The 54,307-nt window shown below is 69.1% G+C and carries 56 protein-coding genes, 1 tRNA gene and 2 pseudogenes (1 of these 59 cut by a window edge); 25 read left to right on the top strand and 34 right to left on the bottom strand.

Going from position 1 to position 54,307, the window contains the following annotated elements; translation table 11 throughout:
* Window positions 1-171: 171 nt before the first annotated feature.
* The 3 genes from ACWD5F_RS16705 to ACWD5F_RS16695 all read left to right on the top strand — a co-directional run bounded on the left by ACWD5F_RS16705 (window position 172) and on the right by ACWD5F_RS16695 (window position 1,993).
* On the top strand, window positions 172-771 hold the full coding sequence (locus ACWD5F_RS16705; RefSeq protein WP_451254946.1) for a helix-turn-helix domain-containing protein: 600 nt from the start codon (window positions 172-174) through the stop codon (window positions 769-771).
* Window positions 772-842: 71 nt separating this feature from the next.
* Entirely contained in the window at window positions 843-1,532 is a 690-nt protein-coding gene (locus ACWD5F_RS16700; RefSeq protein WP_451254944.1) for a hypothetical protein, read from the top strand.
* 128 nt (window positions 1,533-1,660) lie between these two features.
* Window positions 1,661-1,993 carry a DUF2516 family protein gene (locus ACWD5F_RS16695; RefSeq protein WP_185145985.1) on the top strand — a complete coding sequence of 111 codons (333 nt, stop codon included), beginning with the start codon at window positions 1,661-1,663 and terminating at the stop codon, window positions 1,991-1,993.
* A 66-nt stretch (window positions 1,994-2,059) separates the two neighbouring features.
* On the opposite strand, the gene ACWD5F_RS16690 is transcribed toward ACWD5F_RS16695, so the two are convergent.
* The 3 genes from ACWD5F_RS16690 to ACWD5F_RS16680 form a co-directional block, all read right to left on the bottom strand.
* A complete protein-coding gene (locus ACWD5F_RS16690) occupies window positions 2,060-3,373 on the bottom strand; it encodes a PP2C family protein-serine/threonine phosphatase (RefSeq protein WP_451254942.1) in 1,314 nt (437 codons plus the stop codon).
* Window positions 3,374-3,643: 270 nt separating this feature from the next.
* Window positions 3,644-4,750: an NlpC/P60 family protein gene (locus ACWD5F_RS16685; protein ID WP_451254940.1), complete on the bottom strand. Its 1,107-nt coding sequence runs from the start codon at window positions 4,748-4,750 to the stop codon at window positions 3,644-3,646.
* A gap of 212 nt (window positions 4,751-4,962) precedes the next feature.
* On the bottom strand, window positions 4,963-5,757 hold the full coding sequence (locus tag ACWD5F_RS16680) for a class I SAM-dependent methyltransferase (RefSeq protein WP_451254938.1): 795 nt from the start codon (window positions 5,755-5,757) through the stop codon (window positions 4,963-4,965).
* Between the two features lie 214 nt (window positions 5,758-5,971).
* Here ACWD5F_RS16680 and ACWD5F_RS16675 point away from each other — a divergent pair, with 214 nt between their 5' ends.
* Window positions 5,972-7,399, top strand: coding sequence for a glycosyltransferase (locus tag ACWD5F_RS16675; protein WP_451254936.1), 1,428 nt, complete (start codon window positions 5,972-5,974; stop codon window positions 7,397-7,399).
* Entirely contained in the window at window positions 7,392-7,922 is a 531-nt protein-coding gene (locus tag ACWD5F_RS16670) for a YbjN domain-containing protein (protein WP_450350772.1), read from the top strand. The genes ACWD5F_RS16675 and ACWD5F_RS16670 overlap by 8 nt, the downstream gene beginning before the upstream one ends.
* Window positions 7,923-7,972: 50 nt before the next feature.
* Here the strand turns inward: ACWD5F_RS16670 and ACWD5F_RS16665 are convergent, their stop codons facing one another.
* The gene (locus ACWD5F_RS16665) at window positions 7,973-8,443 is read right to left on the bottom strand and encodes a hypothetical protein (RefSeq protein ID WP_451254934.1); all 471 of its coding nucleotides are present in this window, start codon (window positions 8,441-8,443) and stop codon (window positions 7,973-7,975) included.
* A 217-nt stretch (window positions 8,444-8,660) separates the two neighbouring features.
* On the opposite strand from ACWD5F_RS16665, the gene ACWD5F_RS16660 reads away from it, so the two are divergent.
* Complete coding sequence (locus ACWD5F_RS16660; RefSeq protein WP_451254932.1) at window positions 8,661-10,340, top strand: glycosyl hydrolase family 28-related protein; 1,680 nt, start codon at window positions 8,661-8,663, stop codon at window positions 10,338-10,340.
* On the opposite strand, the gene ACWD5F_RS16655 is transcribed toward ACWD5F_RS16660, so the two are convergent.
* Complete coding sequence (locus ACWD5F_RS16655) at window positions 10,300-11,175, bottom strand: AraC family transcriptional regulator (RefSeq protein ID WP_451254930.1); 876 nt, start codon at window positions 11,173-11,175, stop codon at window positions 10,300-10,302. The two genes, ACWD5F_RS16660 and ACWD5F_RS16655, sit on opposite strands and share 41 nt — an antisense overlap.
* A gap of 49 nt (window positions 11,176-11,224) precedes the next feature.
* Here ACWD5F_RS16655 and ACWD5F_RS16650 point away from each other — a divergent pair, with 49 nt between their 5' ends.
* Window positions 11,225-11,689 carry a DUF2000 family protein gene (locus ACWD5F_RS16650; RefSeq protein WP_451254928.1) on the top strand — a complete coding sequence of 155 codons (465 nt, stop codon included), beginning with the start codon at window positions 11,225-11,227 and terminating at the stop codon, window positions 11,687-11,689.
* 1 nt (window position 11,690) lies between these two features.
* On the opposite strand, the gene ACWD5F_RS16645 is transcribed toward ACWD5F_RS16650, so the two are convergent.
* Entirely contained in the window at window positions 11,691-12,950 is a 1,260-nt protein-coding gene (locus ACWD5F_RS16645) for an MDR family MFS transporter (protein WP_451254926.1), read from the bottom strand.
* Between the two features lie 170 nt (window positions 12,951-13,120).
* On the opposite strand from ACWD5F_RS16645, the gene ACWD5F_RS16640 reads away from it, so the two are divergent.
* The gene (locus tag ACWD5F_RS16640) at window positions 13,121-13,882 is read left to right on the top strand and encodes a phosphoglyceromutase (protein WP_451254924.1); all 762 of its coding nucleotides are present in this window, start codon (window positions 13,121-13,123) and stop codon (window positions 13,880-13,882) included.
* A gap of 196 nt (window positions 13,883-14,078) precedes the next feature.
* On the opposite strand, the gene ACWD5F_RS16635 is transcribed toward ACWD5F_RS16640, so the two are convergent.
* Together ACWD5F_RS16635 and ACWD5F_RS16630 are read right to left on the bottom strand one after the other, a co-directional pair.
* A complete protein-coding gene (locus ACWD5F_RS16635) occupies window positions 14,079-15,596 on the bottom strand; it encodes an ATP-binding protein (RefSeq protein ID WP_451254922.1) in 1,518 nt (505 codons plus the stop codon).
* A gap of 429 nt (window positions 15,597-16,025) precedes the next feature.
* Complete coding sequence (locus ACWD5F_RS16630; RefSeq protein WP_451255128.1) at window positions 16,026-16,232, bottom strand: hypothetical protein; 207 nt, start codon at window positions 16,230-16,232, stop codon at window positions 16,026-16,028.
* A gap of 195 nt (window positions 16,233-16,427) precedes the next feature.
* Between ACWD5F_RS16630 and ACWD5F_RS16625 the strand changes: the two genes are divergently transcribed.
* Window positions 16,428-16,616 (top strand): hypothetical protein, encoded by a 189-nt coding sequence (locus ACWD5F_RS16625; protein WP_401715778.1) that lies wholly within the window; start codon window positions 16,428-16,430, stop codon window positions 16,614-16,616.
* 10 nt (window positions 16,617-16,626) lie between these two features.
* On the opposite strand, the pseudogene ACWD5F_RS16620 reads toward ACWD5F_RS16625, so the two are convergent.
* Window positions 16,627-17,094, bottom strand: a pseudogene (locus tag ACWD5F_RS16620) (GNAT family N-acetyltransferase); the annotation flags it as partial.
* 345 nt (window positions 17,095-17,439) lie between these two features.
* Complete coding sequence (gene phoU, locus ACWD5F_RS16615; RefSeq protein ID WP_401715786.1) at window positions 17,440-18,141, bottom strand: phosphate signaling complex protein PhoU; 702 nt, start codon at window positions 18,139-18,141, stop codon at window positions 17,440-17,442.
* 232 nt (window positions 18,142-18,373) lie between these two features.
* On the opposite strand from phoU, the gene ACWD5F_RS16610 reads away from it, so the two are divergent.
* A complete protein-coding gene (locus ACWD5F_RS16610; protein WP_451254919.1) occupies window positions 18,374-19,636 on the top strand; it encodes a sensor histidine kinase in 1,263 nt (420 codons plus the stop codon).
* Window positions 19,633-20,313 carry a response regulator transcription factor gene (locus ACWD5F_RS16605; protein ID WP_015659563.1) on the top strand — a complete coding sequence of 227 codons (681 nt, stop codon included), beginning with the start codon at window positions 19,633-19,635 and terminating at the stop codon, window positions 20,311-20,313. Before ACWD5F_RS16610 ends, ACWD5F_RS16605 begins: the two co-directional genes overlap by 4 nt.
* A 135-nt stretch (window positions 20,314-20,448) precedes the next feature.
* On the opposite strand, the gene ACWD5F_RS16600 is transcribed toward ACWD5F_RS16605, so the two are convergent.
* Window positions 20,449-21,132, bottom strand: a complete 684-nt coding sequence (locus tag ACWD5F_RS16600) for a copper chaperone PCu(A)C (RefSeq protein ID WP_401715788.1) — start codon at window positions 21,130-21,132, stop codon at window positions 20,449-20,451.
* Between the two features lie 672 nt (window positions 21,133-21,804).
* Here ACWD5F_RS16600 and ACWD5F_RS16595 point away from each other — a divergent pair.
* The 6 genes from ACWD5F_RS16595 to ACWD5F_RS16570 all read left to right on the top strand — a co-directional run bounded on the left by ACWD5F_RS16595 (window position 21,805) and on the right by ACWD5F_RS16570 (window position 28,246).
* Complete coding sequence (locus ACWD5F_RS16595; protein ID WP_003953493.1) at window positions 21,805-22,287, top strand: CarD family transcriptional regulator; 483 nt, start codon at window positions 21,805-21,807, stop codon at window positions 22,285-22,287.
* Window positions 22,288-22,628: 341 nt separating this feature from the next.
* Window positions 22,629-23,381 carry a 2-C-methyl-D-erythritol 4-phosphate cytidylyltransferase gene (ispD, locus tag ACWD5F_RS16590; protein ID WP_280879342.1) on the top strand — a complete coding sequence of 251 codons (753 nt, stop codon included), beginning with the start codon at window positions 22,629-22,631 and terminating at the stop codon, window positions 23,379-23,381.
* Window positions 23,371-23,877 carry a 2-C-methyl-D-erythritol 2,4-cyclodiphosphate synthase gene (gene ispF, locus ACWD5F_RS16585; protein ID WP_401715791.1) on the top strand — a complete coding sequence of 169 codons (507 nt, stop codon included), beginning with the start codon at window positions 23,371-23,373 and terminating at the stop codon, window positions 23,875-23,877. The genes ispD and ispF overlap by 11 nt, the downstream gene beginning before the upstream one ends.
* 95 nt (window positions 23,878-23,972) lie before the next feature.
* Window positions 23,973-25,370 carry a cysteine--tRNA ligase gene (gene cysS / locus ACWD5F_RS16580; RefSeq protein ID WP_401715793.1) on the top strand — a complete coding sequence of 466 codons (1,398 nt, stop codon included), beginning with the start codon at window positions 23,973-23,975 and terminating at the stop codon, window positions 25,368-25,370.
* Between the two features lie 109 nt (window positions 25,371-25,479).
* Window positions 25,480-26,421: a 23S rRNA (guanosine(2251)-2'-O)-methyltransferase RlmB gene (rlmB, locus tag ACWD5F_RS16575; RefSeq protein WP_401715796.1), complete on the top strand. Its 942-nt coding sequence runs from the start codon at window positions 25,480-25,482 to the stop codon at window positions 26,419-26,421.
* Window positions 26,422-26,629: 208 nt separating this feature from the next.
* Window positions 26,630-28,246 (top strand): DoxX family membrane protein, encoded by a 1,617-nt coding sequence (locus ACWD5F_RS16570; protein WP_451254915.1) that lies wholly within the window; start codon window positions 26,630-26,632, stop codon window positions 28,244-28,246.
* Window positions 28,247-28,389: 143 nt separating this feature from the next.
* On the opposite strand, the gene ACWD5F_RS16565 is transcribed toward ACWD5F_RS16570, so the two are convergent.
* The 3 genes from ACWD5F_RS16565 to ACWD5F_RS16555 all read right to left on the bottom strand — a co-directional run bounded on the left by ACWD5F_RS16565 (window position 28,390) and on the right by ACWD5F_RS16555 (window position 31,089).
* A complete protein-coding gene (locus ACWD5F_RS16565; RefSeq protein ID WP_451254913.1) occupies window positions 28,390-29,121 on the bottom strand; it encodes a nucleotidyltransferase family protein in 732 nt (243 codons plus the stop codon).
* 118 nt (window positions 29,122-29,239) lie between these two features.
* Window positions 29,240-29,695, bottom strand: coding sequence for a hypothetical protein (locus ACWD5F_RS16560; protein WP_401715803.1), 456 nt, complete (start codon window positions 29,693-29,695; stop codon window positions 29,240-29,242).
* 257 nt (window positions 29,696-29,952) lie between these two features.
* The gene (locus ACWD5F_RS16555) at window positions 29,953-31,089 is read right to left on the bottom strand and encodes an ABC transporter ATP-binding protein (protein WP_401715805.1); all 1,137 of its coding nucleotides are present in this window, start codon (window positions 31,087-31,089) and stop codon (window positions 29,953-29,955) included.
* Between the two features lie 212 nt (window positions 31,090-31,301).
* Here ACWD5F_RS16555 and ACWD5F_RS16550 point away from each other — a divergent pair.
* Window positions 31,302-31,375, top strand: a tRNA-Thr gene (locus tag ACWD5F_RS16550).
* Between the two features lie 46 nt (window positions 31,376-31,421).
* On the opposite strand, the gene ACWD5F_RS16545 is transcribed toward ACWD5F_RS16550, so the two are convergent.
* The 5 genes from ACWD5F_RS16545 to ACWD5F_RS16525 form a co-directional block, all read right to left on the bottom strand.
* On the bottom strand, window positions 31,422-32,831 hold the full coding sequence (locus tag ACWD5F_RS16545; RefSeq protein ID WP_451254911.1) for a tyrosine-type recombinase/integrase: 1,410 nt from the start codon (window positions 32,829-32,831) through the stop codon (window positions 31,422-31,424).
* Window positions 32,832-32,893: 62 nt separating this feature from the next.
* On the bottom strand, window positions 32,894-33,094 hold the full coding sequence (locus tag ACWD5F_RS16540) for a helix-turn-helix domain-containing protein (protein WP_451254909.1): 201 nt from the start codon (window positions 33,092-33,094) through the stop codon (window positions 32,894-32,896).
* Window positions 33,095-33,566: 472 nt separating this feature from the next.
* Window positions 33,567-35,039, bottom strand: a complete 1,473-nt coding sequence (locus ACWD5F_RS16535; RefSeq protein ID WP_451254907.1) for an ATP-binding protein — start codon at window positions 35,037-35,039, stop codon at window positions 33,567-33,569.
* Window positions 35,040-35,041: 2 nt separating this feature from the next.
* Window positions 35,042-35,884 (bottom strand): bifunctional DNA primase/polymerase, encoded by an 843-nt coding sequence (locus tag ACWD5F_RS16530; protein ID WP_451254905.1) that lies wholly within the window; start codon window positions 35,882-35,884, stop codon window positions 35,042-35,044.
* Window positions 35,881-36,621: a DNA methylase gene (locus tag ACWD5F_RS16525; protein ID WP_451254903.1), complete on the bottom strand. Its 741-nt coding sequence runs from the start codon at window positions 36,619-36,621 to the stop codon at window positions 35,881-35,883. Before ACWD5F_RS16525 ends, ACWD5F_RS16530 begins: the two co-directional genes overlap by 4 nt.
* A 170-nt stretch (window positions 36,622-36,791) precedes the next feature.
* On the opposite strand from ACWD5F_RS16525, the gene ACWD5F_RS16520 reads away from it, so the two are divergent.
* Entirely contained in the window at window positions 36,792-37,253 is a 462-nt protein-coding gene (locus ACWD5F_RS16520) for a hypothetical protein (RefSeq protein WP_451254901.1), read from the top strand.
* Between the two features lies 1 nt (window position 37,254).
* Here the strand turns inward: ACWD5F_RS16520 and ACWD5F_RS16515 are convergent, their stop codons facing one another.
* From ACWD5F_RS16515 to ACWD5F_RS16470, 10 genes are all read right to left on the bottom strand, one after another.
* Window positions 37,255-37,725: a hypothetical protein gene (locus tag ACWD5F_RS16515; RefSeq protein WP_451254899.1), complete on the bottom strand. Its 471-nt coding sequence runs from the start codon at window positions 37,723-37,725 to the stop codon at window positions 37,255-37,257.
* A gap of 14 nt (window positions 37,726-37,739) precedes the next feature.
* Window positions 37,740-37,934 carry a hypothetical protein gene (locus ACWD5F_RS16510; RefSeq protein WP_451254897.1) on the bottom strand — a complete coding sequence of 65 codons (195 nt, stop codon included), beginning with the start codon at window positions 37,932-37,934 and terminating at the stop codon, window positions 37,740-37,742.
* A 14-nt stretch (window positions 37,935-37,948) separates the two neighbouring features.
* Window positions 37,949-38,203 carry a hypothetical protein gene (locus ACWD5F_RS16505; RefSeq protein WP_451254895.1) on the bottom strand — a complete coding sequence of 85 codons (255 nt, stop codon included), beginning with the start codon at window positions 38,201-38,203 and terminating at the stop codon, window positions 37,949-37,951.
* A 20-nt stretch (window positions 38,204-38,223) separates the two neighbouring features.
* On the bottom strand, window positions 38,224-38,478 hold the full coding sequence (locus tag ACWD5F_RS16500; protein ID WP_401719104.1) for a hypothetical protein: 255 nt from the start codon (window positions 38,476-38,478) through the stop codon (window positions 38,224-38,226).
* A gap of 140 nt (window positions 38,479-38,618) precedes the next feature.
* Window positions 38,619-40,847 carry a cell division protein FtsK gene (locus ACWD5F_RS16495; protein WP_451254893.1) on the bottom strand — a complete coding sequence of 743 codons (2,229 nt, stop codon included), beginning with the start codon at window positions 40,845-40,847 and terminating at the stop codon, window positions 38,619-38,621.
* 95 nt (window positions 40,848-40,942) lie between these two features.
* Window positions 40,943-41,326 carry an RRQRL motif-containing zinc-binding protein gene (locus ACWD5F_RS16490; RefSeq protein WP_451254891.1) on the bottom strand — a complete coding sequence of 128 codons (384 nt, stop codon included), beginning with the start codon at window positions 41,324-41,326 and terminating at the stop codon, window positions 40,943-40,945.
* The gene (locus ACWD5F_RS16485) at window positions 41,323-41,973 is read right to left on the bottom strand and encodes a GGDEF domain-containing protein (RefSeq protein ID WP_451254889.1); all 651 of its coding nucleotides are present in this window, start codon (window positions 41,971-41,973) and stop codon (window positions 41,323-41,325) included. Before ACWD5F_RS16485 ends, ACWD5F_RS16490 begins: the two co-directional genes overlap by 4 nt.
* A complete protein-coding gene (locus ACWD5F_RS16480; RefSeq protein WP_451254887.1) occupies window positions 41,970-42,956 on the bottom strand; it encodes a DUF2637 domain-containing protein in 987 nt (328 codons plus the stop codon). The genes ACWD5F_RS16485 and ACWD5F_RS16480 overlap by 4 nt, the downstream gene beginning before the upstream one ends.
* Window positions 42,953-43,552 carry a hypothetical protein gene (locus tag ACWD5F_RS16475; RefSeq protein ID WP_451254885.1) on the bottom strand — a complete coding sequence of 200 codons (600 nt, stop codon included), beginning with the start codon at window positions 43,550-43,552 and terminating at the stop codon, window positions 42,953-42,955. Before ACWD5F_RS16475 ends, ACWD5F_RS16480 begins: the two co-directional genes overlap by 4 nt.
* A complete protein-coding gene (locus tag ACWD5F_RS16470) occupies window positions 43,549-43,815 on the bottom strand; it encodes a DUF6284 family protein (RefSeq protein ID WP_451254884.1) in 267 nt (88 codons plus the stop codon). Before ACWD5F_RS16470 ends, ACWD5F_RS16475 begins: the two co-directional genes overlap by 4 nt.
* Window positions 43,816-44,316: 501 nt before the next feature.
* Between ACWD5F_RS16470 and ACWD5F_RS16465 the strand changes: the two genes are divergently transcribed.
* Window positions 44,317-45,084 carry an XRE family transcriptional regulator gene (locus tag ACWD5F_RS16465; protein WP_451254882.1) on the top strand — a complete coding sequence of 256 codons (768 nt, stop codon included), beginning with the start codon at window positions 44,317-44,319 and terminating at the stop codon, window positions 45,082-45,084.
* A gap of 2 nt (window positions 45,085-45,086) precedes the next feature.
* On the top strand, window positions 45,087-45,560 hold the full coding sequence (locus ACWD5F_RS16460) for an NUDIX domain-containing protein (RefSeq protein ID WP_451254880.1): 474 nt from the start codon (window positions 45,087-45,089) through the stop codon (window positions 45,558-45,560).
* On the opposite strand, the gene ACWD5F_RS16455 is transcribed toward ACWD5F_RS16460, so the two are convergent.
* The 3 genes from ACWD5F_RS16455 to ACWD5F_RS16445 form a co-directional block, all read right to left on the bottom strand.
* Entirely contained in the window at window positions 45,548-46,114 is a 567-nt protein-coding gene (locus ACWD5F_RS16455; RefSeq protein WP_451254878.1) for an HD domain-containing protein, read from the bottom strand. The two genes, ACWD5F_RS16460 and ACWD5F_RS16455, sit on opposite strands and share 13 nt — an antisense overlap.
* Window position 46,115: 1 nt before the next feature.
* A complete protein-coding gene (locus tag ACWD5F_RS16450) occupies window positions 46,116-46,517 on the bottom strand; it encodes a GntR family transcriptional regulator (protein ID WP_451254876.1) in 402 nt (133 codons plus the stop codon).
* 202 nt (window positions 46,518-46,719) lie between these two features.
* Window positions 46,720-48,105, bottom strand: a complete 1,386-nt coding sequence (locus tag ACWD5F_RS16445) for an ApeA N-terminal domain 1-containing protein (protein WP_451254874.1) — start codon at window positions 48,103-48,105, stop codon at window positions 46,720-46,722.
* Window positions 48,106-48,567: 462 nt separating this feature from the next.
* Between ACWD5F_RS16445 and ACWD5F_RS16440 the strand changes: the two are divergent.
* A pseudogene (locus ACWD5F_RS16440) lies at window positions 48,568-48,765 on the top strand (iron-siderophore ABC transporter substrate-binding protein); the annotation flags it as partial.
* A 35-nt stretch (window positions 48,766-48,800) separates the two neighbouring features.
* Here ACWD5F_RS16440 and ACWD5F_RS16435 read toward each other — a convergent pair.
* Together ACWD5F_RS16435 and ACWD5F_RS16430 are read right to left on the bottom strand one after the other, a co-directional pair.
* Window positions 48,801-49,457 carry a response regulator transcription factor gene (locus tag ACWD5F_RS16435; RefSeq protein ID WP_451254872.1) on the bottom strand — a complete coding sequence of 219 codons (657 nt, stop codon included), beginning with the start codon at window positions 49,455-49,457 and terminating at the stop codon, window positions 48,801-48,803.
* 42 nt (window positions 49,458-49,499) lie between these two features.
* On the bottom strand, window positions 49,500-51,239 hold the full coding sequence (locus ACWD5F_RS16430; protein ID WP_451254870.1) for a sensor histidine kinase: 1,740 nt from the start codon (window positions 51,237-51,239) through the stop codon (window positions 49,500-49,502).
* A gap of 123 nt (window positions 51,240-51,362) precedes the next feature.
* Between ACWD5F_RS16430 and ACWD5F_RS16425 the strand changes: the two genes are divergently transcribed.
* The 3 genes from ACWD5F_RS16425 to ACWD5F_RS16415 form a co-directional block, all read left to right on the top strand.
* Window positions 51,363-52,055 (top strand): winged helix-turn-helix domain-containing protein, encoded by a 693-nt coding sequence (locus tag ACWD5F_RS16425; protein WP_451254868.1) that lies wholly within the window; start codon window positions 51,363-51,365, stop codon window positions 52,053-52,055.
* Window positions 52,056-52,191: 136 nt separating this feature from the next.
* On the top strand, window positions 52,192-53,511 hold the full coding sequence (locus tag ACWD5F_RS16420) for a sensor histidine kinase (protein WP_451254866.1): 1,320 nt from the start codon (window positions 52,192-52,194) through the stop codon (window positions 53,509-53,511).
* Between the two features lie 86 nt (window positions 53,512-53,597).
* Window positions 53,598-54,307, top strand: partial view of a glycoside hydrolase family 9 protein gene (locus tag ACWD5F_RS16415; RefSeq protein ID WP_451254864.1) — the start only. The gene runs 1,234 nt beyond the window's last position; only the first 710 of its 1,944 coding nucleotides appear in the window; it begins with the start codon at window positions 53,598-53,600; the stop codon falls past the right edge of the window.

The following is a 54,307-nucleotide window of genomic DNA, read 5'->3' as shown; positions in this document are numbered from 1 at the left end:
ACACAGCCAGGGCTTGGGGGATTACCGCTCGGCGACTACGGGCGACTGGTGACAGAAATCCCTGCGAAGTGACAGTTATCGCTGCGAGTCGCAACGGCCGTCCAAGTGGTGTGGCGCACTTTTGCAAGCACCTGCTTGCAATAGTTAGCGCGAGTGATGCACAGTGGGGCCATGGCATCGCTCAACGTCGGCAATCTCGGTGAGTACCTGCGGGACCAGCGGCGCACCGCGCAGCTGTCGCTCAGGCAGCTCGCCGACGCCGCCGGGGTGTCCAATCCGTATCTGAGTCAGATCGAGCGCGGGCTGCGCAAGCCGAGCGCGGAGGTGTTGCAGCAGGTCGCCAAGGCGCTGCGGATCTCCGCCGAGACGCTGTACGTCCGGGCCGGCATCCTCGACGCCGAGCGGGACCGGGACGAGGTGGAGACGCGTGCCGTCATCACCGCCGATCCCACGCTGAACGAGCGGCAGAAGCAGGTCCTGCTCCAGATCTACGAGTCCTTCCGCAAGGAGAACGGGTTCGGGATCGGGGCGGAGGGCGACGCCGACGTCGAGATCGGCCTCAAGGCGGAGGCCGAGGCCGAGATCGTGGATGCCGTCCCGGCCGCGGACGCCGTCCGGACCGCTGACCTCGTCGATGACGACGCGGCAGCCGCTCGGCCGGCCGACGACGCCCCTGAGCGACGTACCCGCAAGACCCGTAAGGCCCGTACGACCCGCACCCGTGCGCAGGACGACGGCAGCGATGCCGACCCGCAGCAGCCGGCCGGTTGATCCAGTTGCCGGCCGGCACGTTCGCGGGACCCAAAACCCTCAGCTGAAAGCGACCCGGGAGGACCATCACCATGGCCATCACCGACGATCTCCGTAAGACCCTCAGCGACCCGACGCCGCTGTACTTCGCCGCCGGCACCGCCGACCTGGCTCTTCAGCAGGCCAAGAAGGTGCCCGGACTGGTGGAGCAGCTGCGCACCGAGGCGCCGGCCCGGTTCGAGGCGGTCCGTGGCACCGCGGACCCGAAGGCCGTGCAGGAGAAGGCCTCCGCCCGCGCCAAGGAAGCCTCCGCCAAGGCCAAGGAGGCGCAGGAGACCCTGCAGTCCAAGGTCAACGAGTTCATCACCTCCCTCGACGGCGACTTCAAGAAGCTCGGCGCCACCCTCGACGCCGACCTGAAGAAGTTCGGCGAGAGCGCCCAGGACTTCGCGCTGCGCGGTGTCGGCGTCGCGGCCGAGTACGCCGTAAAGGCCCGTGAGGCCTACGAGAAGGTCGCCGAGCACGGCGAGCAGGCCGTGAAGACCTGGCGCGGCGAGGCCGCAGACGAGATCGAGGAACTGGCGATCGCCGTCGAGCCCGACCCGACGCCGGTCCCGGTCAAGGAGGAGAAGGCCGAGCAGGCGCAGGCCCCCAAGCCCACCGCCGTGAAGCCGGTCGCCGCGCAGGCCGCCCCCGCGCCGGCTCCCGCCAAGAAGACCGCCGCCAAGAAGGCTCCGGCCCGCAAGACGACGGCCAAGAAGACGACTCCGCCCGCCAAGTAACCACGGGCGACCAGAACGGGCCGGGCACTCCATGAGAGCCCGGCCCGTTCTTCGGGTAGAGGCCCCGTGGGAACGGGTACGGTGAGCGGCGTGGAGACAAGCCGAGTCTGGTGGTGGACGTAGTGCTGATGCAGGGGTTCGCAGGGTTCATGTGGCTGCTGAGTGTGGCCCTGATCCTGTTCAGCGGCTTCGCGTTGATCGATGCCGCCACGCGCCGCGAGGACGCCTACCGCGCGGCCGACAAGAAGACCAAGGTGTTCTGGCTGATCGTCCTCGGGCTCGCCTTCGTGGTGAACCTGATCTTCAACATCCTGTCGTTCCTGCCGATCATCGGGCTCGTCGCGACGATCGTGTACATGGTCGACGTACGCCCGGCGCTGCGCGGCCTGTCCGGCGGTGGCCGCAGCCAGCGCGGTTCGAGCAGCGACGGTCCGTACGGGCCGTACAACGGCGGACGGTAAGCACCAGGCAGCGGTACGGGGCGGGATGCCGTAGGGCACTCGCCCCGTACTCGTACCCGCACCCGTCTACGGCACCCGGTCCAGCAGCAGCACAGCCACGTCGTCCGTCAGCTCGCCGCCGTTCAGCTCCCGCACCTCGTTGACCGACGACCGCAGCAGCGCCTCGCCGCGCAGCCCCTCCGCGAGTTGCCGGCGCACCATCGCCACCATGCCGTCCTGGCCGAGCCGTTCGCGGCCCGCGCCGACGCGGCCTTCTATCAGGCCGTCGGTGTAGAGCATCAGGCTCCACTCGCGGCCGAGTTCGACCTGCATCCGGGGCCAGCGGGCGCCGGGCAGGAGGCCGAGGGCGGGGCCGTTGTTGTCGTAGGGAAGCAGTTCCGCGGGGCGGCCGGGGCGGGCGATCAGCGGGGACGGGTGGCCGGCCAGGCAGAGGCCCGCGCGCTTGCCGTCCGGTGCGATGTCGACCGTGCAGAGCGTCGCGAAGATCTCGTCGTCGGAGCGCTCGTGCTCCAGGACCTGTTGCAGGGTGCCGAGGAGTTGGTCGCCGCACAGGCCCGCCAGGGTCAGCGCGCGCCAGGCGATGCGCAGTTCCACGCCGAGCGCGGCCTCGTCCGGGCCGTGCCCGCAGACGTCACCGATCATCGCGTGCACGGTGCCGTCGGGGGTGCGGACGACGTCGTAGAAGTCACCGCCGAGCAGCGCGCGCGAGCGGCCGGGGCGGTAGCGCGCGGCGAAGCGCAGGGACGAACCCTCCAGGAGGGGCGTCGGCAGGAGCCCGCGTTCCAGCCGGCGGTTCTCCTGGGCGCGCAGGCGGCCCTCGGCGAGCCGGCGCTCGGCCGTGTCGGAACGTTTCCGCTCCACGGCGTACCGGATCGCGCGGCTCAGCAGACGGGCGTCCAGCTCGTCCCGGAAGAGGTAGTCCTGCGCACCCACGCGCACGGCTTCGGCGCCGCGCTCGGCGTCACCGGACGCGGTGAGCGCGAGCACGGCGTGCCGGGGCGCCAGTTCCAGGACATGACGCAGTACGGCGAGCTCGTCGTCGTCCGCGCCCTGGCCGGGTTCGGACAGGGCCAGGTCCAGCAGGATGCAGTGGACGTCGTCGGTCAGCAGCCGCTCGGCCTCGGTGAGGTTGCGGGCGCTGCGGACGCGGAACGGTCGGCCGGTCGCGTCCTGGAGTTCGGGCACGACCGTGGCGCCGCCGGGGTCGTCCTCGATCAGCAGCAGCGTCAGATGGGTGGCGGCGTTGTTGTCGACCGTGGCTTCCTTGCGGGCTTCCTTGCGCGGGGTCTCTTCCTTGGAAGGGCCGCCTCCGTGCACGGCCTGCGCCTGACCACTCTCCGCGGCCGGGATCGCTCTCTGCCGCGGTATGGGTACGGGCATCGTCTTGGGTTCCTTCCCTCCCCCCGAGGGCGCGGTGGGGCGAGGGTCCTCGATCCACCGACCGGGACCATAGCGGTATTCGGCGGGCGAACGGAATGGTGTGAGCCACGTCGCCCGCACACCCGCCGCTGTCATATGCCGCGTTCTGTACCGCAGTTGGACACGGCGGCCCACCAGGGGGGATGACGAACATCACGTCTGTGGGGGGTTTGGGAGCGGCCGGGGGTGCCGTGGGTCACGTGACCCCGGTCTCCTGGCGGTACTCCGGACTCACGCGTCCGGCCGGACCACCCCGAGTATCGGCATCGACCCGGCCCCCGCGATCGTCACCGTCCGCCCCGGCCGGGGCGCGTGCACGATCGCGCCGTCACCTATGTACATCCCGACATGGCTGGCGTCGTCGAAGTAGATGATCAGGTCGCCGGGCCGCATGTCCTTCACGTCGATGTGCTTGAGCTGCTTCCACTGCTCCTGCGACGTCCGCGGGACGGGGTCCCCGGCGCTCAGCCACGCCTGGGACGTCAGCCCCGAGCAGTCGTACGTCTTCGGGCCCTCGGCGCCCCACTCGTACGGCTTGCCCATCTGGGCCGTGGCGAACGCGACCGCCTTCTTGCCCTGCGCGGACGCCTTGCCGTTGATCTCGTCGAGGATGCCGGAGCTGAGCCAGGAGGTCTGTGCCTGGTAGGCGGCCTCTTCCTCCAGCTCGGCGAGGCGCTTCTTCTCCTCCTTCGCCAGCTTGGACTCGAGCTTCTCGGCCTCCGCGATCCGTGCCTTGATCTTCTTGCGGGCCGAGTCCTTCGCCTTGCGGTTGGCCTCCAGCCGCTTCCACTGGGTGGAGGCGTCGGCGGCGTACTGCTCCAAGTCCTGCTGGGTCTGGGTCATTTCGGCGATCAGGCCCTTGGTGGCGCGCTGGCCCTGGAGCACCCGGCCGGCTCCGTCGAGGAACTGCTGCGGATTGTCGCTGAGCAGCAGATGGGCTTCGTCGGGCAGTCCGCCGCCTCGGTACTGGGCGGCGGCCGCGGCACCCGCGCGCTTCTTCAGCTCGTCCAGCTTCCGCTGGCCCTGCACGATCTTGTTCGCCAGGTCGACGATCGCGGCCGACTGCTGCTGGGCCTTCTCCTCCGCCGCGTTGTAGGAGTCGGTGGCGACGGCGGCGTCGTGGTAGAGGGTGTCGAGCTTCTGGCGTACGGCCTCAAGGTCCGTGTTCGGCGCGGGAGTCAGGGCCGTGGGGGAACTCGCGGAGGTCGCTGCGGAGCCCGACGCGGAGGCCGACGGGGTGGGCGTGGGACTCGCGAACGCCGGGCCGGCGGTGGCCAGTACGGTGACCGCACAGACCACGGTCACGGCGACGTACGCGCTGCGCTTGCCCGGTCCCATACCTCTGCCCCCAGATCTGATTTACCGTCAGTAACTTACGGCTGCCCGGGGATCGTGCCACGGTGGCGCGCAAATCGACAGAGGTGTACGGAAGTCGGATTTCCCCCCTCGCGCTCCCGTATTCGATCTCCCGTTCTTTGTGACGAACGACTCACCGGGATCGTTCCCTCCGAAGCACCGGTCCGGGCGGGTCTCTTGGGTGGTCCCTCAAGTCAGCGCCTCGGCGCCAACGCCCCCCACGCCACCGTCACTTCCCCCTGCCGCCACCGCCCCGGCCCGTCCGTCACCGGCCAGTCGGCGCTCAGGTCCCGCACCGAGCGGATCCAGCGCTGGCGGGCGCCGTAGGAGGCGTAGGGCGCGGCGGCGGCCCAGGCGCGGTCGAAGTCGCGCAGGAAGGCGTGCACCGGTTCGCCGGGCACATTGCGGTGGATGAGCGCTTTGGGGAGGCGCTCGGCGAGGTCCGACGGGCGCTCCAACGAGCCGAGCCGGGTGGCGAAGGTGACCGTCCGCGGCCCCTCCGGACCGAGCGCGACCCAGACGTGCCGGCGCCCGATCTCGTCGCAGGTCCCCTCGACGAGCAGCCCGCCGTCCGCGAGCCGCCCGCACAGCCGTGCCCAGACCGCGGCGACCTCCGACTCGTCGTACTGGCGCAGCACGTTGGCGGCGCGGATCAGCAGCGGCCGCCGGGGGAGGGGGATCTCGAAGCCGCCGTGCCGGAAGACGAGGCCGTCGCGCTCGTACGGCTTCGCCGCCGCGACCCGGGCCGGCTCGATCTCCACGCCCACGACACGCGCGCGTGGCGCCACGGTCCGCAAGCGGGCGAGCAGTTCGACGGCCGTCCAGGGCGCCGCCCCGTACCCGAGGTCGACGGCCACGGGGTCGGCGGCGCGGCGCAGTTCGGCGCCGTGCGTGGCCGCGATCCAGCGGTCCATGCGGCGCAGACGGTTCGGATTCGTGGTCCCGCGCGTGACGGTGCCCACGGGGCGGTGGGCTGCGCGGGCTGTCATGGGTACGAGGGTAGGCGGCGGTATGCGGCCCGGCGCTCCCTGGCTTGCGCACTGCGCTCAACGCACGCACGCATCGAACGGTTGAGCGACCGTCGGTAATGTCTCAGCAAAAATCACCGCCCCTGGAATGGGAATGCCTCGCTCCGCTGTTGCCTCCCTTGGAGGGCGCTCCACGTCCTCCGTCCGGCATGCCCGCAGCGAGGAGGAACGCCACGTGAGCCAGTACGTGAGCAGGCTCGGGCGGCGCTCGTCGGCGACGCCCTCGCGACTGAGGCTGCACCGCCGCCCGCGCCGCATCGCCATGCTCTCCGTGCACACCTCACCGCTGCACCAGCCGGGCACCGGCGACGCGGGCGGCATGAACGTCTACATCGTGGAGCTCGCGCAGCGCCTCGCCGCGATCAACATCGAGGTCGAGATCTTCACGCGCGCGACCACGGCCGTCCTCCCGCCGACCGTCGAACTGGCCCCGGGCGTCCTGGTCCGGCACGTCGACGCGGGCCCCTACGAGGGCCTCGCCAAGGAGGAACTCCCCGCCCAGCTCTGCGCGTTCACGCACGGCGTGATGCAGGCGTGGGCCGGTCACCGCCCCGGCTACTACGACCTCGTGCACTCGCACTACTGGCTCTCCGGCCACGTCGGCTGGCTCGCCGCCCAGCGCTGGGGCGTCCCCCTGGTGCACGCCATGCACACCATGGCCAAGGTCAAGAACGCCAACCTGGCCGCCGGCGACACCCCCGAGCCCGCCGCCCGCGTCATCGGCGAGACCCAGATCGTGGCCGCCGCGGACCGGCTGATCGCCAACACCTCGGGCGAGGCCGACGAACTCGTCCAGCACTACTGCGCCGACCCCGGCAAGGTCGCGGTCGTCCACCCGGGCGTCAACCTGGACCGCTTCAGCCCGTTCCCGAAGGATCCGGCCACGCTGGACGCGTTGTTCCCGGGAGCCGTCGACCTCGGCCCCTCGGGGAACCCCTCCACCTCTGCCACGGCCGCCACCGCCCGAGCCGCCGCCCGCGCCCGCCTGGGCCTCCCGCAGGACGCCCTGATCCCGCTCTTCGCGGGCCGCATCCAGCCCCTGAAGGCCCCGGACGTCCTGCTGCGCGCGGTCGCCGTCCTCCTGGACGAGCGCCCCGAACTCCGCTCCCACCTGCTGGTCCCCGTCGTCGGCGGCCCCAGCGGCAGCGGCCTCGCCAAGCCGGAGGGCCTGCAGAAACTGGCGTCCCGGCTCGGCATCGCGGATGTCGTACGGTTCTGCCCGCCCGTCGGCCAGGACCAGCTCGCGGACTGGTTCCGGGCCGCGTCGGTGCTGGTCATGCCGTCGTACAGCGAGTCCTTCGGCCTGGTCGCCATAGAGGCGCAGGCGGCCGGTACGCCGGTGCTCGCGGCCGCGGTCGGCGGCCTCCCGGTCGCCGTACGCGACGGGCACACCGGCTTCCTGGTGCAGGGCCACGATCCCGCCGCCTACGCGCGCGTGCTGGCCGACTTCGCCGACGACCCGCAGCTGGCGGACCGGATGGGCGCGGCGGCGGCCAGGCACGCCAAGTCCTTCGGCTGGGACACCGCGGCCGCCGCCACGGCGGACGTCTACACGGCGGCGATGCAGGCGCACCGCCGTCACGTACGCTCCCACCATGGGTGATGCGCACAGGTCAGCGCCGGGACAGGCCGCGGCGGAGAAAGCGGCAGCCGTCATCGAGGCCGTCCTGAAGGACGACGAACTGGAGTGGGAGAGCCCCGAGCCCGGCTCCTACGTCGTCAAGCTCCCGGGCACCCGCAAGCTGTCGACGACCCTCTCGCTCCTCGTCGGACGCCACTCGCTCTCCCTGAACGCCTTCGTCATCCGCCACCCCGACGAGAACGAGTCGGGCGTCCACCGCTGGCTCCTGGAGCGCAACCTCAAGCTGTACGGCGTGAGTTACGCCGTCGACCAGCTCGGCGACGTCTACGTCACCGGCCGCCTCCCCCTCGCCACGGTCACCCCGGACGAACTCGACCGCCTGCTCGGCCAGGTCCTGGAAGCGGCCGACGGCGCCTTCAACACCCTGCTGGAACTGGGCTTCGCCTCAGCCATCCGCAAGGAGTACGCGTGGCGGGTGTCCCGGGGCGAGTCGACACGGAACCTGGACGCGTTCGAGCACCTCACGCGCCGCTCGGCCGACTGACCCCGGGCGAACTGGCCTGGGGCGAACTGGCCCCGGGCGGACCGCGCCGCCTACTCGGAGCCGCTCTTGTCGAGCTCGTCGGCGAACGCCCGCAGTGCGTCGGCCAGTTCCTTCTTGGTGGGCAACTGGTCGACCTTGCGGTCCAGTTCGGTGATCCGCCGGTTCAACTCGTCCAGGTCGGTCGGTGTGGAGGGCTCGGCGGTGGGCGTGGGATCGCCGCTGGGAACGGGCGGGTCGTCCACATCCGTGGGCTCCGGGCTCGGATCGGACTCGTCGCCGCCGGTCGTGCCGCCGTCGATGCTGCCGGTGTCCGGGTCCGACGGGCCCGAGGTGGAGACGGTCGGCTGGGGTCCGGGATCGTCGTCCGAGGTCGCCGCGAGAGCGACGCCGACGCTGAGGGCGACCAGGGCGGTCGCGCCGGCGACGGCGGTCGAGAAGCGTCTGAGCGGCAGGGAACGGCGGCTGGTGGCGGATAAGGCGCGAGGGGTTTCGGGCTCCGGTGTGTCCTGTGTGTCATCCATGGAAGTGACGCTAATCGTCGGCGATCACCGGACGGAGGCCTTCCGCGGGCTTCCTGAAAGCGCGTTCTCGGCGCGTTCATGAGAATGAACGACATTCTGCCGGACTGATCCCATCCGACCCCTTCCCCGCCAAGGGGTACCGATGACATGCTCGCCGCCATCGCACTTCTGAACAGAGTTCACATCCATGAATAACTGCATGGGAGGACGGTGGGGCATGAGCACCTCGGACAAGGGCACCGCGCAGCTCACCAGACGGACCCTGCTCGGCGGAGCCACGGCAGTCGCGCTGGCGGCGACGACGGGAATCGGGACAGCGCGGGCCGCCACTGCGGCCAAGGGCGAAGTCCCGCGCATCTGGCGGGAGTTCACCCGCACCCCGTTCACCCACCCCCAGATCCCGTACATCGGCCGGGCCGGTGCCCACGCCGGTGCGCGCCGGCTCCCGCGCCACCGGGTCTTCGCCGATGTGACGGAGTACGGCGCCGTGGCGGACGGCGTCACCGACTCCGCCCCCGCGATCAACCGTGCCATCGCCGCTGCCGGTCGGGCCGGCGGTGGCACGGTCACCATCCCGCCCGGCACCTTCCGCATCGACGACCTGATCCGCATCGGCCACTCGAACGTGGTCCTGCGGGGCGCCGGCAGCGGCCGTACGAAGCTGTACGCCACGAAGAACCTCACGGAACTGATCGGCGTGTACGGCTCCCGCTACGGCGGCGACAAGTCGTCCTGGTCCTGGGCCGGCGGCCTCATCTGGCTTGCCCCGGAAGCCCGTTGGAACTCCCTGGTCACCGCGATCAAGGCCAAGGCCTGGCCCTTCGAGGGCTGGACGGGCAACAAGCGCGACGAGTGGACGCCCCTGACCGCGGTGGAACCGGCCCGCCAGGGCGCGTCGACGGTGAAGGTCGCCGACCCCTCCCGCCTGCGCCCCGGCGCCCTGGTCGTCCTCCGCCTGGCCGACGACGCCGGCCACACGCTCCTGGAGCACATGTCGGGCGGCGGCCCGGGCCCCGAGGCGTACTTCTGGGACGACAAGACGAAACTGACCTCGTACGTCCCCTACGAGTGGCCGGTCCGCATCACCCGCGTGCACGGTCGCCGCGTCACCCTGGAACGCCCGCTCCCGCTGGACGTACGCCCCGAGTGGACTCCGCAACTGATCACCCACGTCAAGGAGTTGACCGGTTCCGGCGTGGAAGGCCTGACCCTGGAGGCGGTGGAGACCGTCCAGTCCCCGCACCTCCTCGACAAGGGCTACAACGGCGTCGTACTGCAATGCGCCTACGACTGCTGGGTCGACGACGTGACGGTCCGTCATGTGGACAACGGCTTCGGCCTGGTGGCCGCTTCGGCCTGCACCCTGCGCGGCACGACGGTGGCGGGCCGCGGCTCCCACCACCCGTACTTCTGCCGCGAGGGCGCGCACGACAACCTGATCGAGGACTTCACGATCGAGCAGCGCACGGTACCCGCCCGGCCGGACGTCCAACTCCACGGCATCAACGTCGAGGGACTGTCCTCCTACAACGTCTGGTCCCGCGGCGACATGCGCATGGGCACCTTCGACAGCCACCGCGGCCTGCCCTTCGCCAACGTCCGCACCGACATCACCGTCGAGAACAACGGCCGCCACGGCGGCGACGCCATCGCGGGCCCCCTCTTCGGCGCCCGCTTCGCCCACTGGAACATCCGCGTCACCAACGGCCGGGCGGGCCTGATGAAGATCGACGGCCTGGCTCCGTACAGCGCGACCGTCGGCCTCAACGAGGTCACCGAGTTCGACCAGATCGACGTCCCCGACTTCACCGGCGACCTGCACGCGCGCCTGGAGCTCTACGGCACGACGGACGTGGTCAGGCCGCGGAACCTGTACGAGGCCCAACGGGAGCTGTAGCCCGTCCAGTTGTGGCCCGCTCAGCCGTGGCCCGCCCGTTCGTGGCCCGTCCCTTCGCGTACTGGCCGGGCGTCACGCCCACCAACTTCCTGAAGTGGCGCGTGAGATGGGGCTGGTCGAAGAAGCCCGTCGCCGGGGCGACCTCGCTCGCGGGCCGGCCGTCCAGGAGCAGGCGGCGGGCGCGGTCCACCCGGCGGGACATCAGGTACTGGTGCGGGGCGATGCCGTAGGCGGTGCTGAACGCCCTTACCAGATGGGCCGGATGGGCGTGCAGGACGGCGCCGGCCCGGTCGAGGGTGAGGCCGTCGACGACGTGCGCGTCGAGGAGTTCGCGCAGGCGGCGGGCGAGCACGGGGTCCGGGCGCGGAACGGACTCCGTGCTCGGCCGCAGGCGTTCGCGCAGCCGCTCGCCGATGAACGTCAGCCTGCTCTCCGCCTCCAGTTCCTCCCCGGCCCGGGTGAGCGCGGTGTGCAGCTGGCCGACGCGCAGGCGCAGCAGCGGGTCGCGCAGATCGGGTCCGTCGACGGCGGCACCGATCAGGTCGTGGGGCAGCTGCGACCCGTCGAGATACACCACCCGCTTGCGGAAGCCGTCCGGTGTGGCGGCGGCCCCGTTGTGCGGAACGTGCGGCGGCAACAGCGTGACCGTGTCGTCCGGCGTCCCGTGCTCGTGCCGGTCGAGGTCGTAGCGCACGGCCCCGTCGTCCACGATGAGCAGCGTCCACGCCTCGTGCACGTGCATCGGATACGCGTACTCGGTGAAGTGGGCATGGAACACCTCCACCACGCCCGGTACCCGCGGGCGCCAGGCGGTGACTTCCTGCTCGGCGGCCATGCAAAGAACGTACAAGACGACGTCGTACGAGGCTCGGCAGTCTCGTCGTATGAACGCGACCGACACGCATGCGCTCGACACCACCGCCCCCGCGGAAGCCCCCGTCCGCTTCGACACCAAGATCGCCGTGATCCTGCGCGAGGACCTGGAGCCCTGGCAACGCCTGAACGTCACCGCGTTCCTGGTCAGCGGCCTCGGCAGCCAGGTCCCCGAGGTGATCGGGGAGCCGTACGAGGACGCCGACGGGGTGCCCTACCTGCCGATGTTCCGGCAGCCGGTGCTGGTCTTCGAGGGGACGAAGGAGACGCTGACGTCGGCCCATGCGAAGGCGCTCTCGCGCGTCCTGCCCCGTGCCGTCTTCACCTCCGACCTGTTCGCCACCGGCCACGACGGCGCCAACCGGGCGGCGGTGCGGGCGGTGCCGACGGGGGAGCTGGATCTCGTAGGACTCGCGGTGTACGGCCCGAAGAACGCGGTGGACAAGGTGATCAAGGGTGCGCGGATGCATCCCTGATCTACGCGGTGCTGACCTCGGCCTCCGTCACCACGGGTGTGGCGACCGGCGTCGGCTTCTCGGCCGGCAGGTTGTGCATCAGGACGTGGTAGCCGACCGCGGCCACCGTCCCGATCACCGCGCACACCCCCCACAGCCACTCCGCCCCGAACCGGTCGATGATGAACCCGGACATCAGGGGCGCCACGAGCGCGGCCACCGCCCAGGACAGGGTGTACATGCCCTGGTAGCGCCCACGCCCGTGGACGGGGGAGAGGCGGACGACCAGGCCGGTCTGGGTCGGCGCGTTGACGATCTCGGCGAGTGTCCACACGCAGACGGTGACCGCGAAGAGGCCGACGGACCCGGCGAAGGCGGTGAGCCCGAAGCCGTATCCGGCGAGGACGGACGACACGACGAGCAGCCGTCGCGGATCGCGGTGCTCGATGAAGCGGGTGACCGGGATCTGCAACGCGACGATCAGTACGCCGTTGACGGCGATGGCCATGCCGTAGTCGGCGGGCGTGAAGCCGGCCTCGCCCATCGCGACCGGCAGCCCGACCGAGCCCTGCTGGAAGATCACGGAGACGAGGAAGGACAGCCCGACCACGCCCATGAAGCGCCCGTCGCGCAGGACGGTACCGAGCCGGACGTCGTCCTTGGCGCCGGCTTCGGCGGAGGTGCGCTGCGGCCGCGACTCGGGCAGCTTCAGGAACACGACCACGGCGCAGAGCGCGGTCATGCCGGCCTCGATCAGGAACCCGGCGAGATAGCTGAACTCGGCGATGAACCCGGCGCCCATGGAGGAGACGGCGAACCCGAGGTTGATGGCCCAGTAGTTGAGCGAGAAGGCCCGCACCCGATCTTCCGGCCGGACGATGTCGGCCATCATCGCCTGTACGGCAGGCCGGGAGGCGTTGGAGGTCATGCCGACGAGGAAGGCGACCGCGGCGATGGCGACGGGGTCGTGCATGAAGCCGAGCAGCGCGACGGACGCGGCGGTGGACGCCTGGGCGATCAGCAGCGTGGGCCGCCGCCCGAGCCGGTCCGTCATCACCCCTGCCCCGAGCGACGAGGCGACCCCGCCGAGCCCGTGAAGGGAGGCGACGAGACCGGCGTAGGTCGCCGAATACCCCCGGTCCAACGTCAGATACAACGCCATGAAGGTGGCGACGAAGGCCCCGAGCCGGTTGACCAGGGTGCTGGTCCACAGCCACCAGAACTCGCGGGGCAGCCCGGCGACGGACTCACGGGTGGCACGTCTGAGGCCGGCGAGTGGCATAGGGGTCCCCCACGAACGAAAGCGGTAAGCGGCTCAAGCGGTGAGCACAACTTACGAAGGTGAGGTGCGGGATGACCACTCGATTAACGATTCCCGTCAACTGTCCCCGGGCCGTTCCACCTGCCGGGCGGACGCCCTGCGCCCCGAACCCGTCGATTACGCTCTGAGGCATGGCCGACGCACCGTACAAGCTGATCCTCCTCCGCCACGGCGAGAGCGAGTGGAACGCGAAGAACCTGTTCACCGGCTGGGTGGACGTCAACCTGAACGAGAAGGGCGAGAAGGAGGCGGTCCGCGGTGGCGAACTCCTGAAGGACGCCGACCTCCTGCCCGACGTGGTCCACACGTCCCTCCAGAAGCGCGCGATCCGCACGGCCCAGCTGTCGCTGGAGGCCGCGGACCGCCACTGGATCCCGGTCCACCGCAGCTGGCGCCTGAACGAGCGCCACTACGGCGCCCTCCAGGGCAAGGACAAGGCGCAGACCCTCGCGGAGTTCGGCGAGGAGCAGTTCATGCTGTGGCGCCGCTCGTACGACACGCCCCCGCCGCCCCTCGAGGACGGCACGGAGTTCTCCCAGTCGGCGGACCCGCGCTACGCGACGATCCCCCCGGAGCTGCGCCCCCGCACGGAGTGCCTGAAGGACGTCGTCGTCCGCATGCTCCCGTACTGGTACGACGGAATCGTCCCCGACCTCCTCGCCGGCCGCACGGTCCTGGTCGCCGCCCACGGCAACTCGCTCCGCGCCCTGGTCAAGCACCTGGACGGCATCTCGGACGAGGCCATCGCGGGCCTGAACATCCCGACGGGCATCCCGCTGGCCTACGAACTGGACGCCGACTTCAAGCCGATCACCCCCGGCGGCAAGTACCTCGACCCGGACGCGGCGGCGGCGGCGATCGAGGCGGTCAAGAATCAGGGCAAGAAGAAGTAGGTCCGACTGAAGAGGTCTCCTGCCTGCGGGTTCTGGTGGCAGGGGGCCTCTTTGTTGTGCCTGCTCTGTCACTGGTAAGGCAGGTGTGACGGCAGCAGCGGTGGATGCGGATGTCAAGGACGATCAACAGGGCAAGGCGAATGGCGATCGCCGAGTCCAACTGATCTGGATATTTCGAGAGGATCGATATTCCGAATTAGTCAGACGGTAATTCAGCTTCTCCTGGTGTCTCGTCAGGGTCAGCCCTCTTCTTCTGTCTATTTGTGATCTCTGTCCAGTTTGGCTCGTAGACCCACTCGGCCCGCCTGAGTTCATCGGACTTTCCGGGCTTCCAAAACTCGACTGGGGCTTTCCTCATTCGCTTCACTACTAGGGCCGCAAAGTCCACCATGAAGACTACTGTGTCCACGCCCCGCCATGTTGACGTGTTAGGCCTAGTGGTCATGATGCGGTGGACAAAGCGAAGGTCTTCCAGCTCGGTAATTTCACGGCCCCAGTCTGTATCCATTCGTTCTCTGCGAACCAGAAAAAAGAAGGTGTCGCGATTGCGGACAAACTTGACGAGATCGTCAAAGCGGGCTTCAAGCGTCGGGGCATCTCGCCCGGCGTCGTTGCGAAGATCTGTCTGTTTCCGCTGAAGACGCAGGCCGGCTGCCGCCTGAACATTCTCGGCCCCGATCGCGAAGGAGTCTTCTCCGTCATCGCCCCGTTGGGCCGCCTCCCAACCGGCATCGGCCGCTGCGATGAGCAGGTCGAAATAGTCACGGGCGACTGCGCCACCAGCGATCAGCACTGCCCGCTCGCGAGCGGTGGGAGTGAGAACGTCACGGATCTTGAAACCCGCTGGGGCGAGTACACCATTGGTCACCTCTTCGAGGAAGGTCTGCGCAGTCGCGAAATCTGCGAGACCGACGTCGAGTGAGAGGTGCTGGAGGTCGTGAGGTGGTTGCATTCCAAGTGGTGGGTCTCCGTCAGCAAAAGACTGAGTCCGTGAGTGGACACTGCCGATCTTCAGCCAGACGTTGCTTCGCTTGGTAATTCCATGGAGGTGGTCCAGGACTAACGGCTGCTTGTCCTTGGCGATAAAATAGAAGTCGTCGAGGACCACGAGAAGCGATTTGCGGCCATCGAGATTTGCGGCTTTCTCCAAAGATTGAGAGATAGCCGGTGCCAGGTCTCGAAGGAAGTCCTCTTTCCGGCGTATCTGAGTAGAGCTTTGAGACATCTTTGAGCGCTTGGACCGTGATCCCCCTGCCGATGCGCTCAGCTTTGCGTACTGTCGGGCGACGTTGCCCTGAAGTCGAATTTTGAAATCGCTTGACCGAGTCTGGTCGCTTTCGGTGCTCTCTGTGACCTCGGCGGCTGCTTCGCGAAGTGCATTGAGAACCACGAGTAACTCTTTGACTTCGCTGCGGAGTCGTCGCTGAGGCCCGCGCCAACCCTTGGGCTGAATCGCTTGGAGGATGTCAATGATGATCTCAATGAGCACATCGGGATAGGAGCGAGACTTGTGAGTTTCTACATCCACAAAGATCACCCTTGCACCCTGTTCCTCAGCACGTCGCTGTAGGACTGCGAGGGTCGTGGACTTGCCAACGCCTCGGCGACCGGTCACGAGGTGGTTTACAGCCGACTCAAGAGTGGCAACCGTCCCGGGACGGAGTTCGACGAACCTATCGCTCAGTACGTCATCGGCCTGGTTGGTCGTTCGCAAAGCGGCAGACAGAGCTGCTTTGAACGACTGAAGGTTGTCTCGGTTCAGCAATGTGCCCCCAGAGTCGAACTCTCTGGTGGCCAGGCTAGGTGAGGAAGGGGATTGTCACCCGGTGTACGCCGAAAGTGACTTATTTATTGGTTGGCGGATGCTTGAATCCTGCTCTGATCAGCCTTGATGTGGTTGGCGGCAGATGGGCTGCCTCTGGGCCGCTCGATGATCAATTACGACCACTCAGGCAGGCGCGCGCAGCGCCTTGACCTCCAACACCCAGCCCAAAGATCCCGATAAGGCCGAGGGCAAGAAGAAGTAGCCCCAGCTCATCAAACAAGTAAGAGGCCCCGGAGGGAGATCCGGGGCCTCTTGCGTCGAGGTTGCGGCAGCAGTTGATGTCGGTGTCGGTCGGCCTGTGCGCCGTCGTGCGGGGGCTCAAATCGCCGCCGTAGCCAGCCGATAGAACGCCTCGGTCGTGCGTGGGTGGGCGATCTCGTCCAGGACGTGGCGCCACTCGGGGTCGGCGAGTGTGGGGTGGGCCCGGTCCCAGGCGGTGAGGAGTGGGGCGAGGGTGTTCTCGCCGGTGGTCTCGGTCGGGTCGTCCATCGTGGTGCCGGTCGTGGAGGACAGCAGCGACTTCATGGCATTTCCTTCCGGCTGGGGACTGCGAACCTCTGGGATCCGATGGGTTCAACGATGCCGTCGGCCGCCCTCCGGAACCATGGCGTGACCTACCGGATCGAGGGTGTAGGTGGCTGCACCCCAGAGGGCCTGCTCGCCCCCCTTCCCCTTCACTGTGGTCGCTCGGGATGATCGAATCCAGCGGGGAGGGGGACTGTGAGCAGGAGACGTTACGTCGCCCGTGGCGTGCCCGGTGGCTACCGGATCTGGGACAACCGAGGGCGCCGATGGTGGGGCGACCTCTACGAGTTGTGCCCCGACGACCTGCTGACCGAGCTCAACGGACAGGCGGACCAGGCGCGGATCGTCGAGCTGATGAAGCGGTACCGGGCGCGGAAGCGGTAGGGGTGGCAGCAGCCCGGTCCAGTACGAGCATGACGTGCTCGTCGTCGCCGTGCCGCACTGTTCCGGTGCGTTGGAAACCGAGCTTCCGCAACAGCCGTACTGACCCTGTGTTTTCGATGAAGGGGTCGGCGTGGAGGGGGCGTGCCTCTTCCCGTTGGAGGAAGAGCGTCAATGCCTTGGTGCCCGTTCCCCGGCCCCAGTGCTGTCGGCCGAGCCAGTAGCCGATGAAGCGCCGGTCCCCTTCCCACCAGGCCACGACGTGGCCCGCCGGCTCGCCGGCCACGGTGACCGTCTGTACGAAGACGGTGTCGTCCGCCAGGATCTTCGTGGCCCAGTGGGTCATGAATCTCTCCCGCTCGCGCGGCGTGAACCTCGATCGCCGGAGCGCCTCTGTGTCGTGCTCCTGCGCGAGGAAGACCTCCAGATCGTCCTCCTCGACATCCCTCAGCCGTACGTCCGGCCGCACGTCTTCGCCCATACGCCGAGTCTGGCACCCGGCACTGACACTCCCCATGACGAAGGGCCCCGGCGATCTCACCGGGGCCCTTCCTCGTCGTACGTTCTCAGCCGCACTGGCAGGGATTGCCTGACTGGCATCCGCAGCCGCAGCCCGAGCCGCAGCCGCATGCGCCGAAGAGCGGGAGGCTCTTGATCTCGGCGGGGCGGTCCGTCTCGCGCTCCTGCGTCGGGTCGGGTGTGCTGGGGGCTTCGGCCATGGGTCCTCCTGGAGGCTCGTGCCTTTGCCCATTGCATGCCCGTTCCGCTGGGCGCATCAACGGCGCACGGGGGCGCCCCCTCCCGGACGCCCCACCCGCCGCGAGGCCTACGCCTCCTCGACCGCCGTCGCCGGCTGGATGTCCGGCTGGATGTCGGGCTGGAGGTCGTCCGCGTGTTCGCCGGTGACCAGGAAGACGACGCGCTTGGCGACGGCCACCGCGTGGTCGGCGAAGCGCTCGTAGTAGCGGCCGAGGAGGGTGACGTCGACCGCCGTCTCGATGCCGTGCTTCCAGCGGTCGTCCAGGAGGTGCTGGAAGAGCGTGCGGTGCAGCAGGTCCATCTCGTCGTCGTCCGACTCCAGCTGGAGCGCGAGGTCGACGTCCTTGGTGATGATGACCTCGGCCGCCTTCGCCATCAGACGCTGCGCGAGCTGGCCCATCTCCAGGATGGTCGCGTGCAGGTCGTGCGGGATGGCGCGGTCCGGGAAACGCAGCCGGGCGAGCTTCGCCACGTGCTGGGCGAGGTCGCCCGAGCGCTCCAGGTCGGCGGACATCCGCAGCGACGTCACGACGATACGAAGGTCGGTCGCCACCGGCTGCTGGCGGGCCAGCAGGGCTATCGCCTTGGCCTCCAGGTCGTGCTGGAGCTCGTCGACCTTCTTGTCGCCCTCGATGACGCTCTCGGCCAGCTTCAGGTCGGAGTCGAGTATGGCGGTCGTGGCGCGCCCGATCGCCGAACCGACCAGCCGGGCCATCTCCACCAGACCGTCGCCGATCGAATCAAGTTCCTCGTGGTACGCGTCCCGCATCAGGGTTCCCTCTCGTACGTATTCTTCGGGGCTGCCGGGGCAGGGGCCCGTGCGCCAGGTTTCCGAAAACCGGCGCTTCGCACCCACGCTCCCACGATCTGGCTTGTACGCGTCCGTTTCCGCCCTCTCAAATGAATCACCCCTAGCTCCTAGGTGAACTCTGGGCGACGAGTGTTCGAGGTCGCACCTCGATGGCTGTGGGGATGTCGTACCGCATGCCTAACCTGGGTGCATGGACGTGAACGCGGCGGTCGCCGCAGCGGCAGCGATCGCCGGGGTGCTCACCGGCGTCATCGCCATGCTGGCGTTCCGCTGGAGCGAGCGGGAGCAGAAACGCCCCACTCGCACCTCTCTGCACACGGACCCGGTGCTTCCGCCGGGCGTGGACACCGTCCTGTCCGTGCTCCGCTCCTCGGCCGTCGTCCTGGACGAGGCCGACGCCGTCGTCAAGGCCAGCTCCGCGGCGTACGCCCTGGGACTGGTGCGCGGGGGCAGGCTCTCGGTCGAGCCGATGCTGCAGATGGCGCGGGACACCAGGAGAGACGGAGAGATACGGCAGGTCGAGCTCGACCTGCCCAGACGGGGCACCGGGCGGGGGGAGGCGCTCGCCGTCTCCGCGCGCGTGGCACCCCTCGGGTCGCGGCTGGTACTGCTGCTCGTCGAGGACCTCACCGAGGCCCGACGGATAGAGGCGGTACGCCGCGACTTCGTCGCGAATGTCAGCCATGAGCTGAAGACGCCCGTCGGCGCGCTCTCCCTCCTGTCCGAGGCCGTCATGGACGCCTCCGACGATCCGGAGGCCGTGGAGCGCTTCGCCGGGCGCATGCAGATCGAGGCGACCCGGCTGACCAACCTGGTCCAGGAGCTCATCGACCTCTCCCGGGTGCAGAACGACGACCCGCTGGAGGACGCCGAGCCGGTCCGGGTCGACGAACTGGTCGCCGAGGCCATCGACCGCTGCCGGCACGCGGCCGGCACCAAGCAGATCACCATGGCCGGCGGCGGCACCGCCGACCTGCACGTCTACGGGAACCGGGGCCAGCTCGCCGCCGCCCTCGGCAACCTCGTGGAGAACGCCGTGAACTACTCCCCGGCCCGCACCCGGGTGGGCATAGCCGCCCGCCGGGTCACCGCGCCCGGCGGCGACCACATCGAAGTGGCCGTCACCGACCAGGGAATCGGCATCACCGACAAGGACAAGGAGCGCATCTTCGAGCGCTTCTACCGGGTCGACCCGGCCCGCTCCCGTGCCACCGGCGGCACGGGTCTGGGCCTGGCGATCGTCAAGCACGTGGCCGCCTCGCACGGCGGGGAGGTCACGGTGTGGAGTTCTGAGGGACAGGGCTCCACGTTCACCCTGCGGCTGCCGGAGGCGGGGGCTGCCCGCGACCGCGCACAGCAGCACCCGGACCTCGACGACGAGGCCGGTCAGCCAGACTCACACCCAGAGTCATCCCCGTATGAACCGCTTCCCGCCCCGGAGGTCCTTCCGTGACCCGAGTGCTCGTCGTCGAGGACGAGGAGTCCTTCTCCGACGCCCTGTCGTACATGCTCCGCAAGGAGGGCTTCGAGGTCGCCGTCGCGACCACCGGGCCCGACGGACTCGACGAGTTCGAGCGCAATGGCGCCGACCTCGTCCTCCTCGACCTGATGCTGCCGGGCCTGCCCGGCACGGAGGTCTGCCGCCAGCTGCGCGGTCGCTCCAACGTCCCGGTGATCATGGTCACCGCCAAGGACAGCGAGATCGACAAGGTCGTCGGCCTGGAAATAGGAGCCGATGACTACGTCACCAAGCCCTTCTCGTCCCGTGAACTGGTCGCCCGTATCCGGGCCGTCCTGCGCCGCCGCGGCGAGCCCGAAGAGGTCACCCCGGCCGCCCTCGAGGCCGGTCCGGTCCGCATGGACGTGGATCGTCACGTGGTCACCGTCTCCGGCTCCAAGGTCGATCTGCCTCTCAAGGAGTTCGACCTCCTGGAGATGCTGCTGCGCAACGCGGGCCGAGTCCTGACCCGTATGCAGCTCATCGACCGGGTCTGGGGCGCCGACTACGTCGGCGACACCAAGACCCTCGACGTCCACGTCAAGCGCCTCCGCGCCAAGATCGAGCCGGACCCGGGCGCGCCCAGGTACCTCGTGACGGTGCGTGGTCTCGGCTACAAGTTCGAGCCGTAGACCGACAGCTGTAAGCCGAGGGCCGACGGTCGGCAGCCGACCGCTGTCAGCCGTTTGGCCCAAGGCGTACGCCGTAAAGAGCGAAGGGCGGGTCCTCCCGGAGGAGGCCCGCCCTTCGGCATTCGTACGGACGGCTCAGTTGCCGGAGGCCGTCGCGCTGGCCGAGGCCGCGTCCGTCGGCGTGCCGCCCTCGGGCGTGGTCGCCGTCGCGCTCGCGGAGTCGGTCGGCGTGGCCGACGTGTCGTCGCCCGGCTTCGAGGTGGCCGAGTCCGTGGCCGTGGGCGTGGAACCGGGGGCCGAGGGGATCTCGGTCGGGCCCCACTTGCTGAAGTAGCTCTCGGCGGGCAGGACGAAGGCGCGCAGGCTCACGTCGCCGGTCGTGCTGAAGGTGAAGGTGACCTTCTGCGCGTTGCCGTCCTGCACGGACTCGCGGCTGCTGGCCAGGACCGCGGAGGCGTTGCCCTTGCCGCCGAGCACGATGTGGCCGCCGGCCGGGACCGTCAGCGGGCCGTTGCCCTTGGCCGGCTTGAGCTCGGCGGTCTTGCCGGAGCCGGGGAGGGTGATCGAGTCCAGGGTCTGGGCGGTGCGGCCGTTGTTGAACAGGGTCGCGGAGATCACGGCGGGCCCGGTCGACTCGAGGTCGGGCTGGGTGATGACGACGGCGTTCTGGACCTTGATGTCGCCCACCGTCGTCGCCGCGTTGTCCGGCTTGACCTCCAGGGTCTGGGCGTCGTTGCCGGCGGCGCACGCGGCGAGCGAGGCGATCGAGAACGCGATGGCGGTGGCGGCGAGTGCGCCCCGTCGAAGGCTGCTGCTCACGGCGGCGGCAACTCCTTGACTCGAACGTGGCGGCCCATAAAGCCGCCCTAAGTGTCTGTCAGCGGGCTTAGGTTACCGAGCCGTTCCCGCACTGCCGCACCCGACCCTCCCCCGCGGAGCGTCGGCGTCCCCCGGCAGGGGGTAGCCCGCACGTTCGTCCGGCATTCACATAAGCCGTTCCCGCGTTACGCCGGATACGCCAGAGCACGGCGCGCAAATTTTCCGTGAAGGAATAGACGGCGTACCCGGAATTGATCACGTGAAGGATCTGGAGCGGCGCAACAACCCGTCGATCAACCCACCGTGAACCCACCCGTGAACCCACGCATGAACCCGCCATCAACCGACCGCACAGTCCGACCGTGATCAATTCCGGAATCGACGCGGAAGCGTCTCCCGCGCACCGAACGGAGTAGCGGAAGTCGCACACGTGGAACCGGACATATGGGGACGTTAGTCCACTTGGCGGGGGCTCCGGATGTGTGTAACGTGCGCGTTTCTCCTCGCCGGGAGAGCCGCTCCGACCTGCGAATACCTTCTTCCGCTCGGCCTCCGCAGCACGTTCCTGTTGCAGTTGTCAAGCCCCGAGATATGCCCTGACCTGCGAAAACGCCATTCAGAACCCGCCGTTTCCGTGTTACCCTGGATAGCCACGGAAGGGGTACCTGTCACATGACGTTCAAGGTTGGCGACACCGTGGTCTATCCCCATCACGGGGCCGCGCTGATCGAGGCTATCGAAACTCGCCAGATCAAAGGCGTGGACAAGACCTACTTGGTGCTGAAGGTCGCCCAGGGTGACCTGACGGTACGTGTGCCAGCGGACAATGCGGAGTTCGTCGGCGTACGTGATGTGGTCGGTCAGGACGGGCTGGACCGGGTCTTCGAGGTGCTGCGCGCGCCGTATGCCGAGGAGCCCACGAACTGGTCCCGTCGTTACAAGGCAAATCTCGAGAAGCTCGCCTCCGGCGATGTCATCAAGGTCGCGGAAGTCGTACGTGACCTGTGGCGTCGTGAGCGTGAGCGCGGACTGTCCGCGGGTGAGAAGCGGATGCTCGCCAAGGCCCGCCAGATCCTGGTGAGCGAACTCGCCCTCGCGGAGAACACGAACGAGGACAAGGCCGAGGCCCTGCTCGACGAGGTCCTCGCGTCCTGAACCGACTGTTCTGAACTGACATAGGCGCAGGCCGACTTCAGCACTCAGTACACAGCGGTCAGTACATCGAAATGCCGCGGTGCCCGATGACGTATTAACTGTCGCCGGGCGCTGCGGCATGTTCATGCCCGAGCGCCTTCGCATACGACTTCCGCGACTTCTTCCACGGCTTTCGTACGCCTGCGTACGTCCCACTCGGGGAGGTTCCCCCGATACTTGGCGTGCCGGGCCCGGGCAGCTGGCTCGACCGGGGTCACGGAAGGGTCCGGTCAGGGCCGTCGCGCCCGGCACTCCCCAGGCCATACCCACGTAGGCCGAGCACACAAACCTGACAGGAACCGATGTCTGACGATTCGTGCACTTCGCCCGCGGGAGCCCGGACGGCTGCCGTGATTCCGGCCGCCGGCCGGGGCGTACGCCTTGGTCCGGGCGCCCCCAAGGCGCTCCGTGCGCTGGGCGGAACCCCCATGCTCATCCACGCGGTGCGCGCGATGGCCGCGTCCCGCGCCGTCTCCCTGGTCGTCGTCGTGGCCCCGCCGGACGGCTCGCCCGAGGTCAAGTCGCTCCTCGACGCGCACGCGCTGCCCGACCGGACCGACTTCCTCGTCGTTCCGGGCGGCGAGAGCCGCCAGGAGTCGGTCAAGCTCGGCCTCGACGCGCTGCCGCCCGACTACGACATCGTGCTGGTGCACGACGCTGCCCGGCCGCTGGTCCCCGTGGACACGGTGGACGCGGTCATCGAGGCGGTACGGGCCGGGGCGCCGGCCGTCGTGCCCGCGCTGCCGCTGGCCGACACCGTCAAGGAGGTCGAGCCGGCCGGCACACCCGGCGAGCCGGAGCCGGTCGTCGCCACCCCGGTGCGGGCCCGCCTGCGCGCGGTGCAGACGCCCCAGGGTTTCGACCGGGCCACGCTGATCCGCGCCCACGAGACGGTCACCGAGGACGTCACTGACGACGCGAGCATGGTCGAGAAGCTCGGCAAGACCGTCCTGCTGGTGCCCGGGCACGAGGAGGCCTTCAAGGTGACCCGTCCGCTGGACCTGGTCCTCGCGGAGGCGGTTCTGGCCCGCAGGAGGCTCAACGATGGCTTCTGAGACCACCCCTCTGCCGTACGTGCTGCCCCAGGTCGGCATCGGTACCGACATCCACGCCTTCGAGGAGGGCCGCGAGCTGTGGTGCGCGGGCCTGAAATGGGAGGGCGAGGGGCCGGGCCTGGCCGGTCACTCCGACGCGGACGTCGTCGCGCACGCCGCGTGCAACGCGCTCTTCTCCGCCGCCGGCCTCGGAGACCTGGGACAGCACTTCGGCACCGGCCGCCCCGAGTGGTCCGGCGCCTCCGGCGTCACGCTGCTGACGGAGGCCGCCCGCATCGTCCGCGAGGCCGGCTTCCACGTCGGGAACATCGCCGTCCAGGTCGTAGGACCGCGTCCGAAGATCGGCAAGCGGCGCGACGAGGCCCAGAAGCTGCTGTCGGAGGCGGCCGGAGCGCCGGTCTCCGTGTCGGGGGCGACGACGGACGGGCTCGGTTTCCCGGGGCGCGAGGAGGGGCTGATGGCGGTGGCCACCGCCTTGGTGGTGCGCACCGGCTGAGTGTCGATCACCGGCGCCGGCCGGGTCGCTCGTGGGCGCGCGCGATGTTACAAGTCCGGTGCAACGCATCGCCTCCGGCCCACTACCCTGGAGTCGTGACTATTCGCCTGTACGACACCGGTGCCCGGCAGATTCGCGACTTCGTCCCGCTCACCCAGGGCTGTGTCTCGATCTACCTGTGTGGCGCCACCGTGCAGGCCGCCCCTCACATCGGGCACATCCGTTCGGGCCTCAACTTCGACATCATGCGCCGCTGGTTCGACTACCGCGGCTACGAGGTGACGTTCGTCAGGAACGTGACGGACATCGACGACAAGATCATCACGAAGGCGGCCGAGCAGGGCCGCCCGTGGTGGTCCATCGGCTACGAGAACGAGCGCGCGTTCAACGACGGCTACTCCGCCCTCGGCTGCCTGCCGCCCACCTACGAGCCGCGCGCCACCGGGCACGTGACCGAGATGGTCGAGATGATGCAGGGCCTGATCGAGCGCGGTCACGCCTACGAGGTGGACGGCAGCGTCTACTTCGATGTGCGCTCCTTCCCGGGCTACCTCCAGCTGTCCCGGCAGGAGCTCGACAACCTGCTCCAGCCCTCCGCCGAGGGCGAGACCGGCAAGCGCGACTCCCGCGACTTCGCCATGTGGAAGGCCGCGAAACCGGGCGAGCCGACCTGGGCGACCCCGTGGGGCCGCGGCCGGCCCGGCTGGCACCTGGAGTGCTCGGCCATGGCGCACAAGTACCTGGGCCCCGCCTTCGACATCCACGGCGGCGGCCTCGACCTGATCTTCCCGCACCACGAGAACGAGATCGCCCAGGCCAAGGGCTACGGCGACGACTTCGCGCAGTACTGGGTGCACAACGCCTGGGTGACCATGGCCGGCGACAAGATGTCCAAGTCGCTGGGCAACAGCGTCCTGGTCAGCGAGATGGTCAAGGCCTGGCGCCCCATCGTGCTGCGCTACTACCTGGGCACCCCGCACTACCGCTCGATGATCGAGTACAGCGAGGAGTCGCTGCGCGAGGCCGAGTCGGCGTTCGCGCGGATCGAGGGCTTCATGCAGCGCGTCGTGGAGAAGGCCGGCTCCGTCGAGCCGTCCGCCGAGGTGCCGCCCGCGTTCGCCGAGGCGATGGACGACGACCTGGGCGTCCCGCAGGCCCTCGCCGTCGTGCACACCACCGTCCGGCAGGGCAACAGCGCGCTGGCCGCCGACGACAAGGAAGCCGCTGTGGCCCGCCTCGCCGAGGTGCGCGCCATGCTCGGCGTCCTCGGCCTCGACCCGTTCGACCCGCACTGGGCCGGCGAGAGCGACCGCGGCGAGGACCTGCACGGGGTGGTCGACAGCCTCGTACGACTCGTGCTGGATCAGCGGGAGGCGGCGCGGGCCCGTAAGGACTGGGGCACCGCGGACGCCATCCGGGATCAGCTCGCGCAGTCCGGGCTGGCCATCGAGGACGGGCCGCAGGGCCCTCGTTGGAGCCTCGGCCCGCGCTGACGCGGCACCCGACCTCCCGACCGATCTCTTGATCGATTGTGCCGTCCGGGCCACCGGGCGGCACAATCCATATACGTACGTCCGCACGCTTCATACAGACAGGTAGGTCATGGCCACTAACAACCGCCGCATGTCCGGCAAGAAGGGCGCGCAGGTCGGCAGCGGTGGCCAGCGGCGCAAGGGTCTCGAGGGCAAGGGCCCGACCCCGCCCGCCGAGGCACGCAAGGGCCACAAGAAGAACCGCGTCGCCAACGCCAAGGCGAAGCAGGCCGTACGCCGTCCCACGGCGCGCGGCCGCGGCGGCCGGTCCACCTCCGAACTGGTCGTCGGCCGCAACCCGGTCGTCGAGGCGCTGCGCGAGGGCGTGCCCGCGTCCATGCTCTACGTCCAGCAGTTCATCGACAACGACGAGCGCGTGCGCGAGGCCCTCCAGCTCGCCGCCGAGCGCGGCGGGATCAACCTCATGGAGGCCCCCCGCCCCGAGCTCGACCGCATGACCAACGGCCTCAACCACCAGGGCCTGGTCCTCCAGGTCCCGCCGTACGAGTACGCGCACCCCGAGGAACTGGCGAACACCGCCTACGACGCCGGTGAGGACCCGCTGATCGTCGCCCTCGACGGCGTCACCGACCCGCGCAACCTGGGTGCCGTCGTCCGCTCGGTCTCCGCGTTCGCCGGCCACGGCGTCGTCGTACCGGAGCGGCGCGCGGCCGGGATGACGGCCGGCGCCTGGAAGACGTCCGCCGGCGCCGCCGCCCGTACGCCCGTCGCCCGTGCCACCAACCTCACCCGCGCCCTCGAGGCGTACAAGAAGCAGGGCATCGCGATCGTCGGTCTCGCCGCCGACGGCGAGCACGAGATCGGTGAACTGGCCGCCCTGGGCGGTCCGGTGGTCATCGTGGTCGGCAGCGAGGGCAAGGGCCTGTCCCGACTGGTCGGCGAGACCTGCGACTACCGCGTCCGCATCCCGATGCCGGGCGGCGCCGAGTCGCTCAACGCCGGTGTGGCGGCGGGGATCGTCCTCTACGAGGCGGCGCGCCGCAGGGTCTGACGGCGGGCGGTCCGCCGGTTCCGAGCGGGCGGGCCGCAGGGCCTGAACAGGCGGGCCGCAGGGCCTGAACAGGCGGGCCGCAGGGCCTGAACAGGCGTGCCCCTCCTCACCCTTGCGGGTCAATCCGGGCGAGGAGGGCAACCTTGACGGAGTCCGGACAGATCCGCCCCAGTCAAAGCAGTGTCCTAAACACACGTCACTCGGTTAGATGAGTGTGGACACCAGAACACCCCGCACACCCACGGGGGACGGCCCGTCGGGATTCGACGACGCTCCCGCGCTGAGCATGGTGAAGGTGCCGAGCGATCCGGCGCAGGTCATCGTCAATCATGCGAGCTTCCGCGTGCAGTTGGGCGCCTCGACCCGAGGTCCCCAATCGCCGCGGATCGCACGGCACTTGGGCCCCGCCGACGACAACAACCGGATCCCCGCCGCAGGTCGCGCGCCGCGCCGCCGTCCCGTCGTGTGGAGCGGCAGCGCCGCCCCCGACGACACCGGCGCCCACCGCCTGCTCCAGGCCGTGCGCAGCGGCAGCGTCGGCCATCCGGACGAGTCCTCGGGCGACGCCGGGGCCACCCAGGTCATCCCCCGCGTGGACGTAGGCGGTTACGACGACGTCTACGACTCGCTCGACCAGACCGTCGAGACCCCGATCGTCGGCGCCCAGCGCAGTCGCGAGGACACCGGCGGCACCCGCCTGTTGCCCGACATGCGGCCCGTCGGCAGCGCCTACGACGAGGAACCCGCCTACGGGGACGAGGAGTTCGAGGACTTCGAGGACGGCACCGGCGAGGGCCGCCCGGCCCGGCGCGGTGTGGACCCGGCGCGGCACGCCTACTACCCCGGCCGCCGCATGAACCTGGGCGTCGTCCTCCTGCCCCTGCGCATCTTCCTCGGCTTCATCTCCATCTACGCCGGCATGGGCAAGCTGTGCGACCCCGTCTACTTCGACGGCGGCAAGCGCGGCTCCATGGTCAAGTGGCTCAACACCCTGCACCCGTGGGAAGTCGCCGAGCCACTGCGCCAGTTCGCCCTCCACCACCCGGTCGGCTCCGGCCTCGTCATCGCCTTCGCGCAGGTCGTCGTCGGCGTCCTGACGGTGCTGGGCTGCTGGCAGCGGGTCGCCGCCGTCTTCGGCGCGCTGCTGTCGGCCGCGCTCATCGTCACCGTCAGCTGGAAGACCGTCCCCGCCTACGACGCCCCCGACATCATCTACCTCGCCGCCTGGTCCCCGCTGATCATCGCGGGCGCCCCCGTCTACTCCGTGGACGGCCGCCTCGCGGGCAGTGCCTGGCGCCGCCTCGGACCCCGCGCCGACATCTGGGAGCTGCGCCAGTACGTGCTGCGCCGCGGCATCCTCGTCACCGCGATCGTCACCGGCCTCACCCTGCTGCTCGGCTCCCTGCTGGGCGGCGCGGTCCGCGACGCCGACCGCGTGGTCGTCCCCGGCCCCGGCGAGGCCCCGCGCAACGAACTGCCCGGCTCCCCGCTCCCGGAGAAGCCCGGCAAGAAGCACAGCGAGTCGCCGAAGGCCTCGACGACTCCCAGCCAGGCCGCCACCACCGGCGCCACGCCGTCCGGCAAGGCGACCACCCCGGGCGCGACCCGAGGCACCACCACCGGTGGCGGCGCCCCGAGCCAGACCCAGGGCACCGGCGGCCAGGCCCCGCCCCAGCAGTCCTCGCCCGCCGGAGGCGGCGCCCCGAGCACCAGCTCAGGACCCACCTCCGGCGGCACCAGCGGCGGCACCGGCTCGACAGGCGGCACCGGCACCGGGGGCACCTCCTCCGGCCAACCGGGCCTGGTGGGCGGCCTGTTGGGGTAGCCGAGCCGGTGGGCAAGATCCTGGGCACGCCCGCCGGCTGAACGATCGCCCGCAGAACGGAAAACGAGGGGTCCCGCACCAAGTCTCAGGTGCGGGACCCCTTTTTGCCTTCTTGGCTTTTGACTCGTGGCCGGCGTGGTCTCTCAGCGCCCCAGAGCGGCCAGCTCCTTCGCTGCCTCCGTCAGGTCCTTCGCCGTGTCGATGGCCCGCCAGTACGCCCCGTGCGGGATCGGGAACCCGGCCAGTCGTCGCTCCCGCGCGAGACCCGGGAACGTCGTCCGCTCGTGATCCCCCCGCTCCGGCAACAGCTCCGAGAACCCGGGCGCGAAGACGTACACACCCGCATTGATCTCGTACGTCGTCGGCGGGGCCTCGATGAAGTCCGTGATGTGCCCGAAGCCGTCCGTCTTCACGGCTCCCCAGGGGATGCGGGGCCGGGCCAGGGCGAGGGTCGCGACGGCGTCGCGCTCGGCGTGGAAGTCCGCCATGTCCCGCAGGGAGAAGCGGGTCCAGATGTCGCCGTTGGTGGCGTACCAGGGCCGGTCGGGGTGGGGGAGATGCGCGGCCGCGTACTTCAGGCCGCCGCCCCGGCCCAGCGGCTCGGTCTCTATGACCGTCTTGACGTTCACCGGCAGGTCCGCGGTGGCCAGCCACTTCTCCAGGACGTCGGCGAGATGGCCGCAGCTGACGACGACGTCCGTCACGCCCTCCTCGGCCAGCCAGGACAGCTGATGGCCGATGATCGGAGTCCCCGTGCCGGGGATCTCGACCATCGGCTTGGGCCGGTCGTCGGTGTACGGACGCAGCCGGGAACCCTGGCCACCGGCCAGGACGACGGCTTGAACAGGGCGTACGGCGGCGTTCGGATCGGTCATGACTCGAACTGTACGACGCGCCCGGCGGGCGGCCGGAGTCGGCAACCGATCCGTGATGAGCCGTAGCCCTCCTCCGCACCTGACCGGTCCGGAGGAGGGCCGGGAACCCTCGTGTGCCTCAGCTGTGGACCGCGGCGACCCCCGAGGCGAAGGACGTGTCGCAGACGGGGCGGGCGTACGACTGCGCCTTGGAGGGCCCGTACACGCGCACCGCGGCCTTGCCGAGGGCGCGCGCGATGGACACGCAGTGCTCGGCGAGCGAGGGGCGCTCGGTGACCGCCTGCTGGAGGTGCGTGAGGACCTCGCCCGGGTTCTCCTCCTGGAGCTCGGCGAGGAGTTGGTCGCGCAGTACGTCCTGGGGGGCGCGGTGGACCGCCGCGGCGCCCTTGGCGTCGTCGATCGCGTCGGAGGCGGTGAGCACCGAGGACGAGGAGTTCCCCGACCAGTTGACTCGGGTGACCGCGAGGGTCCCGGAGAGCACCAGGACGACGGGCAGGACAAGGGCGAGCGTGCGGCCGATCCGGCGGGCGGGGCCCCGGCCGCGTCGCGTCTGTTGGTTAGTGGAGTGCTTCACGCTCGTGAGGGTAGCGCCCGGTGATGATTTGGCGACATTTAGTCACCGGTTCGGGGGATGAAGTGGTGCCTCTTTTTGGGTAACGGGTTGACGGGGCTGCTCGAAACGTCCGGAGTGCCGGGGTATCCGCGATGCGGGGGCCGGGGTATCCGGGAGACGGGGGCGGGGTCTCCGGGACACGGGGCCGGGTTGTCCGGGACACGGAGAGGGGCCCTCGCGGTGCGCCCGCGAGGGCCCCTCTCCGTATCGCTGTCGGGTCAGTCGGTGAGGCGCTCGCCCGTGGAGGTCGAGAACACGTGGGTCTCGCCCGGACGCGGGACCACGTGCAGCGTGGTGCCCTTCTCCGGGACGCGACGGCCCTCGACGCGGACAACGAGGTCCTTGGTCTCGCCGCCGACCTCGGCGCTGCCGTAGACGTAACCGTCGGCGCCGAGCTCCTCGACGACGTTCACGGAGACCGCGAGACCGGCCGGGGCGTCCTCGGAGTGCTTCGTCAGGGACGAGGCGGCCTCGCCGCCTTCCTCGACGATGTCGAAGTGCTCCGGACGGACGCCGACGGTCACCGTCTTGTCGCCCTTGTCGGTGGCGGCCTTCAGGGCGTCACGGTTGACCGGGACGACGCTGTTGCCGAACTTCACACCGCCGTCGGTGATCGGGACCTCGACCAGGTTCATGGCCGGGGAGCCGATGAAGCCGGCGACGAAGAGGTTGGCGGGGCGGTCGTACATGTTGCGCGGGGAGTCGACCTGCTGGAGCAGCCCGTCCTTGAGGACGGCCACGCGGTCGCCCATCGTCATGGCCTCGACCTGGTCGTGGGTGACGTAGACGGTGGTGATGCCGAGGCGGCGCTGCAGCGAGGCGATCTGCGTACGGGTGGAGACGCGGAGCTTGGCGTCCAGGTTGGACAGCGGCTCGTCCATGAGGAAGACCTGGGGCTCACGCACGATGGCGCGGCCCATCGCGACACGCTGGCGCTGACCACCGGACAGGGCCTTCGGCTTGCGGTCCAGGTAGTCGGTGAGGTCGAGGATCTTCGCGGCCTCTTCGACCTTCTTGCGGATGTCCGCCTTGTTCACGCCGGCGATCTTGAGGGCGAAGCCCATGTTGTCGGCGACGCTCATGTGCGGGTACAGTGCGTAGTTCTGGAACACCATGGCGATGTCCCGGTCCTTGGGCGGCAGGTGCGTGACGTCGCGCTCACCGATGCGGATGGCGCCGGCGTTCACATCCTCGAGCCCCGCGAGCATGCGGAGCGAGGTGGACTTGCCGCAGCCGGACGGACCGACGAGGACGAGGAACTCGCCGTCCCCGACCTCGATCTCCAGTCCATCGACGGCGGGCTTCTCGGTGCCCGGGTAGATCCGGGTCGCCTTGTCGAACGAGACAGTGGCCATGGTGAAGGCCCCCTTCTACCGGCAGGAACGTGCCGGACGATCCGTTGTAGGAAGGTGGTGTAGTCCACAAGAGCGGACTGAATCTGGACGGTACCTGGCGTTCGCCTGGCTGTCAGTACCTGTGGGCATGTGAACTTCGCGGAAATTTTCGACAGGGCGGTCCTGTGAGCTGGGTACACTGCACGGGCACGTACGCCTGTGGGCGCGTGCAGGCCTCCTTAGCTCAGATGGCCAGAGCAACGCACTTGTAATGCGTAGGTCGTCGGTTCGAATCCGACAGGGGGCTCTCCTGCAAGCCCAGCTCTGACAGCGTCCGAGCTGGGCTTTTGCGTTCAGCGGATGCGGCGGCGGCGTTGAGCGCGTGCCGCGCGGCGGTCGGCGGTCTCAGTTCTGGTCTCAGTCGGGGGTTCCGGGGCGGGTTCCGGCAGTGGGTCCGGGCCAGGCATGAAGGTGTCTCCCATGCGGCGCATGGCGTCCTTCGAGAGGTGCGATCTGCCCTTCACGTATCTGCGAGTCTGGGTGATCTGGGTGTGCCGGAGAATCTCCATGATCGTGGGCATGTCGACCCCGAGTTCGTTGAGGATCGTGCCGGCGGTGTGGCGGCTTCCGTCGTACAGGCGACGGTCGGCGATGCCGGACTCCTCAAGGAGTTCCTTGAATTCTTCCCAGTCGTCGTGAGGGTCGATAGGGCTCCCGTCCGGGCGGGAGAAGACGACGTTGTGTTCCTGCCACGCGTCGCCGGCCGCTTCCTTCATGGCCTCCTGGTCCTTCTTGTGCTCGCGCAGGTAGGGAATGAAGGGCGGGGGGATTGGGACGGGTTCTGTGCTCTTTTTCGTTTTGGGGCGGGTGAAGACCAGGCCGCCGCCTTTCCGTTCGGGGCAGGTGCTCGCGTGTTTGGTGCAGTCCGGCGGGCAGGGCTTAGGGCATCCGCGCTTGTAGTTCTCGTGCCGCGCGCACTCCGGCGGGCAGGGCTCGAAGCGGTGAAGGCGTTCGCCGCATGCGTGCGGGTTCTTGCAGCCGTGGCGCCAAGTGAGCCGCTGTAGTTGCCACTTGGGGTGGAAGAGCCCGTTGTCGAGGTCGACGTAGGGCCAGCGGAATCCCAGGGTTTCCCCGGGGCGAAAGCCCGTACCGACGCCGACGACCCAGCGCATGAAGGTGGGGCGTTCGGCGGCGGCTTTCAGGAACGCTTTGGCTTCCTCGATCGTGAACGGGTTCGCCTCGGTCTCGTCGACCGTGGGCGGGTCGACGAGGGTGGCGACGTTTTCGGCGATGATCCGGCGGCGGTGGGCGATTTTGAGGGCGCGGGAGAGGATGCGGTGCACCTTGAGTACGTGGGAGGGCGCGTGTCCGGCGTCGAGCATCTTCCGGTACATCCGCTCAAGGTGTTCGGGCTGGAGCTTGTCGAGGCGGTGCTTGCCGACGCCGGGGACGATGTCGTTGCGGGTCTTGGACCAGTAGTCGTCCAGGGAGCGGGGCTTGAGTTTCAGGCTCGCGATGTCGGTGAGGTAGGTGGTCATCCACTGTTCTACGGTCGGCTTGCGGCCGGCCTTGGGGGCGCGTCCCTTGTCGCGGAGGTTCTCCAACTCGCGGACCTTGCGGCGCACTTCGGGTTCGGTCTTTGCCCTGCGGTGGCGGCGGTCGGGGCTTCCGTCGTCCTTGACGCCCATGGTGACGCGGCCGTGCCACCAACCGTCGTTGCCCTCGTATACGGATGACTCCATGTTCGGGTTGCGGGGGCTCATGTGCTCCTCCATGCAGGAGGCGGCCCCGGACGTTGGCCCGGGGCCGCCTCGGTGGGGGTTGGTCAGTGGGGCATGGGTTCGAGGCTGTTCACGTAGGCCTCAAGGTCGGTGCGGCGTATGCGGCGGGAGCGGCCTCGTTTGACGTACTTCAAGGCCCCCTCGGCCATCAGCTCGTAGACGGTTGAGCGGCCGAAACGGAGGACCGTGGCGGCTTCCTTGGGGGTGTAGAGCAATTGGTCGGCGGGCGCGAGGACGGTACTCATCGGGGTGTATCTCCTCGGGGTCTCAGGAATGTGCTGCGTCCGGGGTAGGGGCCTGCTTCACGGCCCGTGTCTGTCCGAGGTGCGGATTTCTGCGTCACAGCGTCACCTGCGTCATTCAGGCTTCTGACCTGCCGGTTTGGGTGACGCAGAGCGTTGGGGATGCGTCACCGGTGACGCAGACTGTCCGTCACGCGTGACGCGGGTGACGCGGCGTGACGCAGGCAGCGGCCGTCTGCGTCACGCCCGTCTTCGCAGGTCACCTGCCGTCTTCGGGGGTCCTGTGACGCAGGTGACGCAGCGTTCCCCTACTTAGGAAAAAGAGGGGGTTCTGTTGGTGGTGCGGCGCGGCTCAGGGCGTGAAAGAGGAGCCGCTTCGCGGCGCGTCTCGCGCAGGGCGGCGCCGCCGCCGAACAGCAAGAGGAGCACGCGTGGGCCTGGGTGCTCCTCTTGCTTGTGTGGTCCGGGGCGCCGGTCAGAACGCTTGTTGCTCGTGCGGGAGCGTGGCCGACGAGCGGGTCATTTCGATGTAGCGGCCTTCTCGGGTGCGGCCCGAGTCGATGAGGACGCGTCGGGCGGCCAGGGTCGGCTGAAGACGCTTGAGGCGGTCGGAGAGGACCTTGCCGGTGGTCGGCCAGCCCTTGGGCAGGGGACGGAAGTCGTCCCCGGCGTAGACGTGGCTGAGGCAGTGCAGCCACTCCGTGGACGTCATCCGCTGCGCCGTACCAGCCTCCATGCTCGCCGCGTGCTGCAACACCGTCTGCGCCAACAGGTCACCCTCGATGACGTCGTCGTTGAGGTCGTCCAGACTGGCCCGGTAGGCGGTGAGCGCTCCGAGGCCGGTGGCCGCGTCGAGTTGTGCGCACAGGTGCGCGAAGTCCGCCATCCGCAGGTCGGTTGGGGTTTCCACCTCCACGGCGCGGACTTTGACCGTGAGGTCCAGGAGCGAGCCGAGAACGACGGGCAAAACCTCTGCGTAGTCCGCCCACAACTCCGCCTCGGTCCGCCGGACGCGAGGTCGCTCCAACCGCAGAGGCAGGAGCCGTTCTGCGAGGTCGGGCCGGATGACACCGACGTCGATACCCGTCAGTAGCAACGGCCGGCGGTAGCCGACGCGGAACACATCCCCGTCGGTGAACAGGGCCCGCTTGACGCTCTCGGCACCGGTGACGATGCAGCACATCGCGTCGGACAGATCCGGCGTCATGTGCGAGAGATTGTCCAGCGCGGTCACCCAACCCGCCGCCACGGCCGCGATCAGGTTCTCCTCATCCTTCGGAGCCCGACGCAGATCGCCGCTCATCCCTTCGATGATCCGCACGAGCATCCGGCCCCCGGTGGACTTGCCCGCGCCCTGCGGGCCGGTGAGGAACGGGGCGGGCACGGGCACGGAGGGACCGAGGCAGCCGATCAGCCACGCGATGGCCAGGCATTCGGTCTCGGCGGTGGCGAAGTTGCAGAGCCTGAGCAGGAGGTCGATGCCCTTGCCGTTGGTGTCCTTGGCGGGCAGGGGGAGCTCCCCGGTGAGCTGGGTGCGTCGCCAGCACACCTCGCGCGGGTCGGGGGTGAGGATGTCCCAACCCGATGGGTGGATGCGGACGGACTGCCCGTCATCGCGGCCCAGGTCCAGCCACGTTGCCCCGTCGAATCCGGGAGCCACGCGGATGTTCACGGCGTGCGTGTCCTCGTACAGCGCGAGCGCTTCGATCAAGTCCAACGCCTCCTTGAGTGCTGTCCCGTTGAACACGCCGACCCCGTCCCTGAACAGGCCAACCATGAGTTCTTGACGGTGGCTGCCGGTGGTGCCCTGGGAGCGGATCGGGCGGGCGACGGGGTGGCCGTTGCGCTGCGCATACACGGTCCCGTCGGCGGTGCGGAAGTAGCGGAAGTGGGATTGGGCGTAGTCGGTGATGACCTTGCGGGCCGGGTCCTTCTCGTCCTCGGACATGGTCACAGTCCCAACGTGGTGCGGGCGTTGGTCCACGCGTCGGTGCAGTGCCGGACCGATTCGCCCTTGGCTTGTGCCGCGGTGAACAGCCGGCCGACGTCCGTGTCGGTGAGGCAGCCGCACCGCCCGTGCGTGGATAACACCGCGAGGAACGTTCGGTAGACGGTGGCGTGCACCGCCTCGCGGGCGTCGGTGATGCGCTGCACCGCCATGGCGATCCCACCGTCCAGATAAACGGAGGTGCGGTGAGGGCATGCACTGTTTTGCCCCGTTAGGGGCACTGTGGGCGCCCATGGCGCCCCGCGGGGGGTGGACGGCTCCTTTACTGCCAGGGTGCGCACAACGTCCGGGAGAGCGGCCGTGACGCCGGTACCCGGACTGAGCCAACGGGCGTACGCCATAAGGGACTTGATGTCCACGCCGGGCCGGACCGCGTTCACGGACTGCATGACGCCCCGGTAGATCCAGTGCTCGCCCCGCGTCGTCGGCACGGTCCGCGTGGCGGGCAGGCTCGCCCGCGCCCACGTGATGGCTTCCGCGTGGTCGAGGTCGACCACGGTCAGCCCGGCGCCGCCGGGGTGGTATCCGACCGCTGCCGCCTGCCGCCACGCGGTGGCCCACTGGCGGGAGTTGAGAACGCTCGGGTCGGTGGTGGCGGCGGCCCACGCGTGGCACGGGTACGGGCAGGCGCACGGGCCCGGGGTCTTCATGTTCGGCCGGCCACCACACGCGTTCCTCGCGCACCTGCGGCAGTTGCCGAACGGAACCTTCCCCACCCGCAACGGCAGCGGCGGAACCCCGCGCGCGGCGAGCGTCAGCGCGGTGTCCAGCCGGACGGCGGTCATGCGGCCACCCCCAGAGCGGGGGCGAGGGTGGCGAGGTAGGCGCGGCCGATCCACTCCGTGTACGCGGGCGGGAGCGCCTCCCGCAGGCGGAGGTGATCGGTGGACCAGTCGATCCGCTTGGCCGCGCGGATCTCCTCCACGGTGGCTTTGCCGCCGCCCTCCCCGTACGCGGCGACGTACGGCCCCTCGCGGTACTCGCCGTGGCGCCAACCGCGCACGTAGCCACGGTGCTTGGGGTGCGCCGGCTGCACGGTGGTCCAGCGGCCGAGTTCGAAGTAGCGGTGCATGAGCACGGCGAGCCCGAACTGTTCGCCGCACAGGCGGATGTCCTTGCGGACCTCCGAGCCGGCCACGTTCTCCATCGCGTACGGCCTGCCCGTCGCCTCAAGGGCCGCCCGGGTGGGGGCGATGAGGCGGGGGTAGGTGCGGCCGATCGCCGCGTTCCGTGCGGCGTTGGTGCCCTTGGTGGGGGCGCCCTCGCCCTGGCACGGCGGGGATGCGTGGATGAAGTGGAATTCGTGGCCGTGGGCGCGGATGTACTCGATCGCGTCGCCCTGGTGGAAGGCGTCGCCCCGGTAGTCGGGTTGGGCTTGGATGTCGACGCCGGTGATGTGGACGCGGGGGCCGAACGCGCGCCGGTAGCCGGTGGTGGCGCCGCCGATGCAGGAGTAGGCGTCCAGCACTCGGAAGGGTTCGGGCAGGGCGAGTAGTCGCCCGATGTCGGTGGGTTGAGTCATGCTGGATGTCTCCAGTTCCTTGGTAGGTGACTGGCTGGACAAGGGCGGCCCCGTGATCTTTGGCGAGATGAGGGGGGCCGCCCTTGACGTCGTTGGACGTCGGTGGGTGATTCGTTACTCGATCACTAGCCCTGGGTAGTGCCTCGGTACTTTCGACCTGGGGGACCGAAGTGGGTGACCTGTTCGGGGTGATCGCGTCTGTCGGTGTTGTGGCCTCTTTGCTGGTTTCCGCTTGGCAGACTCGGGAGCTCACGCGACAGACAGCGATCAACAACGGAATTGCCGGGGCGACGGCGAGATACAACGGGCTCGAACGACTGCACTACGTGGAGACGTTCATTGCGGCAGACCCTGAGCTGCACGCGTACTTCTACGGCGGTGTCGACCTTCCGGCGGACGGCGTCGAACGGTGGCGCGTCGTCAATCTCTTGCGCATGCTCGCCGACACGGTGGACTACGGCCTCATGGTCAACGAGCTCAATCCCGAGATCCGGAGCTCCGACGGGTGGAGGCACTACGCCCTTTTGCTGCGCGCGTCGTCTCCGGCCTTCGTGCAGGTGGTGAACGAGCATCCGGAGTGGTGGGTGGAACTGTCTGCGCACTGGGCAGCGCACCCCGATGCTAGGGGCTAGCTCACCCGTGGAAGTGGTTGCGCTTGAAGGTCGCCTTGCGGATGTTGACCGTGGTCCCGCCCTGGTGGCCGCGCGTGCTGAACACCTGCACGGCGATCCAGCCACCGAAGATCACGGCGGCGAGGGTGATGAGCTGGGCGATCAGGGCGGTCAGGGCCGTGATGAACGTGGTGAGCAGGAGGAGTCCGCCGCACACGGCGAGGAACCCGACACCCCCGAGCGCGACGTTCACGGCCGCGCGGGAGACGGCCGGCTTGACCGTGGTAACCGGGTCCGGCTGCATGGGCGTGAGCGCGTAACCGGTGACGACGCGTCCGTCGGGCAGAACGATGCTCGCCACTGACGGGATGGTGCCCGGCTGGATCGGGATGAGCGGCGCGGTGTGCGCGGGGGTGATCGGGGTGGGGTGGTGGACTTCGACGCCCGCACTCTGGTGTCCGGCCGAACGGCGGTACGTGGTGGGCTTGTTCACGTCTGTCTCCCCTTCTAGTGGCCGGTGCCGGCGAGGGCGTCGGTGACGGCGGTGACGAGTTGGTTGACGGTGTCGGCCGCGCCGGTGCCGGCGAGGTAGAAGCCGAAGAGCGCGACGACGACGGCCGCGCCGAACCCGACGGCCTTGAAGCGCAGCAACAGCGCGGCCACCACGGCGAGCAGCAGCACGATCGGGATGGTGAGGACCATGCGGTTCTCCTGGGTCAGCGGTGGGTGCAGGTGGGGTAGGCGGACTGGTGGAAGCAGCGTTCGTAGTCGTGGCGGGTGACGCGAAAGGTCTCGCGGTGACCGTCAGGAGCGGTCACGGTGAGGCGGTAGCGCCAGCCGTCGGACTTGAAGTAGGCGGCGCTCCGGTCGGTCACGGTGCCGTCCGGGCCAGGGCCGTACTGCGGGCCGCACGCGGTCAGCACCGCGGCGAGCGCCGCGGCCGCGAGCGCAGCGGGAGCGAAGGTGCGCATGGCGGGGTTCCTCCCGGGGCTCAGTTGGTGGTGCCGGCGCGGTAGATGCGGGCCCAGCGGTTGTAGAGCCAGCGGCCGGCGCGTATGCGCTTGCCGTGGCCCTTGCAGCGGCGGCAGTCCTTGCCGCGCTTCTGGCGTCCCTTGCGGTCGGTTTTGATCGCGAAGCCGAAGCCGCGGCACTTGCGGCAGGTGCCGTACGGGCTGCCCGCACACACCCCGACGTAACCGAGAGTGACGGCGAGCAGGCAGGTGCTAGCAAGGAGCAGGGAGGTCATGGGGTGCCTTCCAGGCGGGGTTTCCGGCGTTCTCGCAGGTCGGGTGCTAGTTGCGAGGTTGCTGATCAGAGCAGGTATGGGGTGCTAGAGGGGCTGCTAGGTCTAGCAGCGCAGGGTGCTAGACCTAGCAGCGGTGCGCGTCAGTCTCCGGACCGCTTTCCGTCACGTTGAGTGATTGCGGTGGTGAGGTCGGCGCGGGCGATGCCGCGGCGGGTGGTGCCCTTGCCCTTGTCGGTGGTGCCCCACACGTCCTGTGCCGTGATGCCGTGCGGACGCAGGTTGGTGGTCACCGTTTCGGCCTTCCAGCCGCCGTAGACCTCCGGGCGCAACGCGGCCAGGCGGGCGGCGACCTTCTCGTTCCACACCTTGTCCTCATCGGCCGCAACCACCTTGAGGATGTCGGCGAGCAGGTCGTAGGCGGCCTCGCCGCTGTCGGGGATCTCGCCGATGGCGTGGCCGGTGATGTTGCCGTAGGCCTCGCGCATCTTGCGGGCGCGGACGACGACGTGTTCGGCGCCGACCGCGTCCACGAACGCGGACGCGACGATGCGCGGGTCATCGCCCTCACCGGACATCCAGCAGATCCCGCGGTCGGAGCGGGAGAACATCGTCGCCCGGTAGCCGGCCTTGTAGGCGCCGGTGCCGAGGACCATGTCGTTGGCGGTGTGGCCCATGACCTTGAGGCAGAACCGCAGTACCGCGTTGGCGGAGATGCCCGGGGGCAGGGACTTGGCGTCGGGGCGTTGGGTGCCGAACAGGGCCACGATGCCCAGCGCGGGACCGCGTTTGCCCAGGTCGGTGCAGATCTCTTCGATCTCGCCGCCGTACTTCTCGTGCTCGAAGGGGACTTGGCACTCATCGAACCCCGCCACGATCGGGTGCAACCCGAGCGCCTTGTCGTTCGCCAACTCCGGCGTCACCTTCGACTCGGGGCAGCGGGTGCGGGGCAGGGCCTTGATGACCTTCGCGCGGCGGCGCAACTCCGCCCGCAGCTCCCGCAGGGCTTGGAGGACGTAGAGGATGTCTTCGTCCTCATCGCCGGCGCGGTAGCGGTGGCAGACCGGCTCCAGGGCGCCGAAGTCGCCGGTGCCCTTGAAGTCGAACGCGTACAGCACCGCGCGCGGGTCCAGCGCGGCAATCAGCAGGAACAGCCGCATCAGGAACGTCTTGCCCATGCGCGGGATGGACCCGACCACGACCGAGGCGAACATCAGCGTGACGGCCACGTCGCGCATGCGCTGGTCGTTGCCGAACACGACCGGCTTGAACAGGTCCACGGTGCCCGACTTCAGCAGCGGCCATGCGGGTTTGGTGGTCTCGTTCATGGGCTTGTCGCCCACCCACAGGATCAGCCGGCCCTCGTGCTCGTCCGGGTCGGGCGCCGGCCACACGCAGCCGACTTTGCGGCGCAGTCCGGACGCCATCGCCTTGCGGGACTCCATGATGTCCTCCGGGGTCACACCCCAGGGAAGGTCGAGGTCGGCGCGGTAGCCGGGTCCGTCCCGGGTGATCTCGGAGGTGAAGCGCATGCCGTTCATGTCGCCGCCCTTCTTGATGGCGGCGCACAGCTTCGGGTTGCCGATGTTGTCCAGCGCCCGTAGCACGATCGGACCGGTCAGCTTCTGAATCTCCGTCTTCAACACGGCCGGCCCGATCACGGGATGGTCCTGCGGGGCACCCCAGAACCCGCAGACCAGAACCGCGGCGCAGGCCAGCACGCCCAGCCAGGCTGGTGCCATGACGTACAGGGTCAGCGCGAACACGCTGCCGAAGACGAGCGCCACGGTGGTCACCAGCACCCGCAGCCTCACCCGTCCGTCGCGCTGACGCGAGAGCTTCAGGTACTCGGCCGTGTTCTCCCGCCGCACCTCGTACGCGCGCAGCGGGGCGCCCTCCGCGTCCCACACCCACCGGTTGGTGTCCCGCACGAAACGGGCCGCGCCGCGCGGCGAGTTGAGGGTGAGCTGCATCGCGTACCAAGGGGTGCGGATGCCGTGGAAGGCGGTGGCGTAGAACGCGTTACCGGTTGCCCGCTGCGCGGTCGAGACGAACCCCGGCTTCGAGGTCAGCCACGTCGGCAGGATCGGCCGACGCTTGTACGTCGTGATCCCGGGCGCGGGGAGGTCGGGCCGGTCGACCGGTCGGGCAATCGAGTCGGGCGACTCCTCATCGTCCAAGTCGGCCGACTGGTTGCCCGACTCGGTCGGGCGGGAGTCGGGCAACCGGTCGGCCGTCGGGGCGGTCGACTGCTCGCGGGCGGATCGGGCCTTGTCGAGGTCGACCACATCCGCACCGGAGTCGGCGCCAGAAGCATCGGCCAACTCCGCTTCGAGCCGGTTGAACAGTTCATTGTCGTCGGGCTGGTTCACTGAGGGAGTTCCTTCCAAGAGGAGGAAGGGCGGGGTCGGTCCGTCGCTGTAGGAGGTGTGCGGACAGACCCCGCCGGCTCGCGGTGCAGGGGTGTTCAGGCGGCGCGCTGTTCCTCGGGGTAGGCGCAGGGAACGCACACACCCAGCGAGGCAGGGATGACGTATCCCGCGTCCGTGCGGCACTGCGGGCAGGTGCGGCGCGCTTGCATCGCCTTGGCGAGCGCGGCCCGTTTGCCGGGCGTCATCGGCCGCACGGGCTTCGCGCGGTCGACGCGGTAGAGATAGGCGACCAGCGGACCGCGCCGGTAGCGCGGTCGCAGGACCTGAGCCGCGATCGGCTGACCGCCCGGACGCAGACCACTGGCCCGCAGTTGGCGGCGCGTGGCAAACCCCTCAGGGGCGTAACGCCACGGGTAGGTGGGGATGCCGAACTGGCTGCCGGCCGGGTCGAAGCACTTGGCGAACGTCAACGACGTCATGCCGCCACCCCGACGACCGGCGCACCCTCACGCGCACCGGCGCGTCCGGAGCGGCGACCGGCCACCGTGGCGAACAGCCAGCCCAGCCCCGCGCGGCGCATTCCCGCGCGAGCCTGCTTGGCCGCGTACATCGCCTCATCCGCCCGCCGCAACAGCCCCGACAGGTCATCGGCGGGGAAGTCGACGGCGCGCACCCAGCCGAGCGAGACCGTGGTGTGCGCGGCAGGGTCCTGGCCGTCGACCGGCCGGGCGAGCACGCCGTGCAGGACGGCGAGCATGTCCGCCGCGGTCCCGTGGTCGTCGATGAGGACGGCGGCGAACTCATCGCCCCCGAGCCGTCCGGCGACCCCGCGGGGGCCGACGTGGTGGGCGAGGCGGTCGGCGGTGGCCTTGAGCAGGGCGTCGCCGGCGGGGTGCCCGTAGGTGTCGTTGATGTGCTTGAACTTGTCGACGTCAGCCAGCACCACGACCGCGCGCGGGTCCTTGAGCAGGGTGGTGGCGCGGCGGGTGAATCCGTCGCGGGTGCGTAACCCGGTGAGCGGGTCACGCCGTGCCGTGTTCAGGCACCCGCGCAGCCACCACACATGGGCGACCCACCCGCCGGCGAGGGGCAGGGTAGACAACAGGATCGTGGTCAGGGTGCTCATGCGGCCACCCCCTCACGGGAGTTGACGGGGTGCAGGGCGCGGCCGTCGGCTCGTTCGGCGAGCAGGGCATCGCGTACCTGACGGGCGGGAGCGGAACCGCAGTGCAGTTCCTTGCGCAGCGCCTCAGCGTTGATCGCGCTGTCGGTCCAGTCGGCCGTGACCGTGCGTGCTTCGGCGAGCAGGTCGGCCGGGGTGCGCTGCGGTGCGGCAGCCTTGGGCTTGCCAGGCTGCTTGCGCGGCGCCTTCCGCGTCGCAGGCTTCGGGTGCTGCGGAGCCACCGGCGGTACGGGCGGCACGGTCATGTCGCCGGTGGCGGGGGCGAGTTCGCCCATGCGCAGCATTACGCGCTCACGCCGCGGGGTCTTGCGGCGCCACATCCAGCCGTAGCGCTCGTGCAGGTCTGCACGGGCCAACAGCCGATCGCGCTCGCAGGCCAACGCGACGGTGTAGGACGTGACCTCCCACAACGTCATGCGCCGCCACAGGGCGAACGTCGACACCGGCGCCAACAACCAGCGGGAGAACCGGATCTTCTCCATCTGTCGGCCGGTGGCCGCTCCGATGCGGACGGCGTAGATGTGCGCGCCGATCTCGGAGAACACCACCCACAGCAGCGGCATGGTGCCGTGCGCGACCTTCGCGGACAGGGAGTGTCCGGCCGCGATGTTCAGCCCGCACGTGATCAGCGTGAGCACCCAGGGCACGAACCGCACCCACGCGAGCGCCATGTCCATCCGGATCAACAGCAGGTTGGCCACGGTGAACACCGGGATGGCCACGTCGATACCGACCGGCAGCATCCACGGAGCGGAGAACCCCCACCGCAGCGCAGCAGCCGACACCGCATCGAACGAAGAGATCAGACCCAGCGCACCCACCCCAGCAGCGGCCAACGCACCAACCCCTGCCAGGCCCAACTCAGGCTTCGTCAGGGGTGGAACGGCCGCACGCTCGGAGCTCTGTGCCGTGTCGGTGGCGGTCATGCCGCGCCTCCCTGGAAGGGAGGGTTGGCCAAGCCGGTCAGGGCGGCGATCTCGTCGCCCGTCAGCAGCGTGCGCTCGTTCATGGCGTGCGCGGTGGTGCGGATCTCGTGCCACAGGTGGCCGACCTTGCGGCGGGCCATGCCCTGCACCATCCCCCACGACTTCCCGCCCGCCGGAACGTGCCCGCGACCGAGCCGGTAGCCGAACCGGGCCAGCACGTCGATGGCCAGCTCACGGTCATGCTCGGCAGCGCACGCGGCGGAGCGCTCGGGGGTCCACAGCCCGTAGGCCATCAGGTAGGTGACGTGGGCGAGGGTGCCGGCCGCGCACTGCGCCGCGAAGTGCCACGGCGAGGTACCCGCCGCCTGGTGCATAGTCCTGCCGGTCAGGGCCCACCGGTCGGGCTCCGTCTCCCACGCGATGACCTCGGAGGAGACGATGTGCATGCCGTACGCCAGGGACAACACCGCATGCCCTGCCTCGTGAAAGGCCATGCCCAACCGGGCCTGCTCGTAGCTGAGCGGGATCTCTTGCAGGGGGCGGGGCCGGCCGGTGTGGTCGGCCAGGATCTCGGGGGCGGGAGCCATGGTCGTCATGCCACACCGCCGGAGAGGCTGGTGTCGGTGATGTTGAGGAGGGCGACGCGAGCGGCCAGGGCCCGGCGGCGGGCCCGCCGGGTACGACGGTTGTCCAGCTCGGTCGGGGTGCGGTCGATGGTCGTGATGTACGCGTCGAGCAGGCCGACGTCCGCCAGGATCAGCGGAAGTTCACGCTCGATCGCGTCCAACTCTGCAGCCGTCGGCTCGCGGTTGAATTCGTTGGCGGTAACAACCGCCTGAGCAGCACCGATGTGCTTCATGGGTCGTGGTTCCTCTCAGACAGGAACGGCCCAACAGCACCCCTCGGAGTTGCCCCTCCGGGGGGTGCGCGCCGTTGATGGAGAAAGCTGCGCGTCGTGCACGGTGCGGCCACTGAGTAGCGGCCGAAGTGCCCCGGACCGGGCTCGAACCGGTCGGGCTGCCGTGCGGGGCACGCCGGTCTTCTCCGCCTTGTTTCCGACCCCTTCGGGCAGGCGGACCACGGGTTACCGGCAGTTCCCTGTGTGAAGTTCTCAAAGATCATTCGCTTCCTTCGAGCCCGTTTCACGGAGCCCTCCGGGCGTTCATGCAGTACCTGTTTTACAGGTACTGCATGGGGTTCCGTCAAGTACCAGCACGGAACCGTTTGGATTTGCGCCGGGACTACTTGGCGCACCATCAGAATCGCCGCAGGTCAGGGGAGTTGGTCACCCCATGCGTGGACACCTCGGGGCGTTCTGGTTACCGTCAAGAAGTCCCTAGACGTCCCACCGGGGGTGCAGATGTCCAACGAACGTTTGCGATCCGCCCTGTTGGCCCGGAACATGACCGTTCAGGCCCTGGCTGACGCGATCGAGGTCAACCCGAAGACGGTCGAACGCTGGATCACGCAAGGGAAGGTGCCCTATCGGCGCCACCAGTTCGCGACGGCCGCAGTGCTCAAGGTCGATGTCACGACGTTGTGGGAAGACGCTCGTACGGTCGACACCGCAACAGACCTGGCGAAAGCCGAGATTGGCACGGTCTACCCGCACCGACACACGGTGCCGTCCGGTCTCTGGCGCGAGCTGTACGGCAGGGCCCAGAAGAATCTTGACGTGCTGGTCTACTCCGGTCTCTTCCTGTCGGAAGACCCCGTGTTTCACGACCTTCTCAGGGCGAAGGTGGCGGCTGGCGTCCAGGTGCGCATCCTGCTTGGGAACCCCGGCTGTGCAGCCGTCCGGCAGCGCGGCATAGACGAGGGACACCAGATCATGGACGGCAAGATTCGCAATGCTCTGATGCTCTACCGCCCGCTCATGAAGAGTCACCCGGACATCGATTTCCGGCTGCACGACTCGACTCTCTACAACTCGATCTACCGGTCCGATGACGAGATGCTCGTGAACCCACACGTCTACGGCGTCGGCGCCTACCTGGCCCCTGTTTTCCATCTGCGCCGCTTGTCGGACGGCGGACTGTTCGAGACGTACGCGAATAGCATCGAGCACACCTGGGAGAACGCACGCCCGGTCACAGCCGACGACATCGCGAGCATCACGGGAGCCTGATCATGGGACGTATCGACTACTTGCACGACCCTGATGCCCCGCTGGCCAACTCGGTCGTGCCGTCTGTTGTGGCGTTCGTGCAGAACGACGCGGGCGAGGTGCTGATGATCCAGCGGTCCGACAACGGACGCTGGGCACTGCCCGGCGGTGGGCACGACGTGGGGGAGTCCATCAGTGACACCGTGGTGCGCGAGGTGTGGGAAGAGACCGGCATCAAGGCCGAAGTTCTCGACATGTCCGGGATCTACACCGACCCTGGCCACGTCATGCAGTACGACGACGGTGAGGTCCGTCAGCAGTTCAGCATCTGCTTCCGTGCCCGCCCGGTCGGGGGCGAGGTGCGCACGAGTAACGAGACGACACAGGTCCGCTGGGTCGCCCCGGCGGACCTGTCTCAGCTTGATGTCCACCCCACGATGCAGCTCCGGATCGAGCACGCGATGGACCGGGGGCGGCCGGCCCCCTACATCGGCTGACGCTTGGCGGCTGCCACCCGTTCGAGCACGCGCGACGTGCTCGCGAGGATCTCGGGTTCCGCTCGCCGAATGAACGTCCCGATCAGGCTGTCCGGCCCGTACCGTCCGGTGATCTCGTTCACTCGGTCGATGGGGTTCGTGGGCGTGCCGTCCGGCGTGGTGTTCATGTCGCAGAAGCACAGTGCATCGTTGAGGTGCGCGGACTCGCGGGGGAACTCACCCTCCAACTCATCGCGCAAGCCTCGCGCATCTGCCTCCATCCACGCGCAGGAGTGGTGCGCGACCAGGTTCACCACTCGTTCGTCCGCGTTGGCCACATCCCGGAGGTAGCGGGCCCCGTCGAGCGGATGGAAGCCCGTCTTGGCGAGGGCGGGCGAGTATCCGATGTCGTGCAGTACGGCCGCCGCTTCCAACAGCTCGGCATCTTCCCCAAGGATGGCCGCGATGGCGCGCGCCCGTTCGGCCACGCCCTGCGAGTGCTGCCACCGTCGCGGCAGCGGCTCGGAGAGCAGTGACTCAGCGAGGGGATAAGCCCAATCCGTCAGGTCCGACAAGCTACGAACGCTCCTCTCGAATTGGCACGGCGCGGACCGTCCGCACCTTGCCTTGCCCTGCGCTCGCCAGCACGCCGGCGGCTTCCAACTTGGCGAGTGCCTTCGTCACGGTCGGCCGTGAGACCCCGAACCGCTCAGCCAGCACGGACGCGCTGGGGAACGGCGCCCCGGCTTCAAGGCGATCGTCCTTGACGACGTCTGCGATGCGTTCTTCCAGGAGCCGCCTGTCCTCTTGCACGCCAGCCCGTATCACGCGCCAACGGCCGCCAGGTACAGGCTCGGCAATGCCGTCCTTCCGAAGAACGCTGAAAGCACGAAGCGCCACGCCGCGCGAGATCTTGTGCTCGCGCATGAGGTCGGTCGCGGAGGGAAGTTCCGTCATCTCAGGGTCGGCCTGGACCATAGCCTTCACTGCATCCGCGACCTTCACGAAGGTCCCGCGAGGGCTGGCCTGTTGAGACACGTGCTCGCCTTCCTATCAGCTCGTCGTCCTCCCAGCTTCGCACGCCTACCTCTGAGCTGAGGAGACTGCGAGTCGTTCCCGGCTGCGCACGGCTGGCCGCGATGTGGGTGCCGCTTGCGTGCAGGCGCAGATCGCATTCGACCTAAGCGCTCGCTTGCCCGGGATCCACAATCTCTCGCACATGCTCAGCGAGAAACTCCACTCCCTCATCTTCCTTGACCTTTTCCAGATATCCTTCTTGGAAGGCGCAATATTTGCCAAGGCAGAGCAGCACAAGCAATTGCAGAGACTCGGCCATCCAGTAGAACTGTGACCCTGATGCTCCAGGTCCCTTTTTCTCGTCGTGGTGTACCATTCGGTTGCGTGTGTTAGTGACTGCCTTAGCCCATTGGTCGACGTCACAGTCAAGGACGTGGGGGAGCCCGGAAAATTCTGCCAGCTCCTTGAGTCGGCCGCGCAATCTCGGCTCATTCGAGAACGCGAGTTGGTCGTTGAGCCACTTCTGATGCTCTTCGGGTACGTGGCTAACTAGAAGGTCTCTGAATTGCTTATATTCCGCCTTTGGGAGAACGTGGTTCGGAAACTCCATCCTGTGCAGCGTTTCTGCGGCAGAGACTGCATTGAAGAACTTGTTTTCTACATACATGCCTCGGTATCGCGAGGATAGGGTAAGTCCGAGGAGGATTCTTCTGCTTCGCAGAAAGTTCAACCACTTTGCCACGGCGGGGAGGCCGCCGATGTCACTCAGGTGAAGGAGGAAGTCGACAGACTTCGTTTTCTTGGCAAGGGATTGAGCCGACTGCTGACCGTACACGTTGAGTCGTTCTTTGTTGCCATTGCCGGACTCGTCGGTGACCCATAGCGAGATATCGGTAGGGAGGCAGGCGCTGTCGCCAGTCGCAGAGATTAGATCCTGGATAGTGGCCACATCTGTCCGAATGTAGCTGAAATCCACTGGATCGTCATAGGTCAGCCTGAATGAGAAATCTTGCTCAAAGCCGGTGTTCTGCTGATCTCCGGGAATCTTCCAGGTTGATAGCAGAGAGATTCTCCCTCCGTCGATTTCATGGTCCTCGGTTTCGTGTGGAGTGAGGGTGAGGGTTGCCCCAGTCAGCTTGTGCGATTCGTCGAAAGAGTAATTGCGGGCGATGATGGACCGATTTACCCAGTTCCACAAGTTGTTGAAGCGAACTGTGACTTCTGAGAACTTTTCGTCACCTGAAGTTAGCAGGGCTTGCCCTGCGAACAGAAACTCTGCCCGGTAATCCTCCCGTACGATTCCTGGCATCTCCATTCGATAGTTCGAACGAGTGCATCCCTGTAGGGTCAAGTAACGTTTGCCGGCCACTCCGTGAATGATTGGGAATCGAGCTGAGGTATTAAGGTCCCCGAAGGTGGAAGTCTCAGAGAGTGCTCCGATCAGAGACAATTTCACGCCGTCGGAAGCTGTGAAGGAGATTCTCCCCGCCACTTGGTCGTCCTCGGTCTCTGGTAGCCAGAACAGCCCATCGCTCTCGAACGACTCCATGATGCCTCCATGTCGAAATGTCCGATGTGGAGTCTAGGGGGCGGGCGCCGGGTTGTGACGGGTTTTGTCATAGGTTCTTTGTGCGTGTACGCCTCTTCGTAAGTGGGGCAGACCTCTGTCAGCCTTTCTAGGTAGGGACTTCCTGGAGTGGAGGGATCGAGCGACGGTCTCGGTTGTGGTCTCAATTGCTGCCCGTTCCGTCGCTGTCCACCACTGTCCGCCATGACCTGCGAGCAGGCGCGAAGCACGTTTCGCGGATGTCCGTGGCCGCCCCCGGACCATGATCGAACAACTTGTAATGCGTAGGTCGTCGGTTCGAATCCGACAGGGGGCTCCACGCATACGGGCGGGTCCTCTCGATGGGCCCGCCCTTTTCGCTGCCCGGAGACGCCGTCGGGGAGCGTGATGTCGTCGGCCGCGAACCGCATGGGCAGGATCCGCAGCGCGGGTTCGAGCCGCATCGTGATGGCGCCGATCGGCGTCGAGGCCGCCAAGATCACGTCCGATCCGCTGTACAAGTCGCTGCCGGCGGTGATGGCGGGCCACTCGGTCGTCTTCGACGATCCGAACGTGAGCCAGGCCTTCGCCACCAACTCGGTTCTGTCGGTGGGGTATGCGGTGGAGCAGGTCGTACCGCTGTTCGCGGAGGCCTTGAAGTAGAGGCCTCGACCCGGCCGACGTAGCCGAAGCGGTGGTCAGTCCGGTTCCAGCCCCGCGTCCCGTGCCAACAAGGCCGCCTGGACCCGGTTCTCGCAGCGCAGTTTCGTCAGGATGCGGCTGACGTACGTCTTCACCGTGGCCTCGCTGACGTGGATCCGGGCGCCCGCGTCGGCGTTGGACAGGCCCTCGCCGAGGAGGGCGAGGACCTCCAACTCCCGTTCGCTCAGCGTCTCCAGGCGCCGGCGGGCCGCCTCGCCGCGCTCCGCGGCCCGGCCCGAGGCGAGGGAGTCGACGACGTGGCGGGTGGCGGCGGGCGACAGATACGCGTCGCCGGCCGCCGCCGCCCGTACCGCCTGGATCAGTTCGGCCGGTGCCGAGTCCTTCAGCAGGAACCCGGCGCCGCCATGACTCAGCGCGCGCAGTACGTTCTCGCGCTCGCCGAACGTCGTCAGGATCAGGGGACGTACGGAAGGGGCCGCCCGCCGCAGTTCGGCCAGCGCGGACAGGCCGTCCAGCACGGGCATCTGGATGTCGAGCAGGGCCACGTCGACGGCGTGCGCGCGGACCAGCTCGACCGCCTCACGGCCGTTCGCCGCCTCCGCGACGACGTCGATGTCGTCGGCGGAGGTGAGGATCATCCTGATGCCCGCCCGGATGAGCGGTTCGTCGTCCGCGACGAGAACCCTGATCACAGCTCTCCTGAACTCCAGCTCCCCATGGCACACGGCCCCTGGTCACGACGTGCTCATGAAGGCCCGTTTCTCGATCAGTCTGCCGTCCCGGAAGCAGAAGCGGTAGGCGGGCACCTCGCTGCCCTCGTCCGGCCAGTCCTCGGTCGACAGGTACGACGAGCAGGTCGCGCCCTTCGGCGCCGGGGGAGCGCCGGCGTCCGCGTCCAGCGCCTCGGCCATGAACGACTTGCCGTGCGGCAGCCGGTCCCGGACGGCCGCCTCGGTGTCGCCGACCCGCACCGAGCGGTAGACCGAGGGGTCGATCATGAGCTTGTCGGTCTCGTCGCCCACCAGTTTGACGACGAACACGACGGCCACGACTCCGAGAACCACGAAGGCCAGCAGCGCGGCGCCGCAGCCGATCATGACGCCCTTCTTCTTGCGTCCCATGGCGATGTCGAACTCCTTCTGCCTGTCCGGCGGACCGGACCAGTCGATGAGTTCGTCACCGTCACCGGGCGGGCCGCTCTCGCGCTGCCCCCGGAAGTCGTCCGTCACAGCGCCGAAGGTCGTCATCTCCCGCCCCGGGTAAGGGAGTACGCCCGCGACCCGGAACCCCCCGCCGGCCGCGGCCCCCGCATGCACCATCCCGCCGACCAGCCGGGCCCGTTCCTGCAGTCCGGTGAGCCCCTGTCCACCGCTGACCGCCGGCTGACGTCCCTCATCGGTCGGCGCGGGCCCGTTGGCGACCTCGACCACCAGCGAGTCCGGCTCGTACCGCAGCTCGACGGCGATCGGGGCGCCCGGCGCGTGCTTGAGCGCGTTGGTCAGGGCCTCCTGCACGATCCGGTACGCCGCGTGGTCGGCGGCGGGGGCCAGCGGCCGTGCCTCGCCGGTGCGTCGCAGTTCCACGACCGCCCGCGTGCCCCGCGAGGCCGTCACCAGGCCGGCTATCCCCGAGACGCCCCGGGCCGCGGGCTCGGTCTCGCCCTCGCACGCCCGCGCCGGGTCGGGCGTCCCGTCGCGCAGGATGCCGACGGCCTCGCGCAGTTCGTGCATCGCGGCCACGGACGCGGCCCGCAGGACGCCGACCGCCTGCCGCTGTCCGTCCGTCAGGTCCCGGTCCACTTCGAGCGCGCCCGTGTGCACCGCGATCAGGGCCAGTTGGTGGCCGAGGCTGTCGTGCATGTCCTGCGCGATGCGCTGGCGCTCCCGCAGGCGGGCGTGGGACGCGATCATCTCGCGCTCGCGCAGCAGTTGGGCGTTGTGCTCGTGCAGCGCGCGCAGCAGTCTGCGGCGCTGGGAGCGGTAGCGGCTGGCGAGGCCGGGCACGACCGCCGTCGCCAGGAACGCGAGCGTGGTGAACAGCAGGGTCTGGGACGCGGACAGGACGAAGCCCGTCTGCTGGTCGGAGAGGCCGAAGTGCGCCTGCTGGACGGAGACTCCCGCGCACAGGACGTACGAGGCCGCGAACAGCGCGAGCGCGCGGCGCGGTGCCTCGATCCGGGAGCCGGCCGACCAGCTCGCGACCATCAGCAGGGCCCAGAACCCGCCGAACACGCCGTCGGCCGCGCCGGCGAACACCAGCACGCTGCCCGGGAACGCCCGCCGTGACAGCGAGGCCACCACGGCGGCCAGCCCCACGCCGACCGCCCACAGCACACCCTCGCCCTGCACACTCACCATCGCGAGCGGGGCCAGGACGAGCGCCAGCACCGTCTCGCCGACGATCCGCCGCCAGGGCCACAGGTCCGCCGCGCCCGGTCGCTTCCGGACACCGAGGACCTTCGTCGTCACGTTCACGCGCCCACGGTAGGCATCCCCGGCCAGGCGCACAGCATCCGTTCGTCGCACGCGGGGACGACGAAAGTCGCGCGGTTCGGGGGCCGGGCGGCATCGGCCCCTGTTGCGTCTAAGCTCCGGGCCATGCGCGTATTGGTCTTGGAGGACGATCCCGAGCTGGGGCCCGTCGTCGCAGCTCAGCTGCGGGACGCGGGGTTCGCGGTCGACCTCGCGCGGAGCCTGGCCGAGGCGGATCTCAAGCTCTCCGTCAACGGTTACGACTGTGTCGTGGCCGACCGCTCGGTACCGGACGGCGACTCGCTCACCCTGCTCGCCGCGCGGCGCCGGGCCGGATCGGTGCTGCCCTTCCTCCTGCTGACCGCGCTGGACGGGGTGAGCGACCGGGTGGCCGGTTTCGAGCACGGCGCGGACGACTACCTCGTCAAGCCCTTCGCCTTCGCCGAACTGGTCGTACGCGTACGGGCGTTGTGCCGCAGGCAGCAGCCCGCGCGCCCGCCGGTCCTGCGGGCGGCCGACCTGGAGGTCGACCTGCCGAGGCGCCGTGTGTCCAGGGCCGGGGTGCTGCTCAGCCTCTCCGCCAAGGAGTTCGCGGTGCTGGAGGTCCTGATGCTGCGCGCGGGCGAGGTGGTGACCCGCACCGAACTGATCGAGAGCTGCTGGGACGAGGCGAGCGAGCCGATGTCCAACGTGGTCGACGTCCTGATCGGCCAACTGCGCCGGCGACTCGGTCCGCCGGAGGTGATCCGGACGGTGCGGGGGGTCGGTTACGTGCTGGGCGGAACGGATCCCGCGTCGGCGGAGGGGACGGGGACGTGAGGCGCCTCGACGGCGGGAGCGTGGGACGCGGCGGCGTGGGCGTGCGATGCCGGGCGCGGATGCCGGTCGCGGCAGTGGCCGTACGGGCGCGGGCGTCGCACGCGGGGGCGCAGGCGCCGGACGCGAGGGGACGGGCGTGAGGCGCTCCGCTGCCAGGGGCGGCCCGTCGCCCGCCGTGGCCCGGCTGCGGCGGACCCGGCGGCTGATGACGTTGCTGTTCGCCTCGACCACCGCCGCCTGTCTCGTCGTACTCGCCACGGTCGCGATCCGTATCGATTCCGGATCCCGCCGCTCCGGCCTCGACCACGAGGTCGACAGCCGCGCGGCCGGTCTGTCGCGGGCGGTGTGGTTCGACGCGGGGGTGTTGCACCTGGAGCCGCTGCGGGAGGACGAACTCGCCCGGGGAGCCGAGGTGTTGGCCGTCCTGCAAGGGCAGGCGGGGGAGGCGCCGTCCGTGCGGAACGTCGTCCCCGGGCGGTCGGCGCTGCCCGCCGCGGACCGGCTGGACGACGTCTGGCGGAGCGTCCTGGACGAGCAGGAGACCGTCGTGCTCAGCGCGCCCTCCGCGCACGGCGCGCGGTTGCGGTGGGCGGCGGCCCCGGTCTGGGACGACGACCGGATCGGCGCGGCCGTGCTGGTCGGCACGGAACTGGCGCGCAGCGAACACGACCACGACGTCCTCGTGCGCTGGCTGGCCCTCGGCTGCACGGCGCTGGTCTGCTGCGCGGCGGCCGTCGGCCATCTGCTGTCCGGCCGGGCGATGCGGCCGGCGCTGCGCGGGCTCGGTCAGCAGGAGCAGTTCCTGGCCGAGGCGGCACACGAACTGCGTACGCCGCTGGCGACCCTGCGGCTCGTGGTGGAGCGGGGTGGTTCCTCCGACGAGGCGCTACGCCTGGTGGACCGGCTCAGTCGACTGGTCACCGGGCTGCTGGCCCGGGCCCGCCTGGAATCCGGCGCGCAGCGCGTCGAGTTGGTGCCGCTGCGTCTCGACCAGCTGGTGGAGACCACGGTCGAGGAGTTGCCGGACCACGAGAGCGTCACGGTGACGTCCGAGCCGGTGGTGGTGCTCGGGGATCCGGATCTGCTGGCGCAGGCGGTACGGAACCTGGTGGAGAACGCGCAGCGGCACGGCGGGCCGGCCGGTTCGCCCGTGGAGGTGACGGTCGCGGCGGGGTCGGTGACGGTGCGGGATCACGGGGCGGGGGTGCCGGTGGAGGATCGGGAGCGGGTGTTCGGGCGGGGGGTCACGGGGGTGTCCGGGGGAGGTTCGAGGGGGGCTTCGGGGGGTGTCTCGGGCGCGGACGCCACCAGTACGAGCGCCGCAGGCACCGGTGCCGGGCTCGCCATCGTCCGTTGGGTCGCCGAGCTGCATCACGGCACCGCTCACCTCGCGGACGCGCCCGGCGGGGGCCTGCTCGCGGAGTTGCGGATCCCGACGCATACGACGTCGGCGTAGACCTGGGGGCCCTGGTCCCCACCCGTCCTCACCCGTCCCAGCCCGTCCTCATCGTCATCTCATGAAGCCCCCGGCACCGTGGGCGCATGAACTCTTTGCGCACCCCGGGGCTGGTGGTCACCGCCACCGCCGCAGGCCTGGGTACCCTGCTCGTCGCCGTGAACGTGTTCGGCGTGCCCTTCGACGGCTCCCGCTCACCCGCCTCGACCGACGTGGCCGTCCGGGTCGACCAGGTCGGCTATCTGCGCGGCGAGACGAAGCGGGCGTATGTGATGGGGTCCTCGAAGGCTCTCGCGGGCGCCCGTTTCAAGGTGGTCGACGCCGAGGACGAGGACAAGGTGGTCGAGGCGGGCCGGCTCGGTGCCGTGACCGGCCGCTGGAACGCCAAGTACCCCTCGGTGCGTACCGCCGACCTCTCCGCGCTCGACACCCCCGGCACGTACCGCATCGTCCTCACCGGCACCGCGGCCGGTCGCTCGCCCGCCTTCCGGATCGGCGGCGCCCGTGAGTTGATGACCCCGCTGGTCCGGGACAACGTCCGCTTCCTGCAAGCTCAGCGCGACGGAGCCGACGCGCTTCCCGGCGACGCGCTTCCTGACGGTGCGCTCAAGCACGGCCCGTCCCATCTCGCCGACGAGGACGCGACCGTGTATGCCGATCCGGAGTACGACGAGGAGGGCGACGAGCTGCTCGACGAGACGCTGACCCCGACCGGTGACCGAGTCGACGTCTCCGGTGGCTGGTTCGACGCGGGGGACTTCCTCAAGTTCACCGGCACCACCTCCTACTCGGTCGC

It is taken from the genome of Streptomyces sp. NPDC002499 (assembly GCF_053595415.1).
This window is presented reverse-complemented; position numbering and strand designations above follow the sequence as displayed.

Coding starts and splice junctions, on each gene's coding strand:
- ACWD5F_RS16610 (WP_451254919.1), top strand. CDS start 18,374: ATGGACGTGAACGCGGCGGTCGCCGCAGCGGCAGCGATCGCCGGGGTG.
- ACWD5F_RS16555 (WP_401715805.1), bottom strand. CDS start 31,089: ATGGCCACTGTCTCGTTCGACAAGGCGACCCGGATCTACCCGGGCACC.
- ACWD5F_RS16670 (WP_450350772.1), top strand. CDS start 7,392: ATGGGTGATGCGCACAGGTCAGCGCCGGGACAGGCCGCGGCGGAGAAA.
- ACWD5F_RS16465 (WP_451254882.1), top strand. CDS start 44,317: ATGTCCAACGAACGTTTGCGATCCGCCCTGTTGGCCCGGAACATGACC.
- ACWD5F_RS16680 (WP_451254938.1), bottom strand. CDS start 5,757: ATGACAGCCCGCGCAGCCCACCGCCCCGTGGGCACCGTCACGCGCGGG.
- ACWD5F_RS16630 (WP_451255128.1), bottom strand. CDS start 16,232: ATGAAGTCGCTGCTGTCCTCCACGACCGGCACCACGATGGACGACCCG.
- ACWD5F_RS16640 (WP_451254924.1), top strand. CDS start 13,121: ATGGCCGACGCACCGTACAAGCTGATCCTCCTCCGCCACGGCGAGAGC.
- ACWD5F_RS16660 (WP_451254932.1), top strand. CDS start 8,661: ATGAGCACCTCGGACAAGGGCACCGCGCAGCTCACCAGACGGACCCTG.
- ACWD5F_RS16700 (WP_451254944.1), top strand. CDS start 843: ATGGCCATCACCGACGATCTCCGTAAGACCCTCAGCGACCCGACGCCG.
- ACWD5F_RS16705 (WP_451254946.1), top strand. CDS start 172: ATGGCATCGCTCAACGTCGGCAATCTCGGTGAGTACCTGCGGGACCAG.
- ACWD5F_RS16650 (WP_451254928.1), top strand. CDS start 11,225: ATGAACGCGACCGACACGCATGCGCTCGACACCACCGCCCCCGCGGAA.
- ACWD5F_RS16535 (WP_451254907.1), bottom strand. CDS start 35,039: ATGTCCGAGGACGAGAAGGACCCGGCCCGCAAGGTCATCACCGACTAC.
- phoU (WP_401715786.1), bottom strand. CDS start 18,141: ATGCGGGACGCGTACCACGAGGAACTTGATTCGATCGGCGACGGTCTG.
- ACWD5F_RS16490 (WP_451254891.1), bottom strand. CDS start 41,326: ATGACGTCGTTGACGTTCGCCAAGTGCTTCGACCCGGCCGGCAGCCAG.
- ACWD5F_RS16500 (WP_401719104.1), bottom strand. CDS start 38,478: ATGACCTCCCTGCTCCTTGCTAGCACCTGCCTGCTCGCCGTCACTCTC.
- ACWD5F_RS16595 (WP_003953493.1), top strand. CDS start 21,805: ATGACGTTCAAGGTTGGCGACACCGTGGTCTATCCCCATCACGGGGCC.
- ispD (WP_280879342.1), top strand. CDS start 22,629: ATGTCTGACGATTCGTGCACTTCGCCCGCGGGAGCCCGGACGGCTGCC.
- ACWD5F_RS16480 (WP_451254887.1), bottom strand. CDS start 42,956: ATGACCGCCACCGACACGGCACAGAGCTCCGAGCGTGCGGCCGTTCCA.
- ACWD5F_RS16685 (WP_451254940.1), bottom strand. CDS start 4,750: ATGGGACCGGGCAAGCGCAGCGCGTACGTCGCCGTGACCGTGGTCTGT.
- ACWD5F_RS16655 (WP_451254930.1), bottom strand. CDS start 11,175: ATGGCCGCCGAGCAGGAAGTCACCGCCTGGCGCCCGCGGGTACCGGGC.
- ACWD5F_RS16475 (WP_451254885.1), bottom strand. CDS start 43,552: ATGACGACCATGGCTCCCGCCCCCGAGATCCTGGCCGACCACACCGGC.
- ACWD5F_RS16510 (WP_451254897.1), bottom strand. CDS start 37,934: ATGGTCCTCACCATCCCGATCGTGCTGCTGCTCGCCGTGGTGGCCGCG.
- ACWD5F_RS16445 (WP_451254874.1), bottom strand. CDS start 48,105: ATGGAGTCGTTCGAGAGCGATGGGCTGTTCTGGCTACCAGAGACCGAG.
- ACWD5F_RS16525 (WP_451254903.1), bottom strand. CDS start 36,621: ATGACTCAACCCACCGACATCGGGCGACTACTCGCCCTGCCCGAACCC.
- ACWD5F_RS16540 (WP_451254909.1), bottom strand. CDS start 33,094: ATGAGTACCGTCCTCGCGCCCGCCGACCAATTGCTCTACACCCCCAAG.
- ACWD5F_RS16485 (WP_451254889.1), bottom strand. CDS start 41,973: ATGAGCACCCTGACCACGATCCTGTTGTCTACCCTGCCCCTCGCCGGC.
- ispF (WP_401715791.1), top strand. CDS start 23,371: ATGGCTTCTGAGACCACCCCTCTGCCGTACGTGCTGCCCCAGGTCGGC.
- rlmB (WP_401715796.1), top strand. CDS start 25,480: ATGGCCACTAACAACCGCCGCATGTCCGGCAAGAAGGGCGCGCAGGTC.
- ACWD5F_RS16425 (WP_451254868.1), top strand. CDS start 51,363: ATGCGCGTATTGGTCTTGGAGGACGATCCCGAGCTGGGGCCCGTCGTC.
- ACWD5F_RS16450 (WP_451254876.1), bottom strand. CDS start 46,517: ATGGTCCAGGCCGACCCTGAGATGACGGAACTTCCCTCCGCGACCGAC.
- ACWD5F_RS16665 (WP_451254934.1), bottom strand. CDS start 8,443: ATGGATGACACACAGGACACACCGGAGCCCGAAACCCCTCGCGCCTTA.
- ACWD5F_RS16565 (WP_451254913.1), bottom strand. CDS start 29,121: ATGACCGATCCGAACGCCGCCGTACGCCCTGTTCAAGCCGTCGTCCTG.
- ACWD5F_RS16545 (WP_451254911.1), bottom strand. CDS start 32,831: ATGAGCCCCCGCAACCCGAACATGGAGTCATCCGTATACGAGGGCAAC.
- ACWD5F_RS16505 (WP_451254895.1), bottom strand. CDS start 38,203: ATGCGCACCTTCGCTCCCGCTGCGCTCGCGGCCGCGGCGCTCGCCGCG.
- ACWD5F_RS16645 (WP_451254926.1), bottom strand. CDS start 12,950: ATGCCACTCGCCGGCCTCAGACGTGCCACCCGTGAGTCCGTCGCCGGG.
- ACWD5F_RS16530 (WP_451254905.1), bottom strand. CDS start 35,884: ATGACCGCCGTCCGGCTGGACACCGCGCTGACGCTCGCCGCGCGCGGG.
- ACWD5F_RS16470 (WP_451254884.1), bottom strand. CDS start 43,815: ATGAAGCACATCGGTGCTGCTCAGGCGGTTGTTACCGCCAACGAATTC.
- ACWD5F_RS16695 (WP_185145985.1), top strand. CDS start 1,661: ATGCAGGGGTTCGCAGGGTTCATGTGGCTGCTGAGTGTGGCCCTGATC.
- ACWD5F_RS16690 (WP_451254942.1), bottom strand. CDS start 3,373: ATGCCCGTACCCATACCGCGGCAGAGAGCGATCCCGGCCGCGGAGAGT.
- ACWD5F_RS16460 (WP_451254880.1), top strand. CDS start 45,087: ATGGGACGTATCGACTACTTGCACGACCCTGATGCCCCGCTGGCCAAC.
- ACWD5F_RS16570 (WP_451254915.1), top strand. CDS start 26,630: ATGAGTGTGGACACCAGAACACCCCGCACACCCACGGGGGACGGCCCG.